55 protein-coding genes and 1 riboswitch (1 of these 56 only partly in view) are annotated in these 57,219 nt (G+C 73.0%); of the genes, 9 read left to right on the forward strand and 46 right to left on the reverse strand.

What is annotated here, in order from left to right:
- Window positions 1-290 precede the first annotated feature (290 nt).
- From N538_RS24175 to argC, 10 genes are read right to left on the reverse strand one after another with little or no spacing between them, the layout of a single operon-like run.
- Entirely contained in the window at window positions 291-893 is a 603-nt protein-coding gene (locus tag N538_RS24175; protein WP_036569770.1) for a DNA-3-methyladenine glycosylase, read from the reverse strand.
- Window positions 877-2,304, reverse strand: coding sequence for an argininosuccinate lyase (gene argH, locus N538_RS0106845; RefSeq protein ID WP_028636696.1), 1,428 nt, complete (start codon window positions 2,302-2,304; stop codon window positions 877-879). Before argH ends, N538_RS24175 begins: the two co-directional genes overlap by 17 nt.
- Complete coding sequence (locus N538_RS27275; protein WP_051548906.1) at window positions 2,301-2,765, reverse strand: NUDIX domain-containing protein; 465 nt, start codon at window positions 2,763-2,765, stop codon at window positions 2,301-2,303. Before N538_RS27275 ends, argH begins: the two co-directional genes overlap by 4 nt.
- Entirely contained in the window at window positions 2,765-4,198 is a 1,434-nt protein-coding gene (gene argG / locus N538_RS0106855) for an argininosuccinate synthase (protein ID WP_028636697.1), read from the reverse strand. The genes N538_RS27275 and argG overlap by 1 nt, the downstream gene beginning before the upstream one ends.
- An 11-nt stretch (window positions 4,199-4,209) precedes the next feature.
- A complete protein-coding gene (locus tag N538_RS0106860) occupies window positions 4,210-4,731 on the reverse strand; it encodes an arginine repressor (protein WP_028636698.1) in 522 nt (173 codons plus the stop codon).
- Complete coding sequence (gene argF, locus N538_RS0106865; protein WP_028636699.1) at window positions 4,728-5,666, reverse strand: ornithine carbamoyltransferase; 939 nt, start codon at window positions 5,664-5,666, stop codon at window positions 4,728-4,730. The genes N538_RS0106860 and argF overlap by 4 nt, the downstream gene beginning before the upstream one ends.
- The gene (locus N538_RS0106870; RefSeq protein ID WP_028636700.1) at window positions 5,663-6,829 is read right to left on the reverse strand and encodes an acetylornithine transaminase; all 1,167 of its coding nucleotides are present in this window, start codon (window positions 6,827-6,829) and stop codon (window positions 5,663-5,665) included. Before N538_RS0106870 ends, argF begins: the two co-directional genes overlap by 4 nt.
- Window positions 6,826-7,764: an acetylglutamate kinase gene (gene argB / locus N538_RS0106875; protein WP_197025261.1), complete on the reverse strand. Its 939-nt coding sequence runs from the start codon at window positions 7,762-7,764 to the stop codon at window positions 6,826-6,828. Before argB ends, N538_RS0106870 begins: the two co-directional genes overlap by 4 nt.
- Window positions 7,761-8,909, reverse strand: coding sequence for a bifunctional glutamate N-acetyltransferase/amino-acid acetyltransferase ArgJ (argJ, locus tag N538_RS0106880; protein ID WP_028636702.1), 1,149 nt, complete (start codon window positions 8,907-8,909; stop codon window positions 7,761-7,763). Before argJ ends, argB begins: the two co-directional genes overlap by 4 nt.
- Complete coding sequence (gene argC, locus N538_RS0106885) at window positions 8,906-9,934, reverse strand: N-acetyl-gamma-glutamyl-phosphate reductase (RefSeq protein WP_028636703.1); 1,029 nt, start codon at window positions 9,932-9,934, stop codon at window positions 8,906-8,908. The genes argJ and argC overlap by 4 nt, the downstream gene beginning before the upstream one ends.
- 77 nt (window positions 9,935-10,011) lie before the next feature.
- Here argC and N538_RS0106890 point away from each other — a divergent pair, with 77 nt between their 5' ends.
- The 3 genes from N538_RS0106890 to N538_RS0106900 are packed head-to-tail and all read left to right on the forward strand — an operon-like array spanning window position 10,012 to window position 12,680.
- Entirely contained in the window at window positions 10,012-10,803 is a 792-nt protein-coding gene (locus N538_RS0106890; protein ID WP_028636704.1) for a maleylpyruvate isomerase family mycothiol-dependent enzyme, read from the forward strand.
- 60 nt (window positions 10,804-10,863) lie between these two features.
- On the forward strand, window positions 10,864-11,853 hold the full coding sequence (locus N538_RS0106895) for a daunorubicin resistance protein DrrA family ABC transporter ATP-binding protein (protein ID WP_028636705.1): 990 nt from the start codon (window positions 10,864-10,866) through the stop codon (window positions 11,851-11,853).
- The gene (locus tag N538_RS0106900; protein ID WP_028636706.1) at window positions 11,850-12,680 is read left to right on the forward strand and encodes an ABC transporter permease; all 831 of its coding nucleotides are present in this window, start codon (window positions 11,850-11,852) and stop codon (window positions 12,678-12,680) included. The genes N538_RS0106895 and N538_RS0106900 overlap by 4 nt, the downstream gene beginning before the upstream one ends.
- A gap of 198 nt (window positions 12,681-12,878) precedes the next feature.
- Here the strand turns inward: N538_RS0106900 and N538_RS24185 are convergent, their stop codons facing one another.
- The 9 genes from N538_RS24185 to N538_RS0106945 form a co-directional block, all read right to left on the reverse strand.
- Window positions 12,879-15,881: an ATP-binding protein gene (locus N538_RS24185; protein WP_051548908.1), complete on the reverse strand. Its 3,003-nt coding sequence runs from the start codon at window positions 15,879-15,881 to the stop codon at window positions 12,879-12,881.
- Window positions 15,862-18,345 (reverse strand): phenylalanine--tRNA ligase subunit beta, encoded by a 2,484-nt coding sequence (gene pheT, locus N538_RS0106910; protein WP_028636707.1) that lies wholly within the window; start codon window positions 18,343-18,345, stop codon window positions 15,862-15,864. Before pheT ends, N538_RS24185 begins: the two co-directional genes overlap by 20 nt.
- A gap of 3 nt (window positions 18,346-18,348) precedes the next feature.
- Window positions 18,349-19,455: a phenylalanine--tRNA ligase subunit alpha gene (gene pheS / locus N538_RS0106915; RefSeq protein WP_028636708.1), complete on the reverse strand. Its 1,107-nt coding sequence runs from the start codon at window positions 19,453-19,455 to the stop codon at window positions 18,349-18,351.
- Window positions 19,456-19,540: 85 nt separating this feature from the next.
- The gene (locus N538_RS24190; RefSeq protein ID WP_051548910.1) at window positions 19,541-20,581 is read right to left on the reverse strand and encodes a sensor histidine kinase; all 1,041 of its coding nucleotides are present in this window, start codon (window positions 20,579-20,581) and stop codon (window positions 19,541-19,543) included.
- 9 nt (window positions 20,582-20,590) lie between these two features.
- Window positions 20,591-21,385, reverse strand: coding sequence for a TrmH family RNA methyltransferase (locus N538_RS0106925; RefSeq protein WP_028636709.1), 795 nt, complete (start codon window positions 21,383-21,385; stop codon window positions 20,591-20,593).
- Window positions 21,386-21,393: 8 nt separating this feature from the next.
- The gene (rplT, locus tag N538_RS0106930) at window positions 21,394-21,780 is read right to left on the reverse strand and encodes a 50S ribosomal protein L20 (protein ID WP_028636710.1); all 387 of its coding nucleotides are present in this window, start codon (window positions 21,778-21,780) and stop codon (window positions 21,394-21,396) included.
- A 76-nt stretch (window positions 21,781-21,856) separates the two neighbouring features.
- Window positions 21,857-22,051 (reverse strand): 50S ribosomal protein L35, encoded by a 195-nt coding sequence (rpmI, locus tag N538_RS0106935; RefSeq protein ID WP_028636711.1) that lies wholly within the window; start codon window positions 22,049-22,051, stop codon window positions 21,857-21,859.
- 76 nt (window positions 22,052-22,127) lie between these two features.
- A complete protein-coding gene (gene infC / locus N538_RS0106940; RefSeq protein ID WP_442937146.1) occupies window positions 22,128-22,886 on the reverse strand; it encodes a translation initiation factor IF-3 in 759 nt (252 codons plus the stop codon).
- 189 nt (window positions 22,887-23,075) lie between these two features.
- A complete protein-coding gene (locus N538_RS0106945; RefSeq protein WP_028636713.1) occupies window positions 23,076-23,612 on the reverse strand; it encodes an SseB family protein in 537 nt (178 codons plus the stop codon).
- 61 nt (window positions 23,613-23,673) lie between these two features.
- Between N538_RS0106945 and N538_RS0106950 the strand changes: the two genes are divergently transcribed.
- The 4 genes from N538_RS0106950 to N538_RS0106965 are packed head-to-tail and all read left to right on the forward strand — an operon-like array spanning window position 23,674 to window position 26,755.
- A complete protein-coding gene (locus N538_RS0106950; RefSeq protein WP_028636714.1) occupies window positions 23,674-24,105 on the forward strand; it encodes a hypothetical protein in 432 nt (143 codons plus the stop codon).
- Entirely contained in the window at window positions 24,102-25,319 is a 1,218-nt protein-coding gene (locus N538_RS0106955; RefSeq protein ID WP_028636715.1) for an amino acid deaminase/aldolase, read from the forward strand. The genes N538_RS0106950 and N538_RS0106955 overlap by 4 nt, the downstream gene beginning before the upstream one ends.
- Complete coding sequence (locus tag N538_RS0106960; RefSeq protein WP_028636716.1) at window positions 25,303-25,836, forward strand: uridine kinase family protein; 534 nt, start codon at window positions 25,303-25,305, stop codon at window positions 25,834-25,836. The genes N538_RS0106955 and N538_RS0106960 overlap by 17 nt, the downstream gene beginning before the upstream one ends.
- A gap of 10 nt (window positions 25,837-25,846) precedes the next feature.
- Complete coding sequence (locus tag N538_RS0106965) at window positions 25,847-26,755, forward strand: aldose 1-epimerase family protein (protein WP_028636717.1); 909 nt, start codon at window positions 25,847-25,849, stop codon at window positions 26,753-26,755.
- A gap of 20 nt (window positions 26,756-26,775) precedes the next feature.
- On the opposite strand, the gene N538_RS0106970 is transcribed toward N538_RS0106965, so the two are convergent.
- From N538_RS0106970 to N538_RS0107015, 10 genes are all read right to left on the reverse strand, one after another.
- Complete coding sequence (locus N538_RS0106970; RefSeq protein ID WP_028636718.1) at window positions 26,776-27,243, reverse strand: PH domain-containing protein; 468 nt, start codon at window positions 27,241-27,243, stop codon at window positions 26,776-26,778.
- Window positions 27,227-28,075, reverse strand: a complete 849-nt coding sequence (gene hisG, locus N538_RS0106975) for an ATP phosphoribosyltransferase (RefSeq protein WP_197025262.1) — start codon at window positions 28,073-28,075, stop codon at window positions 27,227-27,229. The genes N538_RS0106970 and hisG overlap by 17 nt, the downstream gene beginning before the upstream one ends.
- A gap of 10 nt (window positions 28,076-28,085) precedes the next feature.
- Complete coding sequence (locus N538_RS0106980; RefSeq protein ID WP_028636720.1) at window positions 28,086-28,349, reverse strand: phosphoribosyl-ATP diphosphatase; 264 nt, start codon at window positions 28,347-28,349, stop codon at window positions 28,086-28,088.
- Window positions 28,346-28,843: a 6,7-dimethyl-8-ribityllumazine synthase gene (gene ribH, locus N538_RS0106985; protein WP_028636721.1), complete on the reverse strand. Its 498-nt coding sequence runs from the start codon at window positions 28,841-28,843 to the stop codon at window positions 28,346-28,348. The genes N538_RS0106980 and ribH overlap by 4 nt, the downstream gene beginning before the upstream one ends.
- 1 nt (window position 28,844) lies before the next feature.
- On the reverse strand, window positions 28,845-30,095 hold the full coding sequence (locus N538_RS0106990) for a bifunctional 3,4-dihydroxy-2-butanone-4-phosphate synthase/GTP cyclohydrolase II (RefSeq protein WP_028636722.1): 1,251 nt from the start codon (window positions 30,093-30,095) through the stop codon (window positions 28,845-28,847).
- Window positions 30,092-30,805, reverse strand: coding sequence for a nicotinamide mononucleotide transporter family protein (locus N538_RS24195; RefSeq protein ID WP_036569774.1), 714 nt, complete (start codon window positions 30,803-30,805; stop codon window positions 30,092-30,094). Before N538_RS24195 ends, N538_RS0106990 begins: the two co-directional genes overlap by 4 nt.
- Window positions 30,802-31,419, reverse strand: a complete 618-nt coding sequence (locus N538_RS0107000) for a riboflavin synthase (RefSeq protein ID WP_028636723.1) — start codon at window positions 31,417-31,419, stop codon at window positions 30,802-30,804. The genes N538_RS24195 and N538_RS0107000 overlap by 4 nt, the downstream gene beginning before the upstream one ends.
- A 1-nt stretch (window position 31,420) precedes the next feature.
- Window positions 31,421-32,452, reverse strand: a complete 1,032-nt coding sequence (ribD, locus tag N538_RS0107005) for a bifunctional diaminohydroxyphosphoribosylaminopyrimidine deaminase/5-amino-6-(5-phosphoribosylamino)uracil reductase RibD (protein ID WP_028636724.1) — start codon at window positions 32,450-32,452, stop codon at window positions 31,421-31,423.
- Between the two features lie 74 nt (window positions 32,453-32,526).
- A riboswitch (FMN riboswitch) is annotated at window positions 32,527-32,656 on the reverse strand.
- 60 nt (window positions 32,657-32,716) lie between these two features.
- Complete coding sequence (locus tag N538_RS0107010) at window positions 32,717-35,209, reverse strand: polynucleotide kinase-phosphatase (protein WP_028636725.1); 2,493 nt, start codon at window positions 35,207-35,209, stop codon at window positions 32,717-32,719.
- Entirely contained in the window at window positions 35,202-36,572 is a 1,371-nt protein-coding gene (locus N538_RS0107015) for a 3' terminal RNA ribose 2'-O-methyltransferase Hen1 (protein WP_028636726.1), read from the reverse strand. Before N538_RS0107015 ends, N538_RS0107010 begins: the two co-directional genes overlap by 8 nt.
- Window positions 36,573-36,656: 84 nt before the next feature.
- Between N538_RS0107015 and N538_RS0107020 the strand changes: the two genes are divergently transcribed.
- On the forward strand, window positions 36,657-37,535 hold the full coding sequence (locus tag N538_RS0107020) for a hypothetical protein (RefSeq protein ID WP_028636727.1): 879 nt from the start codon (window positions 36,657-36,659) through the stop codon (window positions 37,533-37,535).
- On the opposite strand, the gene rpe is transcribed toward N538_RS0107020, so the two are convergent.
- The 3 genes from rpe to ligD form a co-directional block, all read right to left on the reverse strand.
- Entirely contained in the window at window positions 37,532-38,197 is a 666-nt protein-coding gene (gene rpe, locus N538_RS0107025; protein WP_028636728.1) for a ribulose-phosphate 3-epimerase, read from the reverse strand. The genes N538_RS0107020 and rpe overlap by 4 nt on opposite strands.
- Window positions 38,198-38,203: 6 nt before the next feature.
- A complete protein-coding gene (locus N538_RS0107030) occupies window positions 38,204-39,796 on the reverse strand; it encodes a RecQ family ATP-dependent DNA helicase (RefSeq protein WP_028636729.1) in 1,593 nt (530 codons plus the stop codon).
- A gap of 107 nt (window positions 39,797-39,903) precedes the next feature.
- A complete protein-coding gene (gene ligD, locus N538_RS0107035; protein WP_028636730.1) occupies window positions 39,904-40,830 on the reverse strand; it encodes a non-homologous end-joining DNA ligase in 927 nt (308 codons plus the stop codon).
- Between the two features lie 39 nt (window positions 40,831-40,869).
- On the opposite strand from ligD, the gene N538_RS0107040 reads away from it, so the two are divergent.
- Window positions 40,870-41,607 (forward strand): AAA family ATPase, encoded by a 738-nt coding sequence (locus N538_RS0107040; protein WP_028636731.1) that lies wholly within the window; start codon window positions 40,870-40,872, stop codon window positions 41,605-41,607.
- A 243-nt stretch (window positions 41,608-41,850) separates the two neighbouring features.
- Here N538_RS0107040 and N538_RS0107045 read toward each other — a convergent pair whose 3' ends face one another.
- The 14 genes from N538_RS0107045 to carB form a co-directional block, all read right to left on the reverse strand.
- On the reverse strand, window positions 41,851-43,389 hold the full coding sequence (locus tag N538_RS0107045) for a S53 family peptidase (protein ID WP_155991995.1): 1,539 nt from the start codon (window positions 43,387-43,389) through the stop codon (window positions 41,851-41,853).
- 155 nt (window positions 43,390-43,544) lie between these two features.
- Window positions 43,545-44,918 (reverse strand): RsmB/NOP family class I SAM-dependent RNA methyltransferase, encoded by a 1,374-nt coding sequence (locus N538_RS0107050; protein WP_028636733.1) that lies wholly within the window; start codon window positions 44,916-44,918, stop codon window positions 43,545-43,547.
- Window positions 44,919-44,989: 71 nt separating this feature from the next.
- Window positions 44,990-45,925 carry a methionyl-tRNA formyltransferase gene (gene fmt / locus N538_RS0107055; RefSeq protein ID WP_028636734.1) on the reverse strand — a complete coding sequence of 312 codons (936 nt, stop codon included), beginning with the start codon at window positions 45,923-45,925 and terminating at the stop codon, window positions 44,990-44,992.
- A 3-nt stretch (window positions 45,926-45,928) separates the two neighbouring features.
- Window positions 45,929-46,474 carry a peptide deformylase gene (gene def, locus N538_RS0107060; protein WP_028636735.1) on the reverse strand — a complete coding sequence of 182 codons (546 nt, stop codon included), beginning with the start codon at window positions 46,472-46,474 and terminating at the stop codon, window positions 45,929-45,931.
- Between the two features lie 29 nt (window positions 46,475-46,503).
- Window positions 46,504-48,519, reverse strand: coding sequence for a primosomal protein N' (locus N538_RS0107065; protein WP_081790342.1), 2,016 nt, complete (start codon window positions 48,517-48,519; stop codon window positions 46,504-46,506).
- Window positions 48,520-48,560: 41 nt separating this feature from the next.
- Window positions 48,561-49,751, reverse strand: coding sequence for a methionine adenosyltransferase (metK, locus tag N538_RS0107070; RefSeq protein WP_028636737.1), 1,191 nt, complete (start codon window positions 49,749-49,751; stop codon window positions 48,561-48,563).
- Window positions 49,752-49,760: 9 nt separating this feature from the next.
- Entirely contained in the window at window positions 49,761-50,966 is a 1,206-nt protein-coding gene (gene coaBC / locus N538_RS0107075; protein WP_028636738.1) for a bifunctional phosphopantothenoylcysteine decarboxylase/phosphopantothenate--cysteine ligase CoaBC, read from the reverse strand.
- An 80-nt stretch (window positions 50,967-51,046) separates the two neighbouring features.
- The gene (gene rpoZ, locus N538_RS0107080; protein ID WP_028636739.1) at window positions 51,047-51,367 is read right to left on the reverse strand and encodes a DNA-directed RNA polymerase subunit omega; all 321 of its coding nucleotides are present in this window, start codon (window positions 51,365-51,367) and stop codon (window positions 51,047-51,049) included.
- A gap of 9 nt (window positions 51,368-51,376) precedes the next feature.
- Window positions 51,377-51,976 (reverse strand): guanylate kinase, encoded by a 600-nt coding sequence (gene gmk, locus N538_RS24200; protein ID WP_036569776.1) that lies wholly within the window; start codon window positions 51,974-51,976, stop codon window positions 51,377-51,379.
- Window positions 51,969-52,289, reverse strand: a complete 321-nt coding sequence (gene mihF, locus N538_RS0107090) for an integration host factor, actinobacterial type (protein ID WP_028636740.1) — start codon at window positions 52,287-52,289, stop codon at window positions 51,969-51,971. The genes gmk and mihF overlap by 8 nt, the downstream gene beginning before the upstream one ends.
- A 556-nt stretch (window positions 52,290-52,845) precedes the next feature.
- Window positions 52,846-53,280, reverse strand: coding sequence for a hypothetical protein (locus tag N538_RS0107095; protein WP_155991996.1), 435 nt, complete (start codon window positions 53,278-53,280; stop codon window positions 52,846-52,848).
- A complete protein-coding gene (pyrF, locus tag N538_RS0107100) occupies window positions 53,277-54,086 on the reverse strand; it encodes an orotidine-5'-phosphate decarboxylase (RefSeq protein WP_028636742.1) in 810 nt (269 codons plus the stop codon). The genes N538_RS0107095 and pyrF overlap by 4 nt, the downstream gene beginning before the upstream one ends.
- Window positions 54,083-55,090, reverse strand: a complete 1,008-nt coding sequence (locus N538_RS0107105) for a quinone-dependent dihydroorotate dehydrogenase (RefSeq protein ID WP_028636743.1) — start codon at window positions 55,088-55,090, stop codon at window positions 54,083-54,085. Before N538_RS0107105 ends, pyrF begins: the two co-directional genes overlap by 4 nt.
- On the reverse strand, window positions 55,090-57,219 hold the 3' portion of the coding sequence (carB, locus tag N538_RS0107110; protein ID WP_028636744.1) for a carbamoyl-phosphate synthase large subunit. Its footprint extends 1,161 nt past the window's final position; the window shows 2,130 of its 3,291 coding nt (coding positions 1,162-3,291); the start codon falls outside the window, past its right edge — the gene reads right to left on this strand; its stop codon occupies window positions 55,090-55,092. The genes N538_RS0107105 and carB overlap by 1 nt, the downstream gene beginning before the upstream one ends.

Below are 57,219 nucleotides of genomic sequence, written 5' to 3' on the forward strand. Positions count from 1 at the left end.
ACCACACCCACCAAAAGGCAGACGCAGTCAACGGGGCATTACAAACTAATTCGTCGACTATGACACACTGTTGAGTTCTCAAGAATCAGACGCACCCGTCCCGGACCCTTGCGGGCCAAGCGGCGGGGCAACCTGCAAAAACTTACCGGCTTCGATCCTCCCCGTCAACTCGACGTCGACTCGGGCGGAACCTCGCTGGTGCCGGGCGCGCGCAGACTCCGCTCGGTCGGCCTCGCGGCCCGAAGAGGGAGTCGCTCACCGCGACGAGAAGAACGTTAGCAGCGCACCGGTCACGAGCTCAAATCGGGCCGTCGCCGGGCCCGGAGCGGGGCCGCGGGACGGTACGCCGACACCGTCGGCTCCCCCGTCGACCAGAACCGCCACGGCCAGTCGGCCGCAGCTCTGAGGCCCACGCGGGGGCCCGTCGACACGTCCGCCGGGGGGGTGCCCAGCGTGAGCGTGAGGGGGCCGGAGGCCAGGTCCGCGCCGCCGTGCTCGAGGGTGATGCCCAGGGCCCTGCAGAGCCGGGCCGGACCGCGGGCCAGGTCGCGGTCGCCGGCGCCGGGGCGGCGTTCCCGGGCCGCCTCGACGCCGTCCACCACCTCACCGGCACGGAGCAGCACGGCGCTCGCCACGCCCACGGGACCGCACACGACGTTGCAGCAGACGTGCATGCCGTAGGTGAAGTAGCAGTACAGGTGGCCGGCCGGCCCGAACATCACCTCGTTGCGGCGGGTCCGGCCGCGGAAGGCGTGCGAGCCGGGGTCGTTCGCGCCGTCGTACGCCTCGACCTCGGTGAGGCGGACGGCGACGTCGCCGTGGCGCAGCACGGCGTTCAGCAACCGGGGAGCCTGCTCGAGGACCGGCCCCGAGAGGTCAAGAGATCCGGGCACGGTGGCTGTCGGCGAGGGCGGTGACCTGGGCGAGCTGCTCGCGGACCCGCGCGGGTGCCGTCCCGCCGCGGCCGTCGCGGGAGGCGACCGAGCCGTCGACCGTCAGGACCTCGCGGACCGCGGGCGTGAGCACTGGCGAGATCTCCGCCAGCTGGTCGTCGGTGAGTTCCTCGAGCTCGACACCGAGCTCCTCGCACCGCCGGACGCAGGCCCCGGCGAGCTCGTGCGCGACGCGGAACGGCACGCCCTCCCGGACCAGCCACTCCGCGACGTCGGTGGCCAGCGAGAAGCCCTGCGGCGCCAGCTCGGCCAGCCGCGCGGTGTCGAAGGTGAGCGTGGCGACCATCCCGGTGAACGCGGGGAGCAGCACCTCGAGGGTGTCCACCGAGTCGAAGACCGGCTCCTTGTCCTCCTGGAGGTCGCGGTTGTAGGCGAGCGGGAGCGCCTTCAGGGTGGCCATCAGTCCTGCGAGGTTCCCGATCAGCCGGCCCGCCTTCCCCCGAGCGAGCTCGGCGATGTCGGGGTTCTTCTTCTGCGGCATGATGCTCGACCCCGTCGACCACGAGTCGTGCAGCGTCACGAAGCCGAACTCGCGGGTCGACCAGAGGATGACCTCCTCGGCGATCCGGCTGACGTCGACGCCCACCTGCGCGGCGATGTAGGCGAGCTCCGCGACGAAGTCGCGCGACGCCGTGCCGTCGATGGAGTTGGGCGACGAGCCGGCGAAGCCGAGCTCCGACGCCACCAGCTCGGGATCGAGACCCAGGCTCGAGCCCGCCAGCGCTCCCCCGCCGTACGGCGACTCCGCGGCGGTACGGCGACGCCAGTCGGCGAGCCGGTCGACGTCGCGCAGCAGCGCCCAGGCGTGGGCGAGCAGGTGGTGGGACAACAGCACCGGCTGGGCGTGCTGGAGGTGGGTACGGCCGGGCATGACGGTCTCCCGGCCCGGGGCCAGGTGGTCGCGCGCCTGCGTGGTGAGCGCGTCGACCAGGTCGAGCACCCGGCTCGCGACGGTGACCGAGTGGTCGAGCAGGAACGACCGGAACAGCGTGGCGATCTGGTCGTTGCGGCTGCGCCCGGCGCGCAGCCGGCCGCCGATGTCGGCGCCGACCTCCTCGACGAGCAGTCGTTCGAGCGCGCCGTGCACGTCCTCGTCGCCCGGGTCGGGCAGCAGGGTGCCGTCGGTGTAGCGCTGGGCGAGCGCGTCCAGGCCACGGTGCAGCTCGGCCTCGTCCGCCGGGGTCAGGTAGCCCGCGGCGCCGAGCGCCTTGGCATGGGCGTGCGACCCGGCGATGTCGTACAGCGCGAGCCGCCAGTCGAAGTGCGTCGACCGCGAGAGCGCGTCGAGCTCGGGCGAGGGGCCGCCGGCGAAGCGGCCGCCCCACAGCTTGCCGGTGTTCGTGGTGCTCACTGCTGTCCTCTCACCGCGGCGATCGCGCTGGTCATGATGTCAGGGAGGTCCGCCGGGCGGGACAGGACGCCCGCCAGCGACGTCGGCAGCCACCAGCCCGCCCCGAGGACCGTGCCGACCTCCTCGGGCTCGAGCCCGTCGAAGCCGATCTCGACGCCGCGCTCGAGTGGCAGGGCGAAATAGGTGTGCTCGCCGACGTAGTCGACCCCGTCCCAGGAGTAGGCCTGCCGGTCGCGGAAGACCGGCCCGATCAGCCGGCCCCCGTCGGTGTGGATCCCGGCCTCCTCCCGCAGCTCACGCGCCGCGGCCGTCCGCAGCGACTCGTGGAGATCGGGCGCACCGCCGATGCTCGACCAGTAGCGCTCGCCGGGGCGTGCCGGGTCCCGCTCCTCGAGGAGCAGGACGGCGCCGTCCTGGCTCACCGGGAGCACCCGGGCGGTGGCGCGGTGGACGGGATCCATCAGTCGGTGCCGAACTCCATGGCTGCCTGGTCCAGCGCGGCCTCGTCCGGCTCTCCCTTGGCGGCAGGATTGGCCGCGATCCGGTCCGCTCCCCCGGCCTCGAGCTCGCCGTACAGCGTCCCGTGCTCGACGAGCACCTGGCCCTGGTCGAGCGGCTGGGCGGCGTACTGCTCGAGCTTGGCGCGGGAGTCGGCGATGTCCAGGTTGCGCATGGTCAGCTGGCCGATCCGGTCGAGGGGGCCGAAGGCGGCGTTCTCGGTGCGCTCCATCGAGAGCTTGTCCGGGTGGTAGGAGAACGCCGGGCCGTCGGTGCGCAGGATCGTGTAGTCCTCGCCGCGGCGCAGGCGCAGTGTGACCTCGCCGGTGACGAGCGAGGCGATCCACCGCTGGATCGACTCCCGCAGCATCAGCGCCTGCGGGTCCAGCCAGCGGCCCTGGTAGAGCAGGACGCCGAGCCGGCGGCCCTCGCCGTGGTAGCTCGCGATGGTGTCCTCGTTGTGGATCGCGTTGAGCAGCCGCTCGAAGGCGATCCACAGCAGCGCCATGCCCGGAGCCTCGTAGATGCCGCGGGACTTGGCCTCGATGATCCGGTTCTCGATCTGGTCGGACATGCCGAGACCGTGCCGACCGCCGATCGTGTTGGCCTCGTGGACGAGCGCGACCGGGTCGTCGTACGACTGCCCGTTGATCGCCACCGGGCGGCCCTCCCGGAACGCGATCGTGACGTCCTCGGCCGCGATCTCGACACCCGGGTCCCAGAACTTCACGCCCATGATCGGCTCGACGGTCTCGAGCGAGACGTCGAGGTGCTCGAGGGTCTTCGCCTCGTGGGTGGCCCCCCAGATGTTGGCGTCGGTCGAGTACGCCTTCTCCTGCGAGTCGCGGTAGGGCAGGTCGTGCTCGGTCAGCCACTGGCTCATCTCGGCCCGGCCGCCGAGCTCGGTGACGAACTCGGCGTCCAGCCACGGCTTGTAGATGCGCAGGTCGGGGTTCGCCAGCAGGCCGTAGCGGTAGAAGCGCTCGATGTCGTTGCCCTTGAACGTCGAGCCGTCGCCCCAGATGTCGACACCGTCGTCGTGCATCGCCCGGACCAGCATCGTGCCGGTCACCGCACGGCCGAGCGGGGTGGTGTTGAAGTACGCCCGGCCGCCCGAGCGGATGTGGAACGCACCGCACGCCATCGCGGCGAGCCCCTCCTCGACCAGCTGGCGCCGGCAGTCGACGGCGCGGGCGATCTCGGCGCCGTACCGGACGGCGCGGTCGGGTACGCCGGAGATGTCCGGCTCGTCGTACTGCCCGATGTCGGCGGTGTACGTGCACGGGATCGCGCCCTTGGCGCGCATCCACGCGACCGCGACGGAGGTGTCCAGCCCGCCCGAGAAGGCGATGCCGACGCGCTCGCCGGCCGGGAGGGACGTGAGGACCTTGCTCAAGGTTGGGTTCCTTACTGGCTCTGGGTGTGGGTGTCGGCGAGGGCGAGGAAGCGGCGGGCGAGGTCGTCGCCGCCCTTGGGCTCGCGGCCGATCACGAGGACGGTGTCGTCCCCGGCGATGGTGCCGAGCACCTCGGGGAACTCGGCCTTGTCGAACGCCGAGGCGAGGAACTGGGCGGCGCCCGGCGGCGTGCGCAGCACGACCAGGTTGGCGCTGGCGTCGGCGCTCACCAGGAGCTCACCGCACAGCCTGGCCAGCCGGTTCGCGGCGGCGGCCGTCTCGACGGGCGCCGCGGGCCGGCGGTCACCGCCCTCGGCGGGCACGGCGTAGACGAGGGCGCCCGACGGAGCACGCACCTTGATCGCGTCCAGCTCGACCAGGTCCCGCGAGAGCGTCGCCTGGGTGACCCGGATGCCGCTCTCGGTGAGCAGGTCGGCGAGCTCGCCCTGCGAGCGGACCTCGTGCTGGGTCACCAGCTCGACGATCAGCTGGTGGCGGGCGTTCTTGGTGCCCGGTCGGAGGGCGGTGCTCACGTCGCCCCCTGGACCAGGAACGTGAGGATCGCCTTCTGGGCGTGCCGCCGGTTCTCGGCCTCGTCCCAGACCACGCTCTGCGGGCCGTCCAGCACCTCGGCATCGATCTCCTTGCCGCGGTAGGCCGGCAGGCAGTGCATCGCGATCGCGTCGGGCTCGGCGTGCTCGAACAGGGCGGTGGTGAGGGAGTACGGCGCGAACACCTCGGCCCGCGCGGCCGCCTCGTCCTCCCTGCCCATCGAGATCCAGGTGTCGGTCACGACCACGTCGGCGCCGGTGACGGCGGCGAGCGGGTCCGACCCGACGGTGGCCGACCCACCGGTGATCGTGGCGATCGCTGCCGCGCGCTCGACCATCGCGGCGTCGGGCAGGTAGCCCTCCGGCGAGGCGATCCGCACGTGCATGCCGGCGGTGGTGCCGGCGAGCAGCCAGGAGTTGCCCATGTTGCAGGCGCCGTCGCCGACGAAGGCCACGGTGACGCCCGCGAGCTGCTGCTTGTGCTCGCGCACGGTGAGCAGGTCGGCGAGCAGCTGGCAGGGGTGGAAGTCGTCGGTGAGGGCGTTCACGACCGGGACGCCGGCGTGCTCTGCCATCTCCTCCAGCCGCGCCTGGGCGTAGGTGCGCCAGACGATCATCGACGCCTGGCGGCCGAGCACGCGGGCGACGTCGTGGACGGACTCGCGCACGCCGATGCCCGCGAGCGCGCCGTCGACCAGCATCGGGAAGCCACCCAGCTCGGCGATGCCGGCCGCGAAGGACGCCTGGGTGCGCAGCGTCTGCTTGTCGAAGATCATGGCGACCGTGCGCGGGCCCGCGAGCGGCTTCGCGTCGTACGGCGCCTGCTTGAGCTCGAACGCGAGGTCCAGGACCCGCGCCTGCTCCTCGGGCGTGAGGTCGTCGTCGGCGAGGAAGTGTCGGACCGGGTGGGCGCTCATCCCATGGCTCCATCCAGGATGCCCGGCCAGGCGGCCAGGAACGCGTTGACGTCGTCCTCGGTGAGGACGAGCGGTGGCGCGAGCCGGATGCGGCTGGGGGTCGGGTTGTTGACGATGAACCCGGCCGCCAGCGCGGCGGCCGCCACGTCTGCCGACGCGTCGACAGACAGGTCGAGGCCGATCAGCAGCCCCTCCCCCCGCACCTCGGTGACGCGCGGGTCGGCGGCCAGTCCGTCGCGGAGCTTCTGGCCGAGCACGGTGACGTGCTCGAGCAGGTCCTCGTCCTCGATGGTGCGGATGACCGCGAGCGCGGCAGCGCACGCGACCGGGTTGCCGCCGAACGTCGTGCCGTGGTTGCCCGGCTCGAGCAGCTCCCCCGCGGCGCCGACACCGACGCAGGCCCCCACCGGGAAGCCGCCGCCGAGGCCCTTGGCGACGGTGACCACGTCGGGGGTGAGCCCGGTGTGCGCGAACCAGCGGCCGGTGCGCCCCATGCCGGTCTGCACCTCGTCCAGCCAGAGCAGCGCACCGTGGCGGTCGGCGACCGCGCGGGCGGCGGCGAGGTAGCCCTCCGGCGGTACGACGACGCCGGCCTCGCCCTGGATCGGCTCCAGCAGCACGGCCGCCGTCTGGTCGGTCACCGCGGCGGCCAGCGCGTCGGCGTCGCCGTACGGGACGAACGTGACGTCGCCGGGCAGCGGCGCGAACGGCGTCCGGTACGCCGCCTTGGCGGTGAGTGCGAGCGCGCCCATGGTGCGGCCGTGGAAGGAGCCCTCGGCGGCGACGACGTGGGTGCGGCCGGTGCGCCGGGTCAGCTTGAAGGCGGCCTCGTTGGCCTCGGTCCCGGAGTTGGTGAGGAACACCTTGCCGCCGCCGGCGCCGACGCCGAGCAGGTCGAGCAACCGCTCCGCGAGCTCGACCTGTGGCGCCGAGGTGAAGAAGTTCGAGATGTGGCCGAGCGTCTGGAGCTGGGTCGTGATCGCCTCCACCAGCGCCGGGTGCCCGTGCCCGAGCGCGTTGACCGCGATGCCGCCGAGCAGGTCGACGTACTCCTTGCCGTCGGTGTCCCACACGTGCGCGCCCTCGCCCCGGGCGAGCACCAGCTTCGGGGGGCCGAAGGTGTTCATCAGGCTGGCGGCGTACCGCTCCTGGTAGCTGGTCACTGGGCGTCCCTCGCCTTCCGGGTCTTGGTCGCGGCGCCCGGCAGCACCTGGGTGCCGACGCCCTCCTTGGTGAAGAGCTCGAGCAGCACGGCGTGCTCCTCGCGCCCGTCCACGACGGTGGCTCGTGGGACGCCGCCCTGGACGGCCTGCAGGCAGGCGCTCATCTTGGGGATCATCCCCGAGGCCAGCGTCGGGATGATCTCCGCGAGCGCCTCCGGGCCGATCTCTCCGATCACGTCGTCGGAGTCCGGCCAGTCCAGGTAGAGGCCCTCGACGTCGGTGAGGACGAGCAGCTTCTCGGCGTCCAGGGCCACGGCGAGCGCGGCAGCGGCCGAGTCGGCGTTCACGTTGTGCACCCGGCCGGCCGCGTCCGGAGCGACGCTGGAGACGACCGGGATCCGGCCGGCCTCGATCAGGTCGAGGACCGACTCGGGGCGGACCTTCGTGACCTCGCCGACCAGGCCGAGGTCGACCTCCTCCCCGTCGACGACGGTGCCGGTGGTGGTGGCCGTGAACAGGCCGGCGTCCTCGCCCGAGCAGCCGACCGCGAGCGGGCCGTGCTCGTTGATCAGGCCGACCAGTTCGCGCTGGACCTGGCCGACCAGCACCATGCGCACCACGTCCATCGCCTCGGGCGTGGTCACCCGCAGGCCACCCCGGAACTCGGACTCGATGCCGAGCCGGTCGAGCATGTGGGAGATCTGCGGACCGCCGCCGTGCACGACGACCGGCTTGAAGCCGGCGAACCGGAGGAACGCGATGTCCTCGGCGAAGGCCCGCTTCAGGGTGTCGTCGGTCATCGCGTTGCCGCCGTACTTCACCACGACGATCTTGCCGTGGTAGCGCTTCAGCCAGGGCAGCGCTGCCGCGAGCGTGCGCGCCTTGGCCGGGTCCGGCTTGCTCGGGTCGTGGGGGGTGTGCGAGATGGTCCTCATGAGGAGTACGCGCTGTTCTCGTGGACGTAGGCGTGCGTGAGGTCGTTGGTCCAGACCGTGGCCCGGTCGGACCCGGCCTTGAGGTCGATGGTGACGCTGACCTCGCGCGGCTTCAGGTCGACGGTCGCGGGGTCGGCGTGCGGGGTCGACCGTCGGCACACCCAGACGCCGTTCATGGCGACGTCGAGGTCGGCCGGGTCGAAGCGGGCACTCGTCGTGCCGATGCTGGCCAGCACACGGCCCCAGTTCGGGTCGTTGCCGAACACCGCGGCCTTGAAGAGGTTCGAGCGTGCGACGCTGCGGCCCACCTCGACCGCCTCGTCCTCGCTCGCGGCGTTGACGACGGTGATCGCGATCTCGTGCTCGGCGCCCTCGGCGTCCTCGAGGAGCTGCATGGCGAGGTCGGTGCAGGCCTGGGTGAGCGTGGCGGTGAAGTCGTCGAGGCTCGGGGTGATGCCGCTCGCGCCGCTGGCCAGGACGGTCACGGTGTCGTTGGTGGACATGCAGCCGTCGGAGTCGAGCCGGTCGAAGCTGACCCGGGTGGCCGCGCGCAGCGCGGTGTCGACGTCGACCGCCGGTACGACGGCGTCGGTGGTGAGCACGACCAGCATCGTGGCGAGCTGCGGCGCCAGCATGCCGGCGCCCTTGGCCATGCCGCCGATCGACCAGCCCGCGCCCTCGACCACGACCTGCTTGCTGACCGAGTCGGTCGTCATGATCGCGTGGGCGGCGTCGTCTCCCCCGTCGGCACTGAGGGCGTCGTACGCCGCCCGGGCGCCGGCGAGGACCTGGCCGCGGTCGTTGGTGAGGCCGATCAGGCCCGTCGAGCAGACGACGACGTCGCCCGCGCCGATGCCGAGGCTGCCGGCGACCGCCTCGGCCACCGCATGGGTGGTCTGGAATCCCTCGGGACCGGTGTAGCAGTTGGCGCCGCCGGAGTTCAGGAACACCGCCCTGACCGTGCCGTCCTTCACGACCTCCTGGCTCCAGAGCACCGGGTTCGCCTTGCAGCGGTTGGTCGTGAAGACGCTGGCCGAGTCGTGGGCCGGGCCGTCGTTCACGACGAGCGCGACGTCCTTGGCGCCCGTCGACTTGAGGCCCGCGGCGACGCCGGCGGCCCGGAATCCCTTGGGCGACGTGATCACGGTGCCACTCCCACGGTCGACAGGCCCAGGCACTCGTCGAGCCCGAGCGCGAGGTTCATGCACTGCACGGCCGCGCCGGCGGTGCCCTTGGCCAGGTTGTCGACGGCGCCGACGGCCACGAGCCGTCGCGCGTCCTGGTCGACCGTCACCTGGAGGTGGACCGCGTTGGAGCCGGTGACCGACTTGGTCTGCGGCCACTGGCCGGCCGGGAGCAGGTGCACGAACGGCTCGTCGGCGTAGGCCTTCGCGTACACGTCGTAGGCCTCGTCCGCGCTCAGGTCACCGGTGAGCGGAGCGCTGCACGTCGCGAGGATCCCGCGCGGCATCGGGACCAGCAGCGGCGTGAAGCTGACCCGCACGGCACCATCGACGAGCGCGGACAGGTTCTGGGTGATCTCCGGGGTGTGCCGGTGGACCCCGCCGACGCCGTACGCGCCGGCGTTGCCCATCACCTCGCTGCCGAGCAGGTGGGGCTTCGCGGCCTTGCCCGCGCCGCTGGTGCCGGAGGCGGCCACCACGACGACGTCGGGCTCGACGATGCCGGCCGCGACCGCCGGGGCGAGGGTGAGCGTGGACACCGTCGGGTAGCAGCCGGGCACCGCGATCCGGGTGGCCTTGCGGAGCAGGTCGCGCTGGCCCGGCAGCTCCGGGAGTCCGTAGGGCCAGGTGCCGGCGTGCTCGCCGCCGTAGAACCTCTCCCAGGCGGCGGCGTCCGCGAGCCGGAAATCCGCGCCGCAGTCGATGACGACCGTGTCGTCGCCGAGCTGCGCCGCGAGCGCCCCGGACTCTCCGTGCGGGAGCGCGAGGAAGACCACATCGTGGCCGCGGAGGGTTTCGAGCGAGGTCGCGTCGAGCACCCTCTCGGCGAGGGGCACCAGGTGCGGCTGCAGGGCGCCGAGTGGCTGGCCGGCGTTGGAGGCGCCGGTGAGGGCGCCGATCTCGACGCCGGGGTGACCGAGGAGCAGGCGCAGCAGCTCGCCCCCGGCGTACCCACTGGCTCCGGCGACGGCGATCCTGGTCGACATATGCATGACTATACAGATGCGCGCATCTGTATGTATCTCGGGTGCGGCGGTCGGTCCGCGCCCCTAGGTTCACGATCATGGCGAGACTCTCCGACGACGACTACCTCCACCACATCCGAGCCGAGTCCGCGCGGTTCCGCGCGGTCCTGGCGGACTGCGACCCCGGCGCGCGAGTGCCGAGCTGCCCGGAGTGGGACGCAGGCGACCTGCTCTGGCACCTCGGGGAGGTGCAGCACTTCTGGGGCACCATGCTGCGGCAGCGACCGACCGGGCCCGACGACTACAGCCACGAGCCGAGGCCCGAGACCTACGAGGGCCTCCTCGACTACTTCGACCGCGGCTCCGAGCTCCTGTACGCCGAGCTGGACGGCGTCGACCCGGCCGCCGAGACCTGGACCTGGTCCCAGGACCACACCGCCGGCTTCATCTACCGGCGGCAGGCCCACGAGGCGCTGATCCACCGGCTGGACGCCGAGCTGACCGCCGGCACGGCCACGCCGCTCGACGCGGCGCTCGCCGCCGACGGGGTCGACGAGACCCTGGACGTGATGTTCGGCGGCAAGCCCCCGTGGGGCACGTTCACGCCGTACGACCGGTTCGTGCGCGTCGACGTCACCGACACCGGGGACAGGGTCTGGGTGCAGCTGGGGCACTTCAGCGGCACCGACCCCGAGGGCGCCACCCACGACGCGGAGGACATCGGCGTGGTCGCCGACCCCGGGGTCGAGCCGGGCGCCGTGGTCAGCGGCCCGGCCGGGCCACTCGACGCGTGGCTGTGGCGACGCGGCGACGACAGCGAGGTGACGGTCACCGGCGACCGGGAGGTCTACGACCACTTCCGCGCGTGCGTGAGCCACCCGATCAACTGACGAAAGGCAGTGAAACCCGGGTGAAGGCGGACTGAAACCGGGCGCGTCCATCCTGAGGACATGACACGAGCTCCTGACACCGACCTGGCCGTCGCGGCCGCCGGCCTCGTCAAGACCTTCGGTGACTTCCGCGCGGTCGACGGGATCGACCTCGAGGTACGTCGCGGCGAGGTGTTCGGCGTGCTGGGCCCGAACGGCGCAGGCAAGACCACCACCCTGAAGATGCTGGCCACCCTGCTGCCGATGAACGGCGGGGAGGCCAGCATCTTCGGCGTCGACGTCCGCCGGAACCCCCACATGATCCGGCAGCTCGTCGGCGTCACCGGGCAGTACGCCTCCGTGGACGAGAACCTCACCGGCTACGAGAACCTCTGGCTCTTCGGCCGTCTCCAGGGACTCTCCTCGGCCAGGTCGACGGCCACCGCCGGCGACCTGCTCGAGCGGTTCGGCCTGACCGAGGCACGCGACAAGCAGATCAAGGAGTTCTCGGGCGGGATGCGGCGACGTCTCGACCTCGCCGCGAGCCTGATCTCGCAGCCGCCGCTGATCTTCCTCGACGAGCCGACCACCGGTCTCGACCCGCGCACCCGCGGGCAGATGTGGGACACGATCCGCGACCTGATCCGCGAGGGCAGCACGGTGCTGCTCACGACGCAGTACCTCGACGAGGCCGACCAGCTGGCCGGACGGATCGCGGTCATCGACCGCGGCATCAAGGTCGCCGAGGGAACGCCGGACGAGCTGAAGACCTCGGTCGGCAGCTCGACCCTCCAGCTGCGGATGTCCGAGCCGTCCGACACGGCCGAGGCCGTCGCCGTCGTACGTCGCGTCCTCGGCGAGGAGCCGGTGCTCACGCCCGAGTCGGGCGGCCTGAACGCCGCCCTCACCGACGCCAACCGGGCGGCCGACGTCCTGATCGCGTTGCGGCAGTCCGGCCTCTCGATCGCGTCCGCGACCGTCCAGAAGCCCACTCTCGACGAGGTGTTCATGGCCATCACGGGCCACGGTGCCGACGACGAGGTCGACCCCGAGATGGAGGTCGCCAGATGAGCACCGCCCTGCTCCCCGACCACGACACGACCGAGGTGCTGAACCGCACCCTCGTCACCCGCCCGTCGTTGCACGACACCGTCGACCAGAGCCTGGCGATGGCCTGGCGCGCCCTGAAGAAGATGCGCCGCAACCCCGAGCAGTGGTTCGACGTCACCCTCCAGCCGCTGCTCTTCACGGCGATGTTCGCCTACATCTTCGGCGGCGCGATCTCCGGCAGCGTCGAGGACTACCTGCCGATCGTCATCACCGGCATCCTCGCCCAGACCGCGCTGACCGCCTGCATGGCGACCGGCATCCAGCTCCGCGAGGACATGGACAAGGGCGTGTTCGACCGGTTCAAGGCACTGCCCATCGCCCGGATCGCACCGCTCGTCGGGCCGGCGATGGCCGACCTGATCCGGTACGCCACCGCGGCGACCCTGACGATCCTCACCGGCATCCTGATGGGCTACCGGCCAGGCGGCGGCGTGCCCGGCGTCCTGGCCGGCTGGCTGCTGACGATCGTCGCGGGCTGGTCGCTGGCCTGGATCTTCACCTACTTCGGCACCCGGGCGCGCAGCGCCCAGGCGGTCCAGGGCATCTCGATGATGGTGATGTTCCCGCTGACCTTCCTGTCCAACGCGTTCGTCCCGGCCGACACGCTGCCGGGCTGGCTCGAGGCGTTCGTCAACGTCAACCCGGTGTCGCTGGTGATCTCGGCGCTGCGCGACCTGATGAACGACGGCGACGTCACCGCGAACGTCGGCTGGGCGCTGCTCGGCTGCGGGATCGTGGTCGCGATCTTCCTGCCGCTCTCGGTCCGGAGCTACAACAAGAAGATGTGATGATCAGCCTTCCGCAGGCCGTCGCGCCCGACGTGGGCTCGGCCGGGTCGAGCAAGCCCCGCGGGTGAGCGGAGCGAGCTCGCGACGGGCGCGTCGAAACCCGGTGAGCCGGGAAGCAGCAACGAGCGGGGCGACTGGGTCTCGATACGCCGTCGCTCGTCCCTCGCGACGGCTACTCGACCACCGAGCGGACCGGGCCTACTCGGCAACCGGCGACAGCTGCGTCACGAGGTCGAGCACCTCGGGGCGGAGCTCGGTCGGCTTGCGGTCGTCGAGCTCGGCGCGGACCCGCGCCTGCTCGCCCGGCAGCACGGCCTCCGCCAGTGCCAGGGCGGGCGCCCAGGCCAGGCTGGGCAGCTGGCGGTTGTAGCCGAACCGGTCGGCGAGGACGAGGAGACGGACCGCGAACGCAGCGCGCTCGGGATCCGGCTCGCCGGCCAGCTCCCAGAGCGCGAGCGCGAACAGCACCGACCCGAACACCGGGTAGTCGAGGAACACGACGGATCCCTCCAGGATCACGGGCGCCTTGCGGATGAGGTCCTCTCGCATGCCCGCCACCTCGGCCCGAGCACCGTGTCGGACGTGCGCGGCCAGCGCCGCCGACTCGGCGTACAGGATCCAGGGCTCGTAGCCGAGCAGCGTCTCCATCCCGGGGAAGCTGCGCGCGGAGAGCTCCCGGACGGCGTCGCGGTAGCCGCACAGACCGCTCTCGACCTCGCCCATGGCGAGGTCGACCTCGGGCCGTCCGCAGAGCAGGATGATCGACGCGCCGAAGATGCCGCCGCCGGCGTCCTCGGCCTCGATCTCGTCGAAGATCCGGCGGGCCTCCTCGGTCCGGCCGTCCGCCATGGCGCCCAGGGCCAGGACCGCCCGGAGCTGCGCCACGTCCTCCTGGGCGCCCAGGTCGTCGAGGACCGGGATCGCGGCGTGAGCGAATCCGAGGGCCTCCTGGAGGTCGCCGACCTGCATGGTGAGGCCGGCGAGCTGGGCACGGACCAGGGCGGCGGACCACGGGCCGTCGGCGACGTCGTCGGCAAGGGCGAGGGCATCCAGGCCGCTCTGCTTCGCGAGCGCCAGCTCCCCCTGGTTCTCGTGGAGCTGGCAGGACCACTGGAGCGCGACCTGGGCGATCCGACGGTTCTCGTCGGTCGTGAGTGCCACGAGCGCGTCGAGACGATCCTCGACGATGCTGCGGCGAGCCGCGAGCAGCACCGTCGCGGTGATCTCCGCCCGGGTCCTGCCGGTGCCGGGCCCGAGCTCCTCGAGGCGGTCGAAGGACCGGCCCGCGACCGAGTCGGAGAAGATCAGCGAGTTGAAGGCGATCGCGACCAGCGTGGTGCGCAGCGTGTCCTCGTAGCCCTGGCTCACGCGTCCCTCGACCACCAGGTCCTCGACCTCGGGCGCGATGTTGACGACCTTCAGGTGGCTGCCCTCGATGGTCCAGAAGTCCGAGAGGCAGGCCATCAGGACGACGACCGCGTCCGCGTCCCGCTCGCGCAGTCGGCGCCGGAGGAGGTCGACCAGGTTGCCCTCCTCGCTGCGGATCTCCGTCATGGCCTCCACCTGGTGAGGCCCGAACAGCCGCTCCCCGGTGCGGAGCCCGAAGGCGAGACCCCAGTCCCGGAACCGCACCGCGGTCTCGACGTCGTCGCCGGCGTCGACGAGCTGCATCTGCCCGAACTCCCGGACCGTCTCGAGCAGCCGGTAGCGCAGCCCGCCGTTGCCCTCGACGACGGTCACCAGCGACTGGTCGACGAGGCTGGAGAGCGCGGGCAGGGCGTCGTCCCCGACCACGGCGTCGGCGCCGGAGAGCGAGAACCCGTCGCGGAAGATCGCGAGCCGGCGCAGCGCGGTGCGCTGGCTCTCGTCGAGCAGGTTCCAGCTCCAGTCGATGACCGCGAGCAGGGTCTGGTGCCGCTCCGGGGCGTCCCGGCTGCCGCCGCGCAGCAGCGCGAAGCGGTTCTCCAGCCGGCGCGAGATCTCCGCGACCGACATGACCCGCACCTTGGCGGCGGCGAGCTCGACCGCGAGCGGCAGCCCGTCGAGCCGCTCGACGAGGCCGCGCACCTCGGTGGGGTCGAGCCGGGCGCCGGGCCGGGCGGCCGACGCACGCTCGTCGAAGAGCTCGACGGCGTCGTCGAGCCCGAGCTGCGGCAGCTGGTAGACCCGTTCCGCGGCGATGCCCAGCGGCGCCCGGGTGGTGGTGAGCACCCGCAGCGCGGGGGTGCGCACGACCAGCACCGACACCAGGTCGGCGACGGCCTCGACCAGGTGCTCGCAGTTGTCGAGGATCAACAGGGCCGGGGCGCTCCCGACCTGGTCGACGATCCGGCCGAGCAGGTCGGTACGCCGGGCGGCGGAGCTGGTGAGCCGGTCGGTGAGCGACTCGCGCACCCCGAGCACGTCGCCGACCTCCACGGCCACGCCCTCGGGGGAGGTGACACCGGCCAGCTCGACGAAGTGCACGACCGGCTGCTCGGCCAGCCGGCCCATCAGGTGCGCCAGCCGGGTCTTGCCCAGCCCGCCCGCCCCGACGATCGAGGTGACCCGGGAGGTGCGGATCGTCTCGGCGAGCGCGACCACGTCCTCGTCACGGCCGATCAGCCGGGAGGCCTCGTAGAGCAGTCCCTCCCGGACCGGATGGTCGCGGGCGAGCAGCTCGGCGTGCAGCGCTTGCAGGACCGGGCTCGGGTCGACGCCGAGCCGGTCGGCCAGCCGGGCCCGGTAGGACTCGAACCGCTCCAGGGCCGCCGGGACACCGCGCACCGCCGCGATCGCACGCAGGAGCGCGGCCACCACGTCGTCGTCGGGCGCGGCGCGCTCCAGCAGCGGCAGCGCGGCGGCGTACTCCCCGGCGGCGGCGAGCCGCAGCCCCTCGGGGCGCAGCGCCCAGGCATCGACCTCGGCGGGCGCCAGGGTGAGGCGGTAGCCGCGGGCGGTCCGCTCGATCACCTCGGGACCGGTCGCGGACCTGGCCCGGGAGACGACGACCTGCAGCGCCTTCGCGGGGTTGGCCGGGACCTCGTCTCCCCAGATCTCCTCGACGAGCGTGGCCTCGGAGAGACCGCGGGACCCCGCCTCGGCGAGACCCCGCAGCAGCGCGTGCGTGCGCTCACCGGGGACCGGCTGACCGTCCCAGGTGACGTCGTCTAGGACCGAGAGCCGGTGGCCGGCCGGTCGGTCAGCTGCGCTGGACGGCACCGGTCCGCTCGGCGGCGAGGGCCACCGCGGCGTCGCGTGCGGCCGCCGTCTCCTCCTCGGTCAGGGTGCGGTCGGGCGCCCGGAACCGGAGCGCGAACGCCAGCGAGGTGCGTCCCTCCCCCACCTGCTCACCGGTGTAGACGTCGAAGAGCCGGACCGACTCCAGCAGCGGTCCGGCGCCCTCGCGGAGCGCGGCCTCGACGGCTGCGGCGGTGACGCCGTCGGCGACGACCAGCGCCACGTCCTCCTTCGCCAGCGGGTACGTCGAGAACTCCGGCCCCGGCGTGACGTCGCGGGCGTGCCGCATCAGGAGGTCGAGGTCGATCTCGACCGCTGCACTGCGCGCCGGCAGCCCGAACGCCTGGCAGACCTTCGGGTGCAGCTCGCCCGCGTGGCCGAGCTCGACTCCGTTCACCCGGACCTGCGCGCAGCGCCCCGGGTGCCAGGGCGCGCGGGTGGCGGACTCGACCTCGAGCCCGACGCCCAGCTCCGCAGCGAGCCGCCGGACCAGGCCGATGGCGTCGGACCAGCCGGCGTCGCGGCCACTGCCCCACCAGCCCGCCCGCTCCCTCTCACCGGCGAGCACGACGGCCAGGTGCAGCGGCTGCTCGGGAAGCGCCTCGAAGAGCTTCGCGAGCTCGTCGTCGCTGGGCCGCCAGTCGACACCGTAGATCGGCGCCGGGCCGCGGTCGGTGGGGAACGCCACCGTGCCGGTCTCGAACAGCGCGACCCCGGTCGCGCCGCGACCGATGTTGCGCGCGCCGGCCTTGAGCAGGCCGGGCAGCAGGGTCGTCGTGTACGAGGGCTCCTCGCTGGAGAGCGGGTTCGCCAGCCGGACGGTCCGCCGGCGTACGTCGTCGGCCGGGAGCCCGAGCGCGTCGAACGCGGCGTCGCCGACGAACGGGAAGCTGATCACCTCCACGCAGCCGGCACCGGCCAGGGTGCGGCCGACCCGGCGGCGCAGCCGCTGCTCACGGCTCAGTCCCCGGCCGGCGGCCTCGCGCGGCAGCACGGACGGGACGCGGTCGTAGCCCACGATCCGGGCGACCTCCTCGACCAGGTCGAACGGGTCGTTGAGGTCCGGACGCCAGGGCGGCGGGGTGGCGGTGAGGGTGCTGTCGGCCTTGTCGAGCGTGCAGCCGACGGCCTCGAGGTTCGCGACGGTGGCGGCCGCGTCGATGTCGATCCCCGTCACCCGGGCGGGCAGGTCGTAGGAGATCGTGATCTGCGGTGGTGCCGGAGGAGTCCCGACCACCGTGACACCGGGGTCGGCCGTCCCGCCGCCGTACGTCGTCAGCAGCTCGACGACGCGGTCGGCCGCGGCCGGCGTGATGACCGGGTCGACGCCGCGCTCGTTGCGCTTGCCGGCCTCGGAGCCGATCTTGTGCCGCTTGCCGGTGCGGAACATCGAGACCGCGTCCCAGTGGGCCGCCTCGACCAGGATGTTCGTGGTCGAGGCCGACATCTCGGTGGTCTCGCCGCCCATGACGCCGCCGAGGCCGATGATCCCGGAGTCGTCGGTGACGACCAGGTCCTCGGGCGAGAGCGCGCGGTCGACGCCGTCGAGCGTGGTGAGCCGCTCGCCCTCGCGGGCACGGCGCACCCGGATGGGCCCGGTGAGCTTGTGGGCGTCGTACCCGTGGATCGGCCGGCCCGTCTCGAGCATCACGTAGTTGGTGACGTCGACCGCCAGCGAGATCGGGCGCATGCCGGCCTGCTGGAGGCGCAGCGCCATCCAGTCCGGGGTCGGCGCTGCCGGATCGAACCCGGTCACCTTGCGGGCCACGAAGACCGGGCAGCCGGCCGGGTCGTCGATCTCGACCGGGTGGCCGAGGTCGTTCGGCTCGGGGACGGTGCGCGCCGCGGGGTCGCGGTACGGCGCACCGAACGCCAGGGCCGCCTCGCGGGCGATGCCGCGCAGCGACAGGGCGTAGGCGCGGTCCGGGTTGATCTCGAACTCGATGACCTCCTCGCGGAGGCCCAGCACTTCGAACGCGTCGTCGCCCGGCTGACCGGCGTCGGCGGGCAGCACGATGATCCCGTCGTGGTCCTCGCCGAGGCCGAGCTCGCGGGCCGAGCAGATCATCCCGGCGGACAGGTGCCCGTAGGTCTTGCGCGCGGAGATCTGGAAGTTGCCGGGCAGGACGCCGCCCGGGAGGATCACGACGACCAGGTCGCCGGGCGCGAAGTTGTGGGCGCCGCACACGATGCCCTGGGGCTCGCCGGTGCCGTTGGCGGCGCCGACGTCGACCGAGCACCAGTTGATGGTCTTGCCGTTCTTCTGCGGCTCCGGCTCGACGGTCAGCACGCGGCCGACCACCAGCGGGCCGGTGATGTCGGCGCCGGCGCTGTGGATGCCCTCGAGCTTGAGCCCGAGCGCGGTGAGCCGCGCGGTGAGCTCGTCGGTGGTGACGCCGGCTGGCAGGTCGACGTACTCCCGGATCCAGGAGACAGGGGCCTTCACGCTCTACAGCTCCGTTCCGAAGGCGGTGGTGAAACGGGTGTCGCCCTCGAACAGCGCCCGCAGGTCCTCGATGCCGTGCCGGAACATCAGCGTCCGGTCGATGCCCATGCCGAAGGCGAACCCCGTGTAGCGCTCGGGGTCCACTCCGCAGGCCCTGAGCACCCGCGGGTTGACCACGCCGCAGCCGCCCCACTCGATCCAGCCCTCGCCGCGGCAGGTACGGCACGGCGCGCCGTCCACCTCGCCGGAGCCGCGGCACACGAAGCAGACAAGGTCGACCTCGGCGCTGGGCTCGGTGAACGGGAAGTACGACGGGCGGAAGCGCGTGTTGATCCCGTCGCCGAACATCCGCGCAGCGAAGTGGTCCAGCGTGCCCTTGAGATGGGCCATGGTGATGCCCTCGTCGATCGCCAGGCCCTCGACCTGGTGGAACACCGGGCTGTGCGTGGCGTCGTACTCGTCGGTGCGGAACACGCGGCCGGGGCAGACGACGTAGATCGGCGGCTGGCGCGACAGCATCGTGCGCGCCTGGACGGGCGAGGTGTGGGTGCGCAGCACGAGGTGGTTCTCGGCTGGCTCGGTCCAGAACGTGTCCTGCATGGTCCGGGCCGGGTGGTCCGGCCCGAGGTTGAGCGCGTCGAAGTTGAGCCACTCGGCCTCGATGACCGGGCCCTCGGCGACCTCCCAGCCCATGGCGACGAAGATGTCGGAGATCAGCTCGGCACCGGTCGTCAGCGGGTGGCGGGCACCGGTCGGCACCCGGTCGGTCGGCAGGGTGACGTCGACGGTCTCCTCGACCAGCATCCGCTCCTCGTGCTCGGCCTCCAGCACCTCCTGCCGGGCCGCGAGCGCCTGGTTCACGGCGCCGCGCGCCTGGCCGATGCGCTGCCCGGCCTCCTTGCGCGCCTGCGGCGGCAGCGCCCCGATCTCCCGGTTGGCCAGGGCCAGCGGCGAGCGGTCGCCGGTGTGCTCGATGCGCACCTGCTTGAGCTCGGCGAGGTCGGCAGCGGCCGCGATCGCGGCCAGCGCCGCGTCGCGCGCGGCCTCGACCTCCTCGGGCTTCAAGGGCGTGACCTCCACGGGGTCGTAGTCGGTGTTCGGGCCTGACACGGGGTCGAGTCTAGGAAGCCGGGCACGTGCGACGCGAACCGGTTCACGATCCATGGTGAACCTGCGACGCGGGGGGCCGGAACCGTCAGGGCACAGGAGGGGCGTCCGTAGCACTCGCCCGCCCGGGCTCGGATGCGGGCAGCGTCACCGTCAGCCGCGCTCCGGCGGCGCCGGCGTCGCCGATCGTGACGGTGCCGCCGTGCGCCTCGACCAGGCCGTGCACCAGGTAGAGGCCCAGCCCCGACCCACCGCTGGCGCCGGACTTCCAGAACTTCGTGAACACCCGGCGGCGGAGATCGGGTGCGATCCCCTCGCCCTCGTCCTCGACCACCAGCTGCAGGCCGGCGCGGACCGGCGACAGCCTGACGGTGACGGTCCCGGACCCGTGGCGGACGGCGTTCTCGAGGAGGTTGGTCACGACCTGCACGAACTTGTCGGGGTCGACCGTGATCTCGGGGACCCCGGGCTCGACGTGCACGACGACCGGACGGCTGGTGCTGGCGCCGACGGAGTCGACCACGCGGCGGACCAGCGCCTCGGCGTCACTCGGCCGGGGGTACAGCTGGAGCCGGCCGGTGTCGATGCGGGCGACGTCGAGCAGCTCGGCGATCAACCGGCTGAGCCGGTCGGCGTCAGCGCTGACGGTGGTCAGCATCAGCTTCTTCTGGTCGTCGTTGAGCTTGTCCCACCGGTTCAGCAGGGCCTGCACGAAGCCCTTGACGCCGGTCAGCGGCGAGCGGAGCTCGTGCGCGACCGTGGCGACCAGGTCCGAGCGCTCACGGTCCAGCCGGGCTCGGCCGCGGCCGGAGCGGATGCTGACCGCGACGCCGTCGACCGGCTCGTGCAGCGCCGCCCGGTGCAGCCGGGCGACCACGAGCACCTCGGTGCCGTCGGGGAGCAGCCAGGACTGCTCCGGGACCGCGGTGCGGGTCGGGAGGCCGTCATAGGGCCGGTTGGTCGAGTACCAGTCGCGGCCGTCCTGGTCCTGGAGGGCCAGCACCTCGGCGAGCGGGCGGCCGACGGGGTCCTCGGCGCCGAGCAGGCGCAGGGCGACGGAGTTGACGGCCGTCACCCGGCCGTCGGGCCCGGCCAGCAGCGCGCCGTCGGCGAGCGCGTCCAGGTCCACGCGGTCACCCTACTGGCGGCGCTGGACCTTGGCGGAGGCGTAGAGGCACAGCGCGGCGGCCGTCGAGAGGTTCAGGCTCTCCGCGCGCCCGTGGATCGGGATCCGGACCCGGTGGTCCGCGAGGTCGGTGAGCACGGCGGGGAGTCCCCAGGCCTCGTTGCCGAACAGCCAGGCGGTCGGCGCCGCCAGCAGGTCGTCGGCGTGGTCGAGGTCGAGCTCACCGGCGCCGTCGGCCGCGAGCACCTGGAGACCGGCGTCCCGGGCGGCACGTACGGCGGCCGCCGGGTCCGGCTCGGTCGCGATCGGGAGGTGGAAGAGGCTGCCGACGCTGGCCCGGACGGTCTTGGGGTTGTACGGGTCGACGGAGTGGCCGGCGAGGACCACGGCGTCGGCGCCGGCGGCGTCCGCGCAGCGGATGACGGTGCCGGCGTTGCCGGGGTCGCGGACGTCGGCGCAGAGCGCGACCAGCCTGGCCTCGTCGACGACGTGGTCGACGGGTCGGTCGAGGAACCGGCACACGGCCACCAGGCCGGCCGGGGTGACGCTGTCGCTCAGCCCGTCCATGGCCCCGTCGTCGACCAGGGTCCACGCGGGGGCGGCGGCCGCGAGGTCGGCGTACTGCGCGGTCGCGGCGGGGGTCGCGAACACCTCGACCACACAGCCGGGCACCTCGAGGGCGCCCTGGACGGCCTTCGGGCCGTCGGCAAGGAAGAGCCGCCGCTCGGAGCGTTCCGAGCGGCGGCTGAGCTTCCGGCTCTCCTTGACGCGGCCGTTCCCCCGGGTCAGGGGGGTGCCCGCGGTCAACGGAGTGTTCAGGCCGAGACCTTGGGCGCGTTGACGTCCTCGGGCAGCGCGGCCTTGGCGGTCTCGACGAGCGCGTTGAACGCGGCGATGTCGTTGACGGCCAGGTCGGCGAGGATCTTGCGGTCGACCTCGACACCGGCCAGGCTCAGGCCCTGGATGAACCGGTTGTAGGTCATGCCCTGGGCGCGGGCCGCGGCGTTGATCCGCTGGATCCAGAGCTTGCGGAAGTTGCCCTTGTTCTTGCGGCGGTCGTTGTAGCTGTAGACGAGGGAGTGGGTGACCTGCTCCTTGGCCTTGCGGTAGAGCCGCGAGCGCTGGCCGCGGTAACCGCTGGCGCGCTCCAGGACGACCCGGCGCTTCTTCTGGGCGTTCACTGCCCGCTTGACGCGTGCCACTGTCTTACTCCTTGTTGCAGAAAATCGGGGTCCGGGGTCGAGACGGGCTCGACGACCGGGTGGTCGGGGCGGGGGGTCAGAGACCCAGCATCTTCTTCGCGCGCGGGACGTCGGCCTTGGCGACCTCGACGGTGCCGGTCATGCGACGGGTCACCTTGGAGGGCTTCTTCTCCAGGTTGTGGCGCTTGCCAGCCTTCTCGCGCAGGATCTTGCCCGACCCCGTCACGCGGAAGCGCTTGCTCGCACCCGAGTGCGTCTTGTTCTTCGGCATCTCACTATCTCTCTTGTCGTCCTGCGGTGGCTCGGGCAGGCGCGTCTCCGGGACGCGCCCCCCGTCCGGTGTGGTCTCAGGCCTCGATCTCAGGATCGAGGTTCTCGGAGCGGCCACGCTCCTTCTTCTGGGCGACCGGTCCGGCGGCGTGGGCTGCGTCGCGCTCGGCGCGCTCCTCCGCCACGACAGCCGCGCGCTCGGCGGCGCGCGACTCCTTGTCGGCTGCCAGGTCGACCTTGGCGTCGGCCTTCTTCTTGTGCGGGCCGAGCACCATGACCATGTTGCGGCCGTCCTGCTTCGGGGACGACTCGACGAAGCCCAGCTCGGTCACGTCCTCGGCGAGCCGCTGCAGCAGCCGGAAGCCCAGCTCGGGCCGGTGCTGCTCGCGACCGCGGAACATGATCGTGATCTTCACCTTGTCGCCGGCGCGGAGGAACCGGACCACGTGACCCTTCTTGGTCTCGTAGTCGTGCGCGTCGATCTTCGGACGAAGCTTCATCTCCTTGATGACGACGTTCGTCTGGTTACGGCGTGCCTCGCGGGCCTTCTGCGCGTTCTCGTACTTGAACTTGCCGTAGTCCATGAGCTTGCAGACGGGCGGCTTGCCCTGGGGTGCGATCTCGACGAGGTCGAGGTCCGCCTCCTGGGCGAGCTTGAGCGCCTGGTCCGTGGGGACGATGCCCACGGTCTCCCCGTTGGGTCCAACGAGACGGACCTCGGGAACCCGGATCCGGTCGTTGATACGAAGCTCGGTGCTGATGTGTGTCCTCCTGGTGGCAATGTGGCCGGTCGTCCCTGCGCTCCGCCGCCCCCGAGGGCCCTGCGAAATCGACAAAGGCTTCCGCTGTCATCAAGCGGAAGCCAGTCCGATGCCACCCACACGGGGTACACCACCTACGAGGCCGGAGCCTCCAGGACCGGACCCGACGACCTGTGGAGCAGGGCGGTCGATGCGGGTGGGAGGCGATCGTGCGAGCCTCCGCTTGTGGATCCGCTCCGTCACGGTTGTGGCGGAACAGATCGGTCAACGCTTGATGGTAACCGAAGATTCCCCGTCGGGCCGAATCCAGACGACCTGCTCCCCCGCGCGCGCGAGCGCCCAGCCGTCGGCGATCCGCTCGAGGTCCTCGCCCTCGACGACGAAGCGCACCGGCCCAGCGACGTCCACGACCAGCGCGGCGGCACCGTCCTGCACGGCGGACCGGGCCGCGAGCGTGGTCGCGACCGGCACCGGGCGGCCCTGCGGGTTCCAGGCGGCGAGGGCCTCGGTGCCGGTGAACGCGAGCAGCGCGAGCCGCCCGTCCGCTCCCCGGAGCAGCACCGTCGCCATGTCGCTGCTCTTGTCGTGGGCCAGCCCCGCCTCGTCGTGCTCGACCTCGCCGAGCACGGCCACGACCGGCACCAGGACCCGCTCGGCGGCGAGCGCGGCCAGCGCCTCGGCGTACGACGACCGGCCGGCGGCCCAGGCGGTCAGCGCGGCCGTCAGCGCCGCGGGGGCGGCACCGTCGTCGCCGGCGAACCCGGGGTCCGGGATCACGCGGTGCTGCCCGGGCTCGGTCACGCGGCCATTCTCCCGGTCCTCCGGGCCGTCTCCAACTTCGCCCGTGTGGGATTCTGGACACGTGGACGACGCAGCCTGGGCAGCACTCACGCTCAGCCTCACGGTGCTCGGCGGCATCTGGACCTGGATGGCGTTCCGGCGGCACGGGGCGGTGGCCGCGATGCGCGCGCTCGGCTTCACACTGCTGCCGCTCGCCGCGTACCTGACCAAGACCCTCCAGATGTTCACGCACATCGCGAACGCGGTGACCGACTGGGTGGCACACCTCGTGCTGAGCCCGGTGGTGTGGTTCGGATTCCTGCTGGGCGGGGCGGGGATCGTGCTGATCGTGGTGTCCGGCATGATGCGCTCGCGCCGGCTCGGGACGGCACAGGACGGCTCGGCGAAGGAGCTGCCCGCGGGACGCGGGCCGCGATCGGCGCCCGTCGTCACCGACACCGACCCCGAGATGGCCGAGATCGAGGCCATCCTGCGCAAGCGAGGCATCAGTTGAGCTCCAGCCCCGTCGACCGCAACCGCCTGTGGTCCCGACTGGACGACGCCGTCGCCAAGCAGGGCGTGCCGCTGCCGACACCGGTGTTCGTCGTCGATCTCGATGCGTTCGACCGCAACGCCGACGACCTGGTCCGACGTGCGGGTGGCAAGCCGGTCCGGGTGGCCTCGAAGTCGCTGCGGGTGCCGGTGCTGATCGAGCGGGCGCTCGCCCAGGAGGGCATGCACGGCGTGCTCGGGTACACGCTGCGCGAGGCGCTCTGGCTGCAGCAGCAGGGCATCTGCGACGACATCGTGGTCGCCTACCCGACCGTCGACCGCGGCGCCCTGGCCGAGCTTCTCGCGTCCCCGGCCGCGCTCGCGGCGATCACGCTGATGGTCGACGACCCCGCCCACCTCGACGTGGTCGACTCGGTCCGGATCAGCTCCTCGGAGCAGGTGCGGGTCGCGGTGGACGTGGACGCCGGCCTGCGCGTCGCCCGCCAGCACGTCGGCCCGAAGCGGTCGCCGCTCGGCGACGTCGCCGCGGTGCTGCGGCTCACCCGCGAGATCAGCTCTCGTCCCGGATTCCGGCTCGTGGGCGCGATGACCTACGAGGGCCAGGTCGCGGGCGTCCAGGACGCGGTCCCGACCTCACGTGCCCGGTCGGCGATCGTGCGGCGGGTGAAGTCGCTGTCGATCAACCAGCTCGCCGTACGCCGTCGTGAGGTCGCCGCGGCCCTCGCGGACGTCGCGGACCTGGAGTTCTGGAACGGCGGCGGCTCCGGCTCCGTCGAGGAGACCGCGGCCGACCCGGTCGTGACCGAGATCGCGGCCGGCTCCGGGCTGCTGGTGCCGACGCTGTTCGACCACTACCGCTCGTTCGCGCCGCGCCCGGCGTCGTACTTCGGCCTGCCGGTGACCCGCAAGCCGACCGCCGAGATGGCGACGGTGCACGGTGGTGGGCTGATCGCGTCCGGCCCGATCGGCGCCGACCGGCTGCCGACGCCGTGGGCGCCGGCCGGGCTGGAGCTCACCGGCCTGGAGGGCGCCGGCGAGGTGCAGACCCCGCTGACCGGTCCGTCCGCGGCGCGGCTCGAGATCGGGGACCTGGTGTGGTTCCGACACGGGAAGTCCGGCGAGGTCTTCGAGCACGCGACGACCGTGCACCTGCTCGCGGGCGACGAGTTCGTCGACTCGGTGCCGAGCTACCGCGGGTGTGGACAGTCCTTCTGAGCGGGTCCTCGACCTCGCCCGGAAGCGACCGGCGACGCTCGGGCCGGCTCGGCTGATCTGCATCGACGGGCCGTCCGGGTCGGGCAAGACGACGCTCGCGCTCTCGCTCGTCGGACCGGGCGTGCGCGTCGTGCACATGGACCACCTGTACGACGGCTGGGGCGGGCTGCCGACCGTCGACTCGCAGCTCGCGTCGCTCCTGGTGCCGCTGGCGTCGCGGAGCGCCGGGACCTACCGGCGCTACGACTGGGACGCGGGCGCGTACGCCGAGACGGTGGTCGTGCCGCCGACCCCCCTCCTCGTGGTCGAGGGCGTGGGGTCCTACTCCCCCGCGTTCGACGAGCTGGTGACCGTGCTGGTGTGGGTGGAGGCCCCCGCGTCCGAGCGGCTGGGGCGAGCGCTCGCGCGCGACGGTGCGGCGTACGAGCCCGAGCTGCGGCAGTGGGCGATCGACGAGCAGGAGCACTTCGCCCACTCCGGCGCGCGGGAGCGGGCCGACCTCGTCGTACGCGCCTAGGGTGAGGCGCATGCTCGCGCCCAGTGGTGACCAGTTCGAGATCAGCGGCGACGGCTATCGCGCCGTCGTCACGGAGAGCGGTGGCGCGCTGCGGGAGCTGTCGTACGACGGGCGGGCGCTGATCGACGGCTTCGGCGAGGACGAGATGGCGCCGGGTGGCCGCGGCCAGCTGCTGGTGCCGTGGCCGAACCGGATCGGCGACGGCGCGTACTCGTTCGGTGGGCGGGACCTCCAGCTCCCGCTGACGGAGCCCTCCCTGCACAACGCCTCGCACGGGTTGGCGCGCTGGGTCGCCTGGTCGCTGGAGGAGCACACCCCCCGGTCGGTCTCGCTGGCGTACCGGCTGATGGCGCAGACCGGCTATCCCTGGACCCTCGACCTCCGCGTGGTCTACGACCTGTCAGCGGACGGGCTGACGGTGACGCAGTCGGCGACCAACATGTCCGCCTCGGCCGCGCCGTACGCGAGCGGGGCGCACCCGTACCTCTCGGTCGGACCGGGTCCGGTCGACGGCTGGGAGCTCACGCTCCCGGCCTCGACGCGGTCCCTGGTCGACGACCGGCTGCTGCCCGTGGGGCGGTCCGACGTGTCCGGCACGGACCACGACTTCCGGGTTGCCCGGCCGATCCGGCACGTGGGGTTCAACGACGCGTTCACCGACCTGTCGCGGGACGGCTCCGGGATCGCGACGGCGGTCGTGCGCGATCCGTCCTCGGGTGCCGGCGTCGCGCTGTGGGTCGACGGGTCGCACCGCTGGCTGCAGGTGTTCAGCGCGGACGACGTGCCGCGGACGGCGCGGCGGTCACTGGCGGTCGAGCCGATGACCGCGCAGGCCGACGCGTTCCGCTCCGGCGAGGACCTCGTCGTGCTGGAGCCGGGCGCCGACTTCTCGGCGTCCTGGGGGATCCGGGCGGTCTGAGCGCCCCTCCCGCCGGTCTCTCAGCGCGCACCCGTCTGCCGCTCGACGACCGCGCGCAGCTCGCGGACGGCGCTGCGGGCCCGGTCGCCGTCGGATCCCTGGATGCCCATCGCGGCGACGGTGGTGCCGTCGGCGAGGTCCAGCGTGACCCACGGAGCGCCGGGCGGGAGGCGGACGGCGACGACCTGCGGCCACTCGAACTCGCGCCGGCGGTAGCCGTTCACGACCACCAGCCGCTGCTGCTCGGCGACGACGCGGGAGCGCACGAGCGCGAACCACAGGGCGAACGCGAGCAGCCCGAAGAACGCCAGCGTGCCGCGCTCGAACGCGGTGAACTTCGCCTGGGTCTCCTCGTCGAAGCCGATCCAGGCGAGCGCGCACACGACCACGAGACCGCCGCCGAGGACGGCGCCGGCGAGGCGGACGCCGAACGGCCGCCAGGTGTGCGGGAGCGCCACCGCGCCCGGTGACTCAGAGCCGGCAGGCATGGATGTCCGTGAGCAGGATGCCGCGGGCGCCGATGTCGAACAGCTCGTCCATCAGCCGCTGGGCGCCGTCGCGCGGGACCATCGCGCGCACCGCCGACCAGCCCTCGCGATGGAGGGGGGCGACGGTGGGGCTCTCGATGCCCGGCGTGAGGCGCACGGCGTCGGCGACCCGGTCGGTCGGGATGTCGTAGTCCATCATCACGTAGCTGCGCGCCACGAGGACGCCCTCGACCCGGCGCCGGAAGACCTCGAAGCCCTCCGGGACCGCGCCGGTGTGCGTGATCAGCACGGCCTCGGAGTCCAGGATCGTCTCGCCGAAGACCTCGAGGCCGGCCTGGCGGAGCGTGCTCCCGGTCTCGACGACATCGGCGATCACGTCGGCGACGCCGAGCTGGACGCTGGTCTCGACGGCGCCGTCCAGCCGCGTCACGGTCGCGTCGATGCCACGCTCCTCGAGGAACGACCGCACGACGCCGACGTACGACGTCGCGATCCGCGTGCCCGCGAGCTGCGCCAGGTCGTCGTACCTCCCGGCGGGTCCGGCGAACCGGAACCGGCTGCGACCGAAGCCCAGGCCCAGCACCTCCTCGGCCTTGGCGCCGGAGTCCCGGAGCAGGTCACGGCCCGTGATGCCGACGTCGAGGGTGCCCTCGCCGACGTACAGGGCGATGTCGCGCGGGCGCAGGTAGAAGAACTCGACGCCGTTCTCGGTGTCGGTGAGCGTCAGCTGCCTGGCGTCGTCGCGCTGCCGGTAGCCGGCCTCGCGCAGGATCTCGGACGCCGACTGGGAGAGCGATCCCTTGTTCGGGACCGCGATGCGGAGCAGTGCCATGAGTGGATCCTCAGAGGTGTGCGTAGACGTCGTCGAGCTCGATGCCGGCGGCCAGCATCAGCACCTGGGCGTGGTACAGCAGCTGGCTGATCTCCTCGGCGGCACGGTCGCGGCCCTCGTGCTCGGCGGCCATCCAGGACTCCGCGGCCTCCTCGACCAGCTTCTTCCCGCAGGCATGGACGCCGCCGTCGAGCTGGCGGACGGTGCCGGATCCCTCGGGGCGGGACCGCGCCTTCTCGCTCAGCTCGGCCCAGAGCTCGTCGAACGTCTTCACGGTCGACCAGCGTACGGCGTGTGGTTCGCCAGCTCCTTCAGGGTCCGGGCGGTGAGCAGGGCCGCGGCGGTGGCCTCGTAGCCCTTGTCCTCGCGAGACCCTTCGAGCCCCGCTCGGTCCAGCGCCTGCTGCTCGTTGTCGCAGGTGAGGACGCCGAAGCCGACCGCGACCGTGTGGTCCAGCGCCACCCGGGTGAGCCCGTCGGTGGCGGCGTTGCAGACGTAGTCGAAGTGCGGCGTGCCGCCGCGCACGACCACCCCGAGGGCGACGACGGCGTCGTACCCCTCCCGGGCGAGCGCGCTCGCGACGACGGGCAGCTCGAAGGTGCCGGGCACCCGGACGGTCAGCGCGGAGGCGCCGAAGTCCGCCAGTGCCCGGGCCGCGCCGGCGAGCAGCCCGTCCATCACCTCGGTGTGCCAGCTCGCGGCGACCACGGCGACCCGCAGGCCGCCGGCGTCGAAGGTCTCGGCGTCGGGCGCGCCGTGTCCGGCCATGTCAGGCTCCGTCCTGGGTGAGGTCCTGGGTGAGGTTGGGCAGGTCGTGGCCCATCCGGTCCCGCTTGGTCAGCAGGTAGGCGATGTTGTGGTCGTTGGGGTGCGGGGTCAGCGGCACCCGGGCGGCCACGTGGATGCCGAAGTCCTCGAGGTTCTCGACCTTGTCCGGGTTGTTGGTCATCAGCCGCACGCTGGCGACGCCGAGATCCCGCAGCACCTGCGTGGCGGTGCCGTAGTGGCGGGCGTCGGCCGGCAGCCCGAGGTCCAGGTTGGCGTCGACGGTGTCCCGGCCGCCGTCCTGGAGCTGGTAGGCCTGCAGCTTGGCGACCAGGCCGATCCCCCGGCCCTCGTGGCCGCGGAGGTACACGATGACGCCGCGGCCCTCCGCCACGACCCGCTCCAGCGCCTCCTCGAGCTGCGGGCCGCAGTCGCACCGGTCGCTGGCGAAGACGTCCCCGGTCAGGCACTCGGAGTGAACCCGGGTGAGCACCGGGTCGTCGCCCGACACGTCGCCGTACACGAGCGCGATGTGCTCGGAGTCGTCCACGGTGATCCGGTAGCCGTACGCCGTGAACTCGCCGTGCCGGGTCGGCAGCCGGGTCTCGGCGACCCGCTCGACGAGGTTCTCGTGCCGGCGCCGGTAGCGGACCAGGTCGTCGATCGAGATCATCGCCAGGCCGTGCTCGTCGGCGAACTCGCGCAGCTGGGGGCCGCGCTTCATGGTGCCGTCGTCGTTCACGACCTCGACCAGCACGCCGGCAGGGGTCAGGCCGGCGAGCGTGGCCAGGTCGACCGCCGCCTCGGTGTGGCCGCGGCGCACCAGCACGCCGCCCTCCCGGTAGCGGAGCGGGAACACGTGCCCCGGCCGGGTGACCTCCCACGGCTCTGTCGCCGAGTCGGCCAGCACGCGCACGGTGTGCGCCCGGTCGGCGGCGGAGATGCCGGTGGTCACGCCGTCGCGGGCGTCGACCGAGATCGTGTACGCCGTGCGCAGCCGGTCCTTGTTGTGCGGCGTCATCAGCGGGATCTCGAGCCGGTCCAGCATGTCGGCCGGCATCGGCACGCAGATCACGCCGCTGCTGTAACGGATCGTGAACGCCATCAGCTCCGGTGTCGCCTTGCTGGCGGCGAAGATGATGTCGCCCTCGTTCTCGCGGTCCTCGTCGTCGACGACCACGACCGCCTTGCCGGCGGCGATGTCGGCGATCGCCCGCTCGACGGTGTCGAGCTGGATCTTCTCGTGCTGGCTCATGCCGGCACCTCCTCGGGGACGGGTCCGGGCGTGGCCGGCGAGCGGGTGGCGCGCCACCAGGTGACGAACCCGACGACGCACAGGCCGCCGTAGAAGACGTAGAGGATCGCCGACGGGTAGTAGCCGGAGTGCCACAGCAGCGGTACGCCGACGAGGTCGACGGCGATCCAGGCCAGCCAGAAGTCGTTCCACCCGCGGGCCATCGCGTAGGTCGCGAGCATCGAGCCCACGAAGATCCACGCGTCGCACCAGTAGTACCAGCGCGGTGCCGGCCAGCCCGCGCCGACGACGCTGAACACCCACTGGCACACGAGGACGCCGGCCGCCGCGGCGACCAGGTAGGCGACCCGCTCGCGCGCGGTGGCCCAGCGCGGGTCGATCGCCGGCGCGTCTCCCCCGGCACCCAGCTCCTGGTGCAGCCGCTTCTGCTCGTTCCATCGGTACCAGCCGTAGATGCTGGTGATGACGAAGAAGACCTGTCGCCCGGCCTGCCCGAACAACGGCTGCTGCGCCTGGGCGTCGAAGGTCGCGGCGACGAACACCGTGAACAGCAGGACGTTGCCGACGATGCCCACCGGCCACGCCCACACCCGTCGGCGCAGGCCCCCGACGGCGGACGCGAAGCCGAACGCGTTGCCGACGATCTCGCGCCAGGTGATCTGGTGACCCGAGATGGTCAGGTGCGCGTCGTACAGGGTCGAGAGGCTCATCGGCTCCCTCCGCTCGGGACGGCCCCGGTGAACGGGAGCAGGCGCTCGACGTACTTGGCGATCACGTCGACCTCGAGGTTGACGCGGTCGCCGGGCTGCCGGGTGCCGAGCGTGGTGCGGGCGAGGGTCTCCGGGATCAGGCTCACGGTGAATCGGTCGTCGCCGGCCTCGACGACCGTGAGGCTGACGCCGTCGACGGTGATCGAGCCCTTGTCGACGAGGTAGCGCGACAGCGCGGCCGGCATGGCGATCTCGACGACCTCCCAGTGCTCGCTGGGCGTCCGGCTCACGATCTCCCCGACCGCGTCGACGTGGCCCTGCACGATGTGGCCGCCGAGGCGCTTGTCGGCGGTGACCGCGCGCTCGAGGTTGACGGTGTCGCCGGGGCGTACGCCGTACAGGCTGGTCTTGTCGAGCGTCTCCTGCATCACGTCGGCGGTCCACGTGTCGCCGTCGACGGTCGTGACCGTCAGGCAGCAGCCGTTGACCGCGATCGAGTCGCCGAGACCGGCGTCCGCGAGCACGGTGGTCGCGCGGATGCTGAGACGGATCGCGTCGCCCTGGTCCTCGACCGCGGCGACGGTGCCGAGCTCCTCGACGATTCCGGTGAACATGTCAGGCTCCTTCTGGTGCGAGCGTGAGGCGCACGTTGGGCGGGTCGCCCTGCAGCACCGTGATGTCGGTGACGCGGGGACGGAACGCATCCGCGATGGTGGTGATTCCGAGGTCGGCGACGGCCGAGCGGCCGGCGCCGAGCAGCATCGGCGCGACGTACGCGACGATCTCGTCGACGAGGCCGTTGCGGAGGAACGCCGCGGCGAGGGTCGGCCCGCCCTCCAGGAAGACGTGCTGGCGGCCGAGGTCATGCAGCTCGGCGAGCGCGGTCTTCGGGTCGCGGGTGCGCAGGTGCACCGACGCCGCGTCGGCGTTGAACACCCGCCGCCCGGGGTCGAGGTCGCGCTCCCCCATCACCGCACGCAGCGGCTGGTGTGCCAGCGGCCGGTCGTGCTCGTCGCGGACGGTGAGCAGCGGGTCGTCGACCGCGACGGTGTTGGCGCCGACCAGCATCACGTCGCACTGCGCGCGGAGCCGGTGGGTGTCCACCCGCGAGGCGGGCGAGCTCACCCAGCGGCTGGTGCCGTCGGCCGCGGCGCTGCGCCCGTCGAGGGTGGTCGCGAACTTCCAGGTGACGAACGGCCGCCCGTGACGCACGCCGAAGGCCCAGAACCTGTTCAGAAGTCCCGATTCAACCGTCAGAAGTCCCGACTCGACGTCGACGCCGGCCGCGCGCAGGGTGTCGGCGCCGCCGGCGGCGGCCGGGTTCGGGTCGTCCTGCGCGAAGACCACGCGGCGTACGCCGGCCTCGACCAGCGCCTGCGCGCACGGGCCGGTGCGGCCGTGGTGGTTGCAGGGCTCGAGGGTCACGACGGCGGTGGTGCCGCGGGCCCGGTCGCCGGCTCGGGCGAGCGCGTCGACCTCGGCGTGAGGGGTGCCGGCGCCGCGGTGGAAGCCCCCGGCGACGGTCGCGCCGGTGTCGTCGAGGAGCACGCACCCGACGCGCGGGTTCGGCCCGAGCGGGACGCCTGGGGTCGCGGCCAGCTCGAGGGCGCGCCGCATCGCGGCCTGCTCGGCCGGGCTGAACGCCATCTGGTGCCCCTCGTGTCCGGTCGCGGACTCCGGGGCTGACGGGTCCCACGCGTACGACGTACGCGTGACGACACCTGCGTGCGCTTCCCATCCGGACTTTGACCGTCGGTCCAGGAATCCCACCTGGTCAACCGGCCACTGGCTGTGACCGGGTCGCGGACTGTTACCGCCGGCTCGGAATTTCACCGACCCCAGAGCACGCGAGCTGCTAGCTCGTCGGGACGAGTCTGCCACAGCGCGGCGAACCCGGCTCCGTGGGTCGCGTCACAGCCGGGGGTCCACCGGCTCGGACTCCAGGGCCAGGACGCCGAACACCGCCTCGTGCACCCGCCACAGCGGCTCGGCCCCGACGAACCGGCGCAGCGCCTCGATCCCGAGCCCGTGCTCACGCTCCGCGAGGCTCCGCTTGCGGCCGAGGTTGCGGTTGCGGAGCTCCTCGACGGAGTCGAGGTAGTCGGGACCGTAGATGATCCGCAGGTACTCCGGCCCGCGCACCTTGAGGCCGGGCTGGACGCCGCGGCCGACCGGGTGCGCGGGCTTCACGACCATGCCCTCGCCGCCGGTGGACGTGAGCTCGGTCCACCACCGGACGCCGGCCTCCCGCTCGGCCGCGGACGACAGGTCCACCAGGATGCTGCGGGTCGGCGTGAGCAGCGGCGAGGACAGCGCGCCCAGGCGCTCTAGGTGCCACGGGTGGGGCTCGTCGACGGCGAGCAGCCGGCCCTCGGCGGCGAGCACATGGAAGGGCGCGAGCGTGATGCCGTCGAGCCCGTCGGAGGGGCGCACGTAGGCGGCGTACGCGTCCCGGAACGCCTGCGCGTTGGCGAGCCGTCTCCCGGTACGCCGGGCCAGCGCGTCGACGTCCAGCCCGCGCCGGGACGCGGTGGAGAGCACGTCCGCGAGGGCGGGCAGGGCGTGGAGTGCCGCGGTACCGACGGAGGCGTACTGCTCCTCGATGAGGCCGCGGGCCTTCGCCGACCACGGCAGCAGCTCGCAGTCGAGGACCAGCCAGTCGCTCGCCACCCGGTCGAACAGTGGCTCGACCGCCTCGCGCAGGAGGTCGACGAGAGTGGCCTGGAGCGTCCGGTCGGGGAAGAACGCGCGGCCCGTGCGGGTGTACACGGCACCGGTCGAGCCGTCGGCGACCCCGAACCGCCGCTCGGCGGTGTCGGCGTCGCGGGCGAGGACGGCGATCGCCCGGGAGCCCATGTGCTTCTCCTCGCACACGACGGCGGTGACGCCGGCCTTCGCGTAGTCGGCGAAGGCTCGCTCCGGGTGCTCGAGCAGGTCGCCCTCGGTCGCGGTCGGGGCCGGCGCCATGGTCGGCGGGAGGTAGACCAGCCACCGCGGGTCGACGGCGAACCGGCTCATCACCTCCAGCGCGGCCGCGGAGTTCTCTGCCGGGACCTTCACCCGGCCCGCGAGCTCGGTGTCGTGCCAGTGGTCGCCGGCGACGTCGCGGATGTCGAGCGTCGTGGCCTCGCGCTCGGTCGTCGGGGCGACCAGCGGCCGGACCGGCTCGAACCACGTCCGCTCCGCGGGCACCCGCACCAGCTCGCGGGACGGGTAGCGCAGCGCGGTCAGGTGGCCGCCGAACACCACGCCGGTGTCGAGGCAGATCGTGTTGTTGACCCACTCCGCCGCCGGGACCGGCGTGTGCCCGTAGACGACCATCGCCGTACCGCGGTACTCCTGGGCCCACGGGTAGCGCACCGGCAGCCCGAACTCGTCGGTCTCGCCGGTGGTGTCGCCGTACAGCGCGAACGAGCGGACCCGGGCCGACGAGCGGCCGTGGTAGGCCTCCTTGAGGCCGGCGTGCGCGACGACCAGGCGACCCTCGTCGAGCACGTAGTGGCTGATCAGGCCGTCCATGAACCGCAGCGCCGCCTGCCGGAACTCGTCGGTCTCGCCGGCGAGCTGGTCGAGCGACTCGGCCAGGCCGTGGGCGGTGCGCACGTCGGCGCCCCGCAGCGCGCGCACCAGCTTGGCCTCGTGGTTGCCGGAGACGCAGAGCGCGGTGCCGGCGGCGACCATGCCCATCACCAGCCGCAGCACGCCCGGGGTGTCCGGGCCGCGATCGACCAGGTCCCCGACGAACAGCGCCGTACGGCCCTCGGGGTGATGGGCACCCCCCGGCTCCACCACCCACCCGAGCTCGCCCAGCAGCGTGCGCAGCTCGGAGGCGCAACCGTGCACGTCACCGATGACGTCGAACGGTCCGGCGAGGTCGCGACGGTCGTTCCACGACCGCTCGCGGCCGATCGTGACGTCGTCGACCTCGTCCGGCCCGAGCACGTGGACCTTGCGGAAGCCCTCCTTGCGAAGCCCCTTGAGGGACCGCTGCAGGTCGCGCTGCTGGCGGCGCACCACGTGGCCGCCGAAGTCGCGGTCCGGGCGCTCGCGGTTGCGGTCGACCGCGACCGCTTCGGGTACGTCGAGCACGATCGCGTCCACCAGCACGTCGTGGTCCTTCGCGAGCCGCACCAGGGCCGCGCGGGCGTTGCGCTGGACGTTGGTGGCGTCGACGACGGTGAGCAGGCCGCGGCGCAGGCGGGTCCCGACGATGTAGTGCAGGACGTCGAAGGCGTCGGGCGTGGCGTCCTGGTCGTTCTCGTCGTCGGCGACCAGGCCTCGGCAGAAGTCGCTCGAGATCACCTGGGTCGGGCGGAAGTGCCGGGCGGCGAACGTGGACTTGCCACTCCCGGACACCCCGACCAGCAGGACCAGGCCGAGGGCGGGCACGGTGATCTCACGCACGGCGGAACACCCCCAGCTGGGTCGGTGCGCCGCGGTCCGGGTCCACGTCGCCGATCCCCCGGATCTCGACCGTGTAGCCGTGCTCGGCGCAGACCCGCTCGCACCAGGTCGCGAACTCCGCCCGGGACCACTCGAACCGGTGGTCGGGATGGCGGAAGCCGGCGAGGCCGTCGTACCGGTCGTTGTACTCGCTGTTCGGCGTGGTCAGCACGACCGCAGCCGGCCGGGCCTGGCCGAACACGACCCGCTCGATCGCCGGCAGCCGCTCCGGGTCGACGTGCTCGACGACCTCCATCAGCACCGCCGCGTCGTACCCCGCGAAGCGCTCGTCGGTGTAGGTGAGCGCGCCCTGGAACAGCGTGATCCGCTCGGCCTGCCGCTCCGCCATCCGCTCCAGCCCGAGCCGGCGGCCGGCGACCCTCAGCGACGTCGACGAGACGTCGACCCCGGTGATCCGGTCGAGCCCCGGCCGCTCGACGAGACGCTGGAGCAGGCGGCCGCCGCCGCAGCCGAGATCGATGACCGACCGGGCGCCGAGCTCCTCGAGGACGGCGAGGACCGCGTCGTGGCGCTGGACGTTCAGCGCGACGCGGCGCCCGGACGGCTCGGGCTCGAGGGCCTCCTCGACGTCGTCCCCGAGCTCGGCGAGCCGCACGAGCGCGTCGGCGGTGAGGCGGTCGCTGCGGGCGAGGTAGCGCCGGGTGATCAGCTCGCGCTCGGGGTGCTCGAGCAGCCAGGAGCCGCCCGAGCGCAGCAGCTTGTCCACCTCGTCGGCGCCCTGCCAGTAGTGCTTGGACTCGTCGAGCACGGGCAGCAGGACGTGCAGCTGGTTGAGTGCGTCCGCGAGCCGGACGGTGCCGGAGAGCGTGAGCCGGACGTAGCGGGAGTCACCCCAGTCGAGGTCGTCGTCGAGCGGGATCGGTACGGCGTCGACGGTCCAGCCGAGCGGCTCGAAGAGGCGGTGCGCGACGTCGGACCCGCCGCGACACGGCAGCACAGGGATGGCGAGCTCCAGCGGGATCGGGGTGTCGGCGAGGTCCTGGCGGCTCTTGCAGATGCCCGCGCGGGCCGTGCTGAAGACGTCCGCGAGCGCGACGCCGAGCAGCGAGGAGGCGGCGTACGGGCGGTCGTTGACGTACTGCGCGAGGCTGAAGTCGGCCGACTTCGTGCGCGACCGGGCCATCCGGACGGGGTCGACGTCGAGCACCAGGGCCGCCGTGCAGCGCCGGTCGTCGGCCTCGGGGTAGAAGACGGTGGCGGTCCCGAAGGACTGGCGGAACTCCTGGACCCGGTCGGGGTGCTTGTGCAGGAGGTGGCCGAGGTCGGTTGCCGGGACGTGCGTCGTCGTGATGGTCAGGAGCACCGGCTCAGTCTGCCGCGCGGGTGGTCGCGGGTCTCATCGATTTCCGTACGGCAACCCGACCGGGACCAGGAGCGTCACAGCCGCGTGAAGACCACCGCCGGGCTCGCGGCCGCCGCCCTCGCCCTCCTGGCCGGCGGGTGCAGCGACGACCCCCGCGAGCCGGCCGCCCGATCCGGGGCTCCGGCCGTCGTCGCCACGACCTCCGACCGGCCGACGCTGGAGCAAGTGGTCGCCGACCCCGGTGCCACGCTCTCGGACGTCACGGTCCGCCCGGGACCGGACGGCCTGGTCGTCCATGCCTGGTGGGTGCTGCGCCGGCACGGCCACACGTTCGGCGCGATCGTGACCAGCGACGACCGGATGGAGACGGCCTCGTACGCCCCGGGGACGTACCGCGCATGGTCCGCGCACGAGCCGCGCGTCACCAGGCCCTCCCCCGCTCCCGGGATGGGCGGGCTGCTGACCAGCGACATCCTCTCCCTCCAGGACGGCACCCGCGCGCAGCAGGGCGGCCACGACGGCGCGACCCTGGCGCCGTTCGAGCGCCTGGTGCGCTCGGTCGGCGGCGGCCCGTGGGAGCGGTTCGACGTCCCGATGACCCACGGCCAGCAGGCGTACACCGGCGGCCAGGTGGTGCTCCCCGACGGCCGGCTGCTCGCCCTCCTCGACGCCTGGAGCGGCGACCGGCGGGAGCGGGAGAACCCGGTGTGGCACGGTCTCTGGATCAGTGCCGGCGACGACTGGGCGTCGTACCGGCCGTGGCGCCCGGCGTTCACGCCGGCGCTGCCGGCGCTGCCGGCGCCGCAGCGACCCTGGGGGCCGCTCCTGGCGCTCGGCGCGTCCCTCGACCGGAGGCAGACCACGGGCCCGGTCGTCTGGGTGAGCACCCTCGACCGGCTCTACGTCTCCACCGACGGGGCGCAGACCTTCCGGGAGGTCGCGGCCCGGCCGGCCACCGGCTAGCCTCGCGCGGCCTCGGCCCGGGCCCGCAGCTCGGCCACCATCCGGTCGGGGTCGTCGGCGGAGTAGACGGCCGACCCGGCCACGAACACGTCGGCGCCCGCCTCGGCGCAGCGCCCGATCGTGTCGAGCGAGACGCCGCCGTCGACCTGGAGCCAGGTCTCGACGCCGTGCTTGTCCATCAGCTCGCGGGCGCGCCGGATCTTGGGCAGGCACAGGTCCAGGAACTGCTGGCCGCCGAAGCCCGGCTCCACGGTCATCACCAGGACCATGTCGAGCTCGGCGAGCAGGTCCTCGTAGGGGTCGATCGGCGTCGCGGGCTTCAGTGCCATCGCCGCGCGGGCGCCGTGCGCCCGGATCTCGCGGGCCAGCCGGACCGGCGCCTTCGCCGCCTCCACGTGGAACGTGACCGAGCCGCAGCCGGCCTCGACGTACGCCAGCGCGTTGTCGTCGGCGTCCTCGATCATCAGGTGCGCGTCGAGGGGTACATCGGTGCTGCGGGCCAGCGCCTCGACCATCGTCGGACCGAAGGTCAGGTTCGGGACGAAGTGGTTGTCCATCACGTCCACGTGGACCCAGTCGGCGCTGCCGATCCGTCCGACCTCCGCGCCGAGGCGCGCGAAGTCGGCGTTGAGGATGCTCGGCGTGATCTGGATGTGCCCCACGGACGATCAGTCTAGGGCGTGGAGCAGGTCGTCCTCGACGAGCTCGAGCGCCAGGGTGCGGTAGCCCACCTCGTCGAACAGCACGGTGAGCCGGTCCTCCTCGACGTCGGTGACCACGCCGGGACCGAATGCCTCGTGCCGCACCCGGTCCTGCACAGAGTAGGCCGCGTCGCCGGGCTCGACCGGGTCCGGCGCGGTGCCGGCCCGGCAGCTGTCGCACACCCCGCACCGCCGGGCGAGCCGCTCACCGAAGTAGCCGACGAGGAACTCGGCGCGGCAGCGGTCGGTCTCGGCGTACGCACGCACCATCTCGACGCGGGAGCGCTCCAGCCTCCGGTGGGACTCGGCGAGCTCGATCGCCCGGGCGACCGGGTCCGCGTCGGGGTCGGACTGCCGGGCCAGCTCGAGCAGGTTGAGGATGCGTCCGACCCTGCGGGGACCGGCGCCGGACCGCTCGGCGACCGCGCGCGGCTCCGTGCCGACCTCGGCGGCAGCGGCGGAGACGGCCTCGACGTCCGCGCGCTTCGGCACCCCGGCGCTGAAGAACCGTCCCAGCGCGAGGTCCTCGGGGCGGTAGTGCAGCGTGCAGGTCGCCGGCTCGCCGTCGCGGCCCGCTCGGCCCGCCTCCTGGTAGTAGCTGTCCAGTGACTCGGGTGCCTGCGCGTGCAGGACCCAGCGGATGTCGGGCTTGTCGATGCCCATGCCGAAGGCGGACGTCGCCACCACGACGTCCTGCCCGCCGGCCATGAACGCCTCCTGCGCCTCCGAGCGGCGGCGATGGCCGAGACCGGCGTGGTAGGCCGTGGCCCGGCGGCCGCGCTCGACGAGCGCGGCGGCGTACTCCTCCGCTGCGGGGCGGGTGCGGCAGTAGACGATGCCAGGCCCCTCCGCCTCCGCCGCGGCGTCCAGCACGGCCGCACGCTGGTCGTCGGCGTCGACGTGCCGGATCACTGCCAGCGCGAGGTTGTCGCGCTCGAAGCCGGTCACCACGGTCTCGGGGGCGTCGAGGCAGAGCCGCTCCAGGACCTCCTCGCGCACGGGCGGCGCGGCGGTCGCCGTCATCGCCACGACCCGCGGGCGGCCGAGCTCCCCGAGGAGGTCGCCCAGGCGGAAGTAGTCGGGCCGGAAGTCGTGCCCCCAGGCCGAGACGCAGTGCGCCTCGTCGACCGCCACCAGGCTCGGGCGGAGGGCGGCCACGCGCTCACGCACGTCGGGGTTGGCGAGTTGCTCCGGTGCCAGGAACAGGAACTCGAGCGACCCGGCGGCCGCCGCCTCGAGCGCCTCACGGCGGGCCGCCTCGGACTCCGCCGAGCTGATCCGGCCGGCGCGCACCCGCGCGCCCGCCGCCTCGAGCTTGGCGATCTGGTCCTGCTGCAGCGCGAGCAGCGGCGAGATCACGATCGTGGGACCGTCGATGAGCAGGCCGGCGAGCTGGTAGACCAGCGACTTGCCCGAGCCGGTCGGCGCGATCAGCAGCACGTCGTGGCCGTCGAGCAGCGCCGCGGTCGCCTCGGCCTGCCCCGGGAGCAGGGTCTCGTGGCCGAAGGCCTCCCGGGCGGTGTCACGGACGGTGCGGAGCAGCTCGGCGCGGGCGGTCACGCGCGTGGGGGTTCCCCTGGGCCGGCATGCTCAGGCTCGCCCGACGGGGTGAGGTCGGGTCGTCCGCCCCAGGGTGGCGTATTCACGCGCCAGAGGCGGACGACCCGTCAGGCCTCGGGGTCGGCCCACTCCAGCAGGGGCGCGATGTCGAAGACGTGGTCGTCGATGTCGGCGTGCAGGTCGCCGATCTCGGCGAACCGTGCAGGCACGGTGAAGATCGTGAGGTCGCGGGGGTCGACGTCGTCGACCTCGTCCCAGCGGATCGGCGTGGAGACCCGCGCGTCGGGGAGGCCGCGGACGGAGTACGCCGCGGCGATGGTGTGGTCGCGGGCGTTCTGGTTGTAGTCCACGAACAGCTGATGCGGGTCCCGGTCCTTGGTCCACCACGTCGTGGTGACGTCCTCGGGCGCCCGGCGCTCGACCTCCCGGGCGAACGCGAGCGCCGCCCGGCGTACCTCCTTGAAGCCGTGCTCGGGCTTGATCCGGACGTAGACGTGCATGCCCTTGCTGCCGCTCGTCTTCGGGAAGCCGACCGCGCCCAGCTCGTCGAGCACCTCGTGCGCCACGTGCGCGACCCGGCGGACGGTGTCGAAGTCGCAGAGCGGCCCGGGGTCGAGGTCGATGCGCCACTCGTCGGGCTTCTCGGTGTCCGCGCGGCGGCTGTTCCACGGGTGGAACTCGACCGTGGACATCTGCACCGCCCAGATCACCGCACCGAGCTCGGTGACGCACAGCTCGTCGGCGGTGCGGTTCCAGCGGGGGAAGTGCAGCTCGACGGTCTCCACCCAGGGCGGGGCACCGGCGGGCAGCCGCTTCTGGTGCACCTTGTCGCCGGCCAGCCCCTTCGGGAACCGGTGGAGCATGCAGGGCCGCTCGAACAGCGCGTTCACGATCCCGGGCCCGACGGCGAGGTAGTACTCGACGAGGTCGAGCTTCGTCGCACCGCTGTCCGGGAAGTACACCCGATCCGGGTTGGAGACCCGGACGACGCGGTCGTCGACCTCGATCTCCACCGACGGCGACTTCGAGGGCATGGCCCCAATCTAGGGGGTGGCTGTGCCTACGGTGCTCGCATGGACTTCGACCAGCCACCGGTGGTGCGGGCGTGGGTGGACCCGGAGCGAGCCCTGCCGGGCGGGCAGTGGCCGATGAGCATCCCGGCGGTCGCCCAGCTCGCAGCCGACGGGCTCGAGCTCTCGCCGTTCGTGACCTTCCTGGTCGGCGAGAACGGCTCGGGCAAGTCGACGATCGTGGAGGCGGTCGCGACCGCCTACGGACTGGGCGCCGAGGGCGGGTCGACCGGCAGCCGGCACGCCACGCGCGCCTCGGAGTCTCCCCTCGGCCGGGCGCTGCGGCTGCAGCGCGGCCTCGGCGCCGGCCGGTGGGGCTTCTTCCTGCGTGCCGAGACGATGCACGGCTACTACTCCTACCTCGAGGACAACCCCGGACCCCAGGACGCTGCCCGGCGCGACCCGGTCTTCCACGAGATGAGCCACGGGGAGTCGTTCCTCGAGGTGCTGCGCACGCGCTTCGACTCCCCCGGCCTCTACTGCCTCGACGAGCCCGAGGCTGCCCTCTCGTTCTCCTCCACCCTCGCGCTGATCGGCGCGCTGGGCCGGATCGTCGAGTCCGGCGGACAGGTCCTCTGCGCCACGCACTCCCCCGTGCTCGCCGCGATGCCGGGCGCCACGATCCTCGAGGTGGGCGACTGGGGCATCCGGCGTACGACCTGGGAGGAGCTGGAGCTCGTGCAGCACTGGCGCCGCTACCTGGAGGCGCCTGGGCGCTACCTGCGCCACGTCCTCGACTGATCCACCTCCGCGTGCAACGCAATCGCGGCCCGGGAGTCTGAAGGTGTGACGAGGAACGATGCGGAGGACTTCTCGGACTTCGTGCGGGCGACCCGGCCCCGGCTGCACCGCGCAGCGCTGCTGCTCATCGGTGACCACCACCTTGGTCTGGGTCGACTGACGGGGTGGCCGTCGCTCCGAGCACGAGGACCGGACGCGACGGCGGCGGGCCCCCACAGGTGCCCGCCGCCGTGTTCGGGTCGATCAGTGCGCGATGAGCTGTGACACGTATCCGGCCGCCTTGGGCGAGCCCCAGCCGGTGGTCAGGTCGTACCCCGGTGTGGTCGGCATGCCCGCGACAGGGCCCGGGTGGACCGTGCCGTCCGCGGCGTACTCCCACATCTGGTTGTCATCCAGGACACCGCTGGCCGCGGTGCCGTAGACCCGCGGGACGATGTCGGTGAAGGCCGTGGACTTGGCGAACCCCGACGAGTAGATCACCGAGTTCAGGTCACCGATCCCGGGCTTCCCCAGCGCGGTCCGGCCCTGGTTGGCGATCGCGGTCAGTGCCGCCACCTGCGGCGAGGAGGCCGACGTTCCCCCGAAGACACCCCACAGCGGCGGCCCGGCTGCCTTCGGGAAGTAGCTGTGGAAGACGAGCACGCCGCCGTTGACCGCCGCGTTCCACGCCAGGTCGGGGACGCCGCGGTGGTTGCCCACCACGCCGGCGACGCCGTTCTGGAAGGACGGGCGGGCGTAGACGCTGGAGAGACCGCCGCCGGTGCTGATCGGGCCCCAGGTCTCGTTCCAGACGGCTTCGCTGCTACCGGCCGGGGTCCACGCCCAGTACGCCGGGTTGCGGGACCCGTCGTCGTTGAACGGCTTGTCCGAGGTGGGGTTCCACGTCCAGCCGGACTGGACCTGCGTGCCGCCGACCGACGTCACGTAGGGAGAGGAGTTCGGGTAGCTCGTGGAGGGGTGGTCCAGCGTCTGCCCCTGGTGGTGCGCCCGGCCCACACCCAGGGACCCGTCGTCACCGGAGGAGGCGAAGAAGGTGTCGTGGCGGGCCTGGCCGCGCTGGAACGTCGCGTCGAACCTGGCGAAGGCCGACCTGGCCGCGGCGGGAGAGGCGAACGCCTCCTCGCTGGTCCCGAACGACATCGAGAAGACCGTGCCGGCCGGGTAGGCCCCGACGGCCCAGTCCATCGCCTTCATGAGGTTCGGCAGACCCTGCACACCCTGGGTCTCGGCCGGCGGCGTGGCGAGGAGGACGATGTGCGCCTTCGGCGCGATCGCGTACGCCCACTGCACGTCGAGGTTGGCCTCACCGGCCCAGCCGATAGCGGCTGCAGGTCCGGAGGTCCCAGATCCGTTGCCCGGCGGGTCCTTGTAGCCCGGCTTGCCGATCGGGAAGACCGCCTCGAAGTCAGGCGTCGGACCGCTGAAGGTCTCGGCGAAGAAGGCGAGATCCTCGGCCGCGGTCGGGCTGCCGTAGGAGTCCACCAGCACGATGGTCTGGCCCGCACCGTCGTTCGTCGAGGGAGTCAGCGGAGAGAGGCCGTAGAACGCCCGGATCTGGTCGGGCGTGTAGCAGTGGATGGTGGTGGAGACGCGGTTGTCCGGCGCCGGCCGCTGGCAGGCGACCGGGTCGGCGGCAGCCGCGGCGTCGGTGAAGGCCGACTCCGGGGCCTGCGCTGCAAGCGGCACCAGGGGCGCCACCGTCGTGGCGGGCGCTGCCGTGGCGGTGAACGTGGCGAGCAACGCTGCGGACCCCGCAGCGGCCGCCAACGTGAGTTGACGCATGGGATCGTCCCTTCTGAGGGGTCTTCACGGGACGGGCGGGAGCGGACCCACCCGAGCTGGTCCGTCGTCAACGTATTCCTGGCGATGGCCGGTGGGCGCCCTCGATATGAGGGATGTTGCCGCACCGACACGAGGATCGGACCTCGGCCTGGGCTCTACCCGGTCCGCCGCAGCAGCGCCATGAACATGGCGTCGGTGCCGTGCCGGTGCGGCCACAGCTGGATCGTGCCGGGCACCGGGCCCGCGCAGCGCGGGACCCCGGGCAGCAGCGGGACGGCGTCCTCGAGCCGCACGTCGGGATGCGTCTCCAGCACCGAGCCGACCACGCCGCGCGTCTCGGAGAGGACCGGCGAGCAGGTGGCGTAGAGCACCACGCCGCCCGGCCGGACCAGCCCGATCGCCGCGGAGACCAGGCGCCGCTGCAGCAGCACGAGCCCCAGCAGGTCGTCCGCGCGGCGGCGCCAGCGGGCCTCCGGCCGGCGGCGCAGCGCACCCAGACCGGTGCAGGGGGCGTCGACGAGCACCCGGTCGAAGGAGGCAGCCCGGTACGGCGGCACCGTGCCGTCCGCGGTCACGATCCCGGTCACGCCGTCGGCGCCGCGCAGCGAGCGCCGGACCAGGCCGGCCCGGTGCTCCTGGCGCTCGGAGGCGACCAGCCCGGCGCCGCGCTGGGCGGCGAGCGCGGCCAGCAGCGCCGCCTTGCCACCCGGGCCGGCACACAGGTCGAGCCAGCGCTCGTCGCGGCCCTCGACCGTGGCCGCGGCCATCACGACCGCGACCAGCTGCGATCCCTCGTCCTGCACCCCCGCGCGTCCCCCGGCAACGGCGGCGACCTCGCCCGGGTCTCCGCCCGCGAGCACGCTGCCGAACGGCGAGTACGGCGTCGGCTCGCCGGGCAGCTCGTCGCGGGTGCTCCGGCCGGGACGGGCGACCAGGGTCACCCGGGGCGGCTCGTTGTCGGCGGCGAGCAGGTCGAAGAGCTCCTCGGCCCCCACCGCCGAACGCAGCTCGTCGACCACCCAGCGCGGGTGGCTGTAGGCGATCGAGGCGTAGCGGGTCGGCGCGACGCGCGGGTCGGGCGCGACCTGTCCCAGCCAGGCCGCCAGATCCTGCTGGGCGACCCGTCGGAGGACGGCGTTCGCGAATCCGCCGGCGCCGGAGCTGCCCTTGGCCCGGACCAGGTCCACGGTGGTGCTGATGGCTGCATGGGCGGGCACCCGCATGGACAGCAGCTGGTGGCACCCGAGCCGCATCGCGTCGAGCACCTTCGCCTCGACCTTGCTCACCGGCCGGTCGATGCAGGCGGCCAGGATCGCGTCGTAGGTGCCGCGGCGGCGGATGGTGCCGGAGACGAGCTCCGTCGCGAACGCCGCGTCCCGGCCGGAGAGGCCGAAGTCACGCAGCACCGACGGCAGCACCAGGTTGGTGTAGGCGTCGTCGACGCGCACGGACTTGAGGACCTCGAGGGCGGCGAGCCGGACGGGATCGACGCCCGGGCGGGCCGGCCGGCGGGCCTGGACGTCAGCCATCCGTGGCTGGCTTCCCCGGTTCCCGAGAGTTCGTCCACCCGCTCATGGCGACGACCGTATCGGCGCTGGCGTCAGCTTTCACCGGTGTCCCCCAGACTGGACCCCGTTTCGAGACGGGCGCCACGCGCCCAGTCGGCTGCCGACATCTGCTTGCGGCCGTTGGGCCGGACCTCGCCGAGGCGCACGGCGGAGCTGCCGGTGCCGACCAGCACCTCGTTCTTCGCGACCGCCAGCTCGCCGGCGGGGAGCACCGCCTCGACCGGCCGGACGGGCCCGACCTTGAGCCGCTCACCGGCGTACGTCGTCCAGGCACCGGGCGCCGGCGCGCACGCGCGGACCTGACGGTCCACGGCGACCGCGGGCCGCGTCCAGTCGATCCGGGCGTCGTCGACCTCGATCTTCGGGGCGTACGAGACGCCCTCGGCCTGCTGGGGACGGGCCTCGATCGAGCCGTCGGCGATGCCGTCGAGCGTGGCGACCAGGAGGCTCGCCCCGCCCTCGGCCAGCCGGGCGAGGAGGTCACCCGCGGTGTCGGTGGGCCGGATCCGCTCGGTCATCACGCCGTACGTCGGCCCGGCGTCCAGCTCCTTGACGATCCGGAAGGTGGTCGCACCGGTGACCTCGTCGCCGGCCCAGATCGAGTGCTGCACCGGGGCCGCGCCCCGCCAGTGCGGGAGCGCCGAGAAGTGCAGGTTCACCCAGCCGTGGACCGGGATGTCGAGTGCGGACTGCGGCAGCAGCGCGCCGTACGCCACGACCGGGCAGCAGTCCGGGGCCAGCGCGCGCAGGGCCTCCTGGAAGTCCGGTTCGCGCGGGTGGGCCGGCCTGAGGACGGGTACGCCGAGCTGCTCGGCGCGCTGCGCGACGGGGCTCGCGACCAGCGTTCGGCCCCGGCCGGCAGGGGCGTCCGGGCGGGTGACGACACCGACCAGCTCGTGGTCGGAGGCCGCGATGGCGTCGAGCGACGGGAGGGCCACCTCGGGGGTGCCCGCGAAGACGAGCCGCATCGCCTAGAGGCCCAGGCCGTTGGTGGCGTGCGGGGACACCTTCACGGTCGGTCGCTCGAGGCCGAACCACTCCGACTCGCGGATCGCCCGCATCGCGGCCTTGCGGGCGTCGGTGTCGAGGCGGTCGACGAACAGCACCCCGTCGAGGTGGTCGGTCTCGTGCTGGATCGCGCGAGCCAGCAGCTCGGAGCCCTGCACCACCACGGGCTCGCCGTACATGGAGAAGCCGTGCGCGACCACCGACAGCGCGCGCTTGCAGTCGAACGTGAGGTCCGGGATCGAGAGGCAGCCCTCGGGGCCGTCCTGGAGCTCGGTCGAGAGCTCGAGTCGCGGGTTGACGAGGTGGCCGACCTCGCCGTCGACGTGCCAGGTGAACGCGCGCAGGCCGACGCCGATCTGGGGCGCGGCCAAGCCGGCACCGGGGGCGGCGAGCATGGTCTCGGTGAGGTCCTCGACGAGCCGGCGCAGCTCCCTGTCGAAGTCGACGACCTCGACGGCTGGCTTGCGCAGGATCGGGTCCCCGAACAGGCGGATCGGCTGGATGGCCACGGGACCATCCTAGGGACGGCCCGAGACGGTCAGAGCGTCGGTGGGTCGACCTGGATCCGGACCGCGTCCAGCTTGCGGCTCGAGCGGAGCCGCTGGAGCTCGAGCAGCGCGGCGGACAGCTCGGTGCCCTGGGCGCGTGGGACCCGGACGACGACCCGGCTCTGCCCGTCCGCGACGTCGACCGGCCCGAGCACCTCGGCACTCGCGGGCGCGGCGAGCAGGGTCAGCGCATCGTCGACCGCGCCCGGCTCGCCCGTGATCGTCGCCAGCCGGCTGGCCGGCGGCAGGTGCGCCTCCACCCGCTGCGTGGTCTCCCGGTCCGCGAAGCCGGCGGGGTCCCAGCGCACCAGGGCCTGGAGCGCGGGGTGAGCCGGGTCCCCGACCGCAGCGATCCGGCCGCCCGGCCTGGCCAGGGCCGCGGCGTTCGCCCAGCGGCGCAGCGCCTCCTCCTCCGCGCGCAGGTCGATCCGCGAGAGCAGCAGCCAGGTGTCGAGGAGGACGACCGCGGCGTACCCGCCCGCGGCGACCGGCTCCGCCCCGGGCGTGGCGACCACGATCTGGGGCTCGTCCCCGACCGTGGCGACGACCCGCTCACCCGAGCTGGTCCGGACGGTCGTGCCCGGGAACGCCCGGCCGAGCTCCTCCGCCGTCCGTGCGTCGCCCAGCACCGGGGCCCGCAGCCCGCGGTGACCGCACTCGGGACACGCCCACGGGTCGGCGGCCGTCCCGCACCACCGGCAGGCCGGCGGCGTCGTGGGACCGGTGAGCGCGAGCGGTCCGGTGCAGGCCGGGCAGCGCGCCGGCGTACGACAGCGCTCGCAGGCAAGGGCAGTGACGTAGCCGAGCCGCGGCGTCTGCACGAGCACCGGCCCGCTCTCGAGGGCCTCGCGGACCAGCAGGTGCACCTCGCGCGGCACCCGGCCCCCGCGCGCCCGGGCGTCGCTCTCTCCGACGATCGAGACGGTGACCGCCCGGCGGGCGGCCCGGTCCGCGGCGAGCTCCCGCGCCCAGCCGGTGCGGAGGAGGTACTCGCCCTCGACGGTCCGCACGTAGCCGCCCACCAGCGCCGCCGCGCCCTCCCGCTCGGCGCGCAGCAGCAACGTCTCGCGGGTGTGGGGGTACGGCGCGCGGGGCTCGGCGTGCAGGTCGTCACCGTCGTCCCACACCGCCACCAGTCCCAGGTCGTGCACGGGCGCGAACGCCGCGGCGCGGGTCCCGACGACGACGCGCCGGGCCCCACGGCTGATGGCGAGGAAGTCGGCGTACCGACGGGCGGGGCCGACGTCCGCGGTGAGGGCGACGTGCCGGTCCGGACCCAGCACCGCGGTGAGTGCCGCGTCCACGCGCGCGACGTCCTTGCCGTCGGGCACGCACACCAGCGCGCCGCGGCCGGACGCCTGCGTCGCCGCGACCGCGTGCGCGACCAGCAGCGTCCAGTCCGTGGCCGGCGCGGCGGTCCACACGGCCCGCGGGCTGCCGCCGTCGGTCAGGTGGCGCAGGTACGCCGTCGCGGGCTCGTGCCCGGCCCAGGCGGACTCGGCTGCCCGGGCGTCGTACGGACGGCCGTCCGGCGCGGCCGGTGTGGGCTGCTTCTCGGTCGTGGCGTGGCGAGGCGGGACGGCGAGGCGCAGCACGTCCGAGCGGGTGCCGGCGTACCGCGTCGCGAGCTCGCCCGCAAGCGCCGCCACGGGGGGTGTGAGCACCGGCTCGGAGCTGACGGCGCGGCGCAGCGGGGCCAGGCGTCCGGCGTGGTCGGAGGCCGCGGCCCGCTCGAGCACGAACCCGTCCGCGTCCTGCCCCGCGAACCGCACCTTGACCCGGGCGCCCGGCACGGCCGCGTCCGACATCGCGGCGGGCACGGCGTAGTCGAAGGTACGGTCCAGGTGCGCCAGCGGCACGTCGACCAGCACCCGCGCGACCGGATCGACCGCCGCCGGTTCGGCCTCGGCGGCCTTGCGCGCCCGGGTCTCCCGCGCCTTCGCCCGGGAGGCCGTCACCTGCGCCCGCACGAGTCCGGGCAGGAGCTCGGGCTGGGCGTCGGTCATGGGCGAAGTTCTACCAGCGTCCGCCGACGCGGCGGGACGCGTCAGAGGCCGACGGCTGCGCGGAGCTCCTCGGCGCGGTCGGTGCGCTCCCAGGTGAACTCGGGCAGCTCCCGGCCGAAGTGACCGTACGCCGCGGTCTTGGCGTAGATCGGGCGGAGCAGGTCCAGGTCCGCGATGATCGCGGCCGGCCGCAGGTCGAACACGTCGAGGACGGCCTGCTGGATCTGCTCGTCGCTCACCACGCCGGTGCCGAAGGTCTCGATGAAGACGCCGACGGGTTGGGCCTTGCCGATCGCGTAGGCGACCTGCGCCTCGCAACGGGTGGCGAGCCCCGCGGCCACGACGTTCTTGGCCACCCAGCGCATGGCGTACGCCGCCGAGCGGTCGACCTTCGAGGGGTCCTTGCCGGAGAACGCGCCGCCGCCGTGCCGGGCCATGCCGCCGTAGGTGTCGACGATGATCTTGCGGCCGGTGAGGCCGGCGTCGCCCATCGGGCCGCCGACCACGAAGCGCCCGGTGGGGTTCACGAGCAGCCGGTAGCCCTCGGACGGGATGTCGAAGGTGGCGAGCACCGGGTCGATGACGTGCTTCTTGACGTCGGCCTCGAGCGTGTCGAGCTCGGTGTCCTCGTCGTGCTGCGAGGAGAGGACCACGGTGTCCACGCGGACCGGCCGGTTCGCCTCGTCGTACTCGATGGTGACCTGGGTCTTCCCGTCCGGCCGCAGGTAGGGCAGCGTGCCGTCCTTGCGGACCGCGCTGAGCTGCTCGGCGAGCCGTTGCGCGATCACGATCGGCAGCGGCATCAGTACGTCGGTGTCGTCGCAGGCGTAGCCGAACATCAGCCCCTGGTCGCCGGCGCCCTGCTTGTCCATGGCGTCCACGGAGCCGGTGCGGCTCTCGTGGCCGGTGTCGACGCCCTGCGCGATGTCTCCGGACTGGCCGCCGATCGCGACCATCACGCCGCACGAGGCGCCGTCGAAGCCCTTGAGTGACGAGTCGTAGCCGATCGCCAGGATCCGGTCCCGGACCTTCTGCTTGATGTCCACGTAGCCGGTCGTGGTCACCTCGCCCGCGACGACCACCAGGCCGGTGGTGAGCAGCGTCTCCACCGCGACCCGGCTGTACGGGTCCTGCTCGAGCATCGCGTCGAGCACGGAGTCGCTGATCTGGTCGGCGATCTTGTCGGGGTGGCCCTCGGTCACAGACTCCGAGGTGAAGAGACGTCCGGTCATGCGCACACCCTAACGAGAGGCAAGTCGTCGGGTGACTTCGTCCCAGACGACATGGGCAAGGGCTGCCTTCGACCCGCGCGGGACCTCGACGGCCGCGCCGTCGGCAGCCAGGATCACGGCCTCGTTCTCGGGGCTGCCGAACACCGCTCCCCCGCTGACGTCGTTGACGACGAGGAGGTCGCAGCCCTTCCGGGCGAGCTTGGCGCGGGCCAGGTCGAGCACGCTGCCGGTGTCGTCGCCGGTCTCCGCCGCGAACCCGACGATCACCTGGCCGGGACGGGCGCGCTCGGTGCTGAGCTCGTGGAGGATGTCGGGGTTCTGCGTCAGGTCGATCGACGGCGCGAAGCCGTCGGCGGCCTTCTTGATCTTGGTGCCGCTCGGGTCGACCGGCCGGAAGTCGGCCGGCGCCGCGGCCATCACGACGGCATCGGCCGAGGCGGCCGCGCTGACGACCTCGTCGCGCAGCTGGCCGGTGGTCTCCACCCGGACCACCTTCACCCCCGCCGGGTCGGGCAGGGACGTGTTCGCGGCCACCAACGTGACCTCGGCGCCCCGCGCGGCGGCGGCGCGGGCCAGCGCGTAGCCCTGGAGACCCGACGAGCGGTTGCCGAGGAAGCGGACCGGGTCGAGGTACTCGCGGGTGCCGCCGGCCGAGACCACCACCCGGCGACCCGCCAGGTCCGGGGTGGTCGTACCGCGCGCCAGGACCTCGCGACAGGTGTCGAAGATCTCGGGCGGCTCGGGCAGCCGGCCCTTGCCGGTGTCCTTGCCGGTGAGCCGGCCCTCGGCGGGCTCGATCACCAGGCAACCGCGCTCGCGGAGGGTGGCGACGTTGGCGCGGGTCGCGGGGTGCTCCCACATCTCGGTGTGCATCGCCGGGGCGAAGACGACCGGGCAGCGGGCGGTCAGCAGCGTGTTGGTGAGGAGGTCGTCGGCGAGGCCGTGCGCCGCCTTCGCGAGCACGTCGGCGGTCGCCGGCGTGACGACGACCAGGTCGGCCGACTGGCCGATCCGGACGTGCGGCACCTGGTGGACGTTGCTCCAGACGTCGGTCGAGACGGGCTTGCCGGACAGCGCCGACCAGGTGGGCGCGCCGACGAACTCCAGCGCGGCCGCGGTCGGCACGACGGTCACGTCGTGGCCGGACTCGGTGAACAGCCGCAGCAGCTCGCAGGCCTTGTACGCCGCGATGCCGCCGGAGACGCCCAGAACCACCCTCAGAACCGAGCCGGGCCGTGCCCCCGTCGGGGGCACGGCCTCGGTGGACGTGGTGGTGGTCAGTGGACCACTCGTCGTCAGTTGCCGGCGTCCGCGGCGGCAGCCGCGGCGGCGGCCTCCTCGGCGGCGAGCTCGGCGGGATCGATGTCCTCGCAGGTCAGGAGGTCGTCGTTGATCTCGCGGAGCGCGATCGAGAGCGGCTTCTCCTGCACGTGGGTGTCGACCAGCGGGCCGACGTACTCCAGCAGGCCCTCGCCGAGCTGGGAGTAGTACGCGTTGATCTGCCGGGCGCGCTTGGCGCTGTAGAGGACCAGCTTGTACTTGCTGTCGGTCTTCGTCAGCAGGTCGTCGATCGAGGGATTGGTGACGCCCTCGGCGGCGATGGTGGGTCCGGACACGCTAAAGCCTCACAGATCAGTCGGGGATGGCTTCATCAAGGCTACCAACTCCTCGGCTGCAGCGTGAATCTCGTGGTTGACGATCGTCACGTCGAACTCGGTCTCGGCGGCCAGCTCCTCCCGCGCCGTCTCCAGCCGGCGGGTGCGTTCCTCCGCACTCTCGGTGCCCCGGCCGACCAGCCGGCGTACCAGCTCCTCCCACGAGGGCGGCTTGAGGAACACGAACAGGGCGTCGGGCATGGTGCGGCGCACCTGGCGGGCGCCCTGCAGGTCGATCTCAAGCATCGCGGGGCGCCCGGAGGCCAGCGCGAGGTCGACCGGCTGCCGCGGGGTGCCGTACCGCGCCGCCTTGTGGACGACCGCCCACTCGAGCAGGTCACCGTCGGCGACCATCCGGTCGAACTCGTCGTCGGAGACGAACCAGTAGTGGACGCCGTTCTCCTCCCCCGGCCGGGGCTGACGGGTGGTCGCGGAGACGGAGATCCACACCTCGGGGTGGGTGGCGCGCACCTCGGCGGCGACGGTGCCCTTGCCGACCGCGGTGGGCCCGGCGAGGACGACGAGACGGGAACGACGCGCTGCCGCTGACGGGTCCTGCGCGTCAGTCACGCGCGGCGAACTCCTTCTGGAGCGCGGCGACCTGCTTGGCGCCCAGGCCGCGGACCCGGCGGCTCTCGGCGATGCCGAGCCGCTCCATCAGCTGACGAGCGCGCACCTTGCCCAGCCCGGGCATCGACTGCAGCAGGTCGACGACCCGCATCTTGCCGATCACCTCGTTGCGCTGGCCCTCCTCGAGCACGTCGACGATCGACGCGCCGGAGTTCTTGAGCCGGTTCTTCACCTCGGCCCGCTCCCGCCGGGAGGCGGCGGCCTTCTCCAGGGCCGCTTGGCGCTGTTCAGGGGTGAGCGGGGGCAGAGCCACGGGACGGTCCTTCGAGAGGTGGGTGGGCCTCGGGCGATCTCGCCCGGTCGGGTGCGAGGTCAATCTAGTCAGAACACTCGTGGGCCAGCAATCGAGGGTTCGTTGTCGGCAGTGCGCCGGTATGGGTGGGGGCGGGTCGGCCGGGTGGGCGCGGGTCGATGCGGGGTCGATGCGGGGTGGGCGCGGGTGGGCGGTGCGTGAGCCACCCTTTCGGCCGTGCAAAAGGTGGCTGCTCCACCGCCGGCCCGGACCGGAGCTGGTCGGCGCGGGTGGGCGGTGCGTGAACCACCCTTTCGGCCGTGCAGAAGGTGGCTGCTCCACCGCCGGCCCGGACCGGAGCTGGTCGGCGTGGGTGGGCGGTGCGTGAGCCACCCTTTCGGCCGCGCAGAAGGTGGCTGGTCCACCGCCGGCCCGGGCTCGTGGGGGCTGGCGCGGGTCAGCGGTGCCCCAGCCACCCTTTCGACCCGGCAAACGGTGGCTGACTCACCGCCGGCCCGGATCGGCCCGCGTCGGTCCGCATCGGCGGGCACAGGCCGGCGCGGGCGACCGCCCGCCGCTACAACGTCAACGGCGTCTTGCAGACGTCGCGCGCCTGTTGGTCGAGGTCCTGGAGGGCGCGGAGCGTGGTGCCGCTGCCGAGCGCCTTCGCGGCGGCATCGACGCGCGCCTTGTCGTCGGCGCTCAGACCGGACGGCGGGTGGTCGCGGTCGTACGTCGCCGGGTCGACCCCGGCGTCCTCGAGCGCCTTCTGCAGGCCCTGGATGCTGGTGACGAGCTGCTGCCACTCGTCGGTGATGTCGCCGGGGGCCTTGTCCTGGAGGTCCTCGAAGATGTCCAGCGCCTCGAGGAGCGCGTCCGGACCGCCGCTCCCGACGAGGTCGCTGAGCTCCTGCTGGTGGTCCTTCACCGCGCTGCAGTAGGTGTCCCGGTCCGAGCCGCACCCGGTGAGCAGCAGCGGGAGCAGCAGCGCGGCCACGAGGAGTCTCCTCATCCGCGCAGCTCGTCGTTGGTCCGCAGCACGGCGTCCCGCATGGCCGAGCGGTCCGGCCCGAGTCGCAGCACCTCGCGCGAGGAGCTCGGGAGGACGGCGTTCGAGCCGAAGATTCGGCGTACGTCGGCGATGGTGCCGCCCTGGGCACCGAACCCGGGCGCGAGGATCGGGCCGTTGAACGCGAGGTTCTCCTCCGTCGACCCGATGGTCGCGCCGACGACCGCACCGAAGGAGCCCAGCGGCCGGGCATCCGCGTTGAGGTGACGCAGGTGGTCGAGCATCCGGCCGGCGACCGTGCCGCCGCCGTCGATCGTGGCGTGCTGCACCTCGGGCCCCTCCTTGTTGGAGGTCAGCGCGAGGACGAAGACCCCGGCGTCGTGGCGCCGGGCGGTGTCGACGAGCGGGTCCAGGGAACCGAACCCGAGGAACGGGCTGACCGTGATCGCGTCGCTGGCGAGCGGCGAGGCGGGATCGAGGTAGGCATCGGCGTAGGCCTGGCTCGTGGAGCCGATGTCACCGCGTTTCACGTCGAGCAGCACCAGGGCACCGGCGGCCCGGGAATCCGCGATCACCCGCTCGAGGACGGCGACGCCGCGGCTGCCGAACCGCTCGTAGAACGCCGACTGCGGCTTCACGACCGAGGCGTACGGCGCGACCGCCTCGACGGTCGTGAGCGCGAAGGTCTCGAGCCCGGCCACGTCGTCGGCCAGGCCCCAGTCGGTGAGCAGCGCGGCGTGCGGATCGATGCCGACGCAGAACGGGCCGCGCGCCTCGATGGCGGCGTGCAGTCGAGAACCGAAGGTCATGCGGACACTCCCTCGATGATCCGGCGCGGCCACAGCGGGCCCTCGTAGACGAACGCGGTGTAGCCCTGGAGCAGGGTCGCGCCCGCCTCGAGGCGGTCGCGCGCGTCCTGGACCGTGGTGATGCCGCCGACGCCGACCAGGCAGAGATCCGGCCCCACCCGCGTGCGCAGCAGCCGCATCACCTCCAGCGCGCGTCCGGCGAGCGGCCGACCGGACAACCCGCCCGCACCGACCTCCTCGACCCGGGCCGACGGGGTGCGCAGGCCCTCGCGGGAGATCGTGGTGTTCGTGGCGATGATGCCGTCCAGCCCGACGGCGAGCGCGAGGTCGGCGACACCGAGCACGTCCTCGTCGGCCAGGTCGGGGGCGATCTTGACGAGCAGCGGTACGCGCCGGTCGTCGAGCGCCGCGATCCTCTGCACCGACGTGAGGATCGGCTCGAGCTTCTCGACCGCCTGCAGGTTGCGCAGGCCCGGCGTGTTCGGTGAGCTCACGTTGACGACCAGGTAGTCGGCGTACGGCGCCAGGAGCCGCGCGGACTTCTCGTAGTCGCGCACGGCCTCGTCCTCGGGCACGACCTTGCTCTTGCCGATGTTCACGCCGAGCACGGGTCCGGGCCGACGGCCGCGGGCCTTCAGCCGCTGCGCGACCGCCTCGGCGCCGTCGTTGTTGAAGCCCATCCGGTTCACGACCGCACGGTCCTCGGGCAGCCGGAACAGCCGCGGCGCCGGGTTGCCCGGCTGCGCCTCGCCGGTGACGGTCCCGACCTCGACGTGGCCGAACCCGAGGGCGCCGAGGCCGTCGATGCCGACGGCGTTCTTGTCGAAGCCGGCGGCCAGGCCGAGCGCGTTGGGGAAGGTCAACCCGAGCGCGGACACCGCCTCCCCCGGCGTACGACGGAGGCGGGTGACCGGCCGCGCGGCCCGGATCGCCCGGAACGCGCCGTGGTGCGCCCGCTCCGGGTCGGTCCGGGTCAGCACCCGGTCGAAGAAGGCGCGATACATCAGCGGCGGGCCCAGTCCTGCAGCGACATCACGCCTATCTCGCCCCGCTCGAGCGCCTCGATCCCCTGGACCGCGGCGCCGAGGCCCTGGACCGTGGTGATGCACGGGATGTTCGCCATCACGGCCGCGGTGCGGATCTCGTAGCCATCGACGCGGGCGGAACCGCCCGAGCCGGAGCCGTTCGGCGTGTTGATCACGAGCTGGATCTCGCCGTCGAGGATCAACTGCACGGTGGTCTTCTCGCCGTTCGGGCCCTCGCCCTCCCAGTGCTTGCGCACCACCGTCGTCCGCACGCCGTTGCGGCGCAGCACCTCGGCGGTGCCCTGCGTCGCGAGGATCTCGAAGCCGTGCTCGGCCAGCACCTTGATCGGGAAGATCATGTGCCGCTTGTCGCGGTTGGCCATGCTGACGAACACCTTGCCCGTGGTCGGGAGCGGCCCGAACGCGCCGGCCTGCGCCTTGGCGAACGCCGTGCCGAAGTCGGCGTCGAGGCCCATCACCTCGCCGGTCGACTTCATCTCGGGGCCGAGCACCGTGTCCACCTGCCGACCGTCGGGAGTGCGGAACCGGTTGAACGGCATCACCGCCTCCTTGACCGCGATCGGCTGGTCCGGGGGCAGCGTGCCACCGTCGCCCTCCGCGGGGAGGACGCCGTCGGCGCGCAGCGCGGCGATCGACTCCCCCATCATCACGCGGGCGGCGGCCTCGGCCAGCGGGGTCGCGGTCGCCTTGGAGACGAACGGGACGGTCCGGCTGGCGCGCGGGTTGGCCTCCAGGACGTAGAGCACGTCCGAGCCGAGCGCGAACTGGATGTTCAGCAGTCCCCGCACACCCACGCCGCGGGCGATCGCCTCGGTGGCCTGCCGGATCCGGCCGATCTCGGCCTCGCCGAGCGTGATCGGCGGTAGCGCGCACGACGAGTCACCGGAGTGGATGCCGGCCTCCTCGATGTGCTCCATCACGCCACCGAGGAACAGCTCCTCGCCGTCGTAGAGCGCGTCCACGTCGATCTCGACCGCGTCGTCGATGAACCGGTCGACCAGCACCGGGTGCTCCGGGCTGATCTCGGTCGCGCGCTCGATGTAGCCCTCGAGCGCCGCGTCGTCGTACACGATCTCCATGCCGCGGCCGCCGAGGACGTACGACGGGCGCACCAGCACCGGGTAGCCGATCTCGGCCGCGATCTCCTGGGCGTCCGCGAAGGACGTCGCCATGCCGTGCTTGGGGGCGGGGAGCCCGGCCTCGTGGAGCACCCGGCCGAAGGCGCCGCGCTCCTCGGCGAGGTGGATCGCCTCGGGCGAGGTGCCGACGATCGTGACGCCGTTGTCCTTGAGCCCCTGGGCCAGCCCGAGCGGCGTCTGGCCACCGAGCTGGCAGATGACGCCCGCGACCGGGCCGGCCTGCTCCTCCGCGTGCACGATCTCGAGCACGTCCTCGAGCGTCAGCGGCTCGAAGTACAGCCGGTCCGAGGTGTCGTAGTCCGTCGAGACCGTCTCGGGGTTGCAGTTGACCATCACCGTCTCGTAGCCGGCCTCGCTCAGCGCGAGGCAGGCGTGGACGCACGAGTAGTCGAACTCGATGCCCTGGCCGATCCGGTTCGGACCCGAGCCGAGGATGATCACCGCCGGCTTCTCCCGCGGCGCGACCTCGGACTCCTCGTCGTACGACGAGTAGTGGTACGGCGTGGCCGCCGCGAACTCGGCGGCGCACGTGTCGACGGTCTTGTAGACCGGGCGGATGCCGAGCGCGTGCCGGACACCGCGGACGACGTCCGGGCTCATGCCGCGGATCTTGCCGATCTGCACGTCGGAGAAGCCGTGCCGCTTCGCCTTCCGCAGCAGCGCCGGCGTGAGCTCGGGAGCGGCGGTGACCTCGGCGGCGAGCTCGTCGATCAGCATCAGCTGGTCGACGAACCACGGGTCGATCCCCGTGGCACCGAAGATCTCCTCCGGCGTGGCACCGGCGCGGATCGCGTCCATCACCTTCTTGAGCCGCCCGTCGTGCGGGGTGGCGATCTCGGTGAGCAGGGCGGCCTTGTCGAGGTCGACCCACTCCTGGTGCCAGTCGAACGGCGCGTCCTTGGACTCCAGGGACCGCAGCGCCTTCTGGAGCGCCTCGGTGAAGTTGCG

Source organism: Nocardioides sp. URHA0032, from assembly GCF_000620645.1.
In the GTDB taxonomy this organism is placed as follows: Bacteria; Actinomycetota; Actinomycetes; order Propionibacteriales; family Nocardioidaceae; genus Nocardioides.

Excerpts from the sequence above, each read along its gene's own strand:
- N538_RS0106965 (WP_028636717.1), top strand. The coding sequence starts at position 25,847 with ATGCTCGCGCCCAGTGGTGACCAGTTCGAGATCAGCGGCGACGGCTAT.
- fmt (WP_028636734.1), bottom strand. The coding sequence starts at position 45,925 with ATGCGGCTCGTCTTCGCGGGCACCCCCGAGGTGGCCCTCCCGTCGCTC.
- argC (WP_028636703.1), bottom strand. The coding sequence starts at position 9,934 with ATGTCGACCAGGATCGCCGTCGCCGGAGCCAGTGGGTACGCCGGGGGC.
- N538_RS0106990 (WP_028636722.1), bottom strand. The coding sequence starts at position 30,095 with ATGAGCCAGCACGAGAAGATCCAGCTCGACACCGTCGAGCGGGCGATC.
- N538_RS0107040 (WP_028636731.1), top strand. The coding sequence starts at position 40,870 with ATGGACTTCGACCAGCCACCGGTGGTGCGGGCGTGGGTGGACCCGGAG.
- rpmI (WP_028636711.1), bottom strand. The coding sequence starts at position 22,051 with ATGCCGAAGAACAAGACGCACTCGGGTGCGAGCAAGCGCTTCCGCGTG.
- N538_RS24195 (WP_036569774.1), bottom strand. The coding sequence starts at position 30,805 with ATGAGCCTCTCGACCCTGTACGACGCGCACCTGACCATCTCGGGTCAC.
- N538_RS0107065 (WP_081790342.1), bottom strand. The coding sequence starts at position 48,519 with ATGACCGACGCCCAGCCCGAGCTCCTGCCCGGACTCGTGCGGGCGCAG.
- hisG (WP_197025262.1), bottom strand. The coding sequence starts at position 28,075 with ATGGCACTGCTCCGCATCGCGGTCCCGAACAAGGGATCGCTCTCCCAG.
- N538_RS27275 (WP_051548906.1), bottom strand. The coding sequence starts at position 2,765 with ATGGATCCCGTCCACCGCGCCACCGCCCGGGTGCTCCCGGTGAGCCAG.
- ligD (WP_028636730.1), bottom strand. The coding sequence starts at position 40,830 with ATGCCCTCGAAGTCGCCGTCGGTGGAGATCGAGGTCGACGACCGCGTC.
- ribD (WP_028636724.1), bottom strand. The coding sequence starts at position 32,452 with ATGGCGTTCAGCCCGGCCGAGCAGGCCGCGATGCGGCGCGCCCTCGAG.
- N538_RS0106900 (WP_028636706.1), top strand. The coding sequence starts at position 11,850 with ATGAGCACCGCCCTGCTCCCCGACCACGACACGACCGAGGTGCTGAAC.
- argB (WP_197025261.1), bottom strand. The coding sequence starts at position 7,764 with ATGAGGACCATCTCGCACACCCCCCACGACCCGAGCAAGCCGGACCCG.
- ribH (WP_028636721.1), bottom strand. The coding sequence starts at position 28,843 with ATGGCCGGACACGGCGCGCCCGACGCCGAGACCTTCGACGCCGGCGGC.
- argF (WP_028636699.1), bottom strand. The coding sequence starts at position 5,666 with ATGAGCGCCCACCCGGTCCGACACTTCCTCGCCGACGACGACCTCACG.
- N538_RS0107050 (WP_028636733.1), bottom strand. The coding sequence starts at position 44,918 with ATGGCTGACGTCCAGGCCCGCCGGCCGGCCCGCCCGGGCGTCGATCCC.
- N538_RS0106890 (WP_028636704.1), top strand. The coding sequence starts at position 10,012 with ATGGCGAGACTCTCCGACGACGACTACCTCCACCACATCCGAGCCGAG.
- N538_RS0107105 (WP_028636743.1), bottom strand. The coding sequence starts at position 55,090 with ATGTATCGCGCCTTCTTCGACCGGGTGCTGACCCGGACCGACCCGGAG.
- N538_RS0107045 (WP_155991995.1), bottom strand. The coding sequence starts at position 43,389 with ATGCGTCAACTCACGTTGGCGGCCGCTGCGGGGTCCGCAGCGTTGCTC.
- metK (WP_028636737.1), bottom strand. The coding sequence starts at position 49,751 with ATGACCGGACGTCTCTTCACCTCGGAGTCTGTGACCGAGGGCCACCCC.
- N538_RS0106895 (WP_028636705.1), top strand. The coding sequence starts at position 10,864 with ATGACACGAGCTCCTGACACCGACCTGGCCGTCGCGGCCGCCGGCCTC.
- pyrF (WP_028636742.1), bottom strand. The coding sequence starts at position 54,086 with ATGACCTTCGGTTCTCGACTGCACGCCGCCATCGAGGCGCGCGGCCCG.
- N538_RS0107000 (WP_028636723.1), bottom strand. The coding sequence starts at position 31,419 with ATGTTCACCGGAATCGTCGAGGAGCTCGGCACCGTCGCCGCGGTCGAG.
- N538_RS0107095 (WP_155991996.1), bottom strand. The coding sequence starts at position 53,280 with ATGAGGAGACTCCTCGTGGCCGCGCTGCTGCTCCCGCTGCTGCTCACC.
- N538_RS0106970 (WP_028636718.1), bottom strand. The coding sequence starts at position 27,243 with ATGCCTGCCGGCTCTGAGTCACCGGGCGCGGTGGCGCTCCCGCACACC.